Annotated in this window: 51 protein-coding genes and 1 other annotated feature (1 of these 52 running past the window's edge); of the genes, 28 read left to right on the forward strand and 23 right to left on the reverse strand. The window is 35.1% G+C overall.

Features of this window, described 5'->3' with window-relative positions; translation table 11 throughout:
* Positions 1-712: 712 nt before the first annotated feature.
* Positions 713-916, forward strand: coding sequence for a hypothetical protein (locus ATN92_RS01050; RefSeq protein WP_056951857.1), 204 nt, complete (start codon positions 713-715; stop codon positions 914-916).
* A gap of 61 nt (positions 917-977) precedes the next feature.
* Here the strand turns inward: ATN92_RS01050 and ATN92_RS01055 are convergent, their stop codons facing one another.
* Complete coding sequence (locus ATN92_RS01055; RefSeq protein WP_056951855.1) at positions 978-2,021, reverse strand: alpha/beta hydrolase fold domain-containing protein; 1,044 nt, start codon at positions 2,019-2,021, stop codon at positions 978-980.
* Positions 2,022-2,175: 154 nt separating this feature from the next.
* Between ATN92_RS01055 and ATN92_RS01060 the strand changes: the two genes are divergently transcribed.
* The 4 genes from ATN92_RS01060 to ATN92_RS01075 all read left to right on the forward strand — a co-directional run bounded on the left by ATN92_RS01060 (position 2,176) and on the right by ATN92_RS01075 (position 5,677).
* Positions 2,176-3,150 carry an ROK family protein gene (locus tag ATN92_RS01060; RefSeq protein ID WP_056951853.1) on the forward strand — a complete coding sequence of 325 codons (975 nt, stop codon included), beginning with the start codon at positions 2,176-2,178 and terminating at the stop codon, positions 3,148-3,150.
* A 66-nt stretch (positions 3,151-3,216) separates the two neighbouring features.
* A complete protein-coding gene (locus ATN92_RS01065; RefSeq protein WP_056951851.1) occupies positions 3,217-4,026 on the forward strand; it encodes a Cof-type HAD-IIB family hydrolase in 810 nt (269 codons plus the stop codon).
* Complete coding sequence (locus ATN92_RS01070; RefSeq protein ID WP_056951849.1) at positions 4,026-4,880, forward strand: AraC family transcriptional regulator; 855 nt, start codon at positions 4,026-4,028, stop codon at positions 4,878-4,880. The genes ATN92_RS01065 and ATN92_RS01070 overlap by 1 nt, the downstream gene beginning before the upstream one ends.
* 2 nt (positions 4,881-4,882) lie before the next feature.
* Positions 4,883-5,677 (forward strand): Cof-type HAD-IIB family hydrolase, encoded by a 795-nt coding sequence (locus ATN92_RS01075; protein ID WP_056951847.1) that lies wholly within the window; start codon positions 4,883-4,885, stop codon positions 5,675-5,677.
* Between the two features lie 226 nt (positions 5,678-5,903).
* On the opposite strand, the gene ATN92_RS01080 is transcribed toward ATN92_RS01075, so the two are convergent.
* Positions 5,904-6,512, reverse strand: coding sequence for a sugar O-acetyltransferase (locus tag ATN92_RS01080; protein ID WP_056951845.1), 609 nt, complete (start codon positions 6,510-6,512; stop codon positions 5,904-5,906).
* 99 nt (positions 6,513-6,611) lie between these two features.
* Positions 6,612-7,181 (reverse strand): cob(I)yrinic acid a,c-diamide adenosyltransferase, encoded by a 570-nt coding sequence (locus tag ATN92_RS01085; protein ID WP_056951843.1) that lies wholly within the window; start codon positions 7,179-7,181, stop codon positions 6,612-6,614.
* A 148-nt stretch (positions 7,182-7,329) separates the two neighbouring features.
* Between ATN92_RS01085 and ATN92_RS01090 the strand changes: the two genes are divergently transcribed.
* Positions 7,330-8,049 carry an MIP/aquaporin family protein gene (locus tag ATN92_RS01090; protein WP_056951840.1) on the forward strand — a complete coding sequence of 240 codons (720 nt, stop codon included), beginning with the start codon at positions 7,330-7,332 and terminating at the stop codon, positions 8,047-8,049.
* Between the two features lie 372 nt (positions 8,050-8,421).
* Here the strand turns inward: ATN92_RS01090 and ATN92_RS01095 are convergent, their stop codons facing one another.
* Genes ATN92_RS01095 through ATN92_RS01105 form a run of 3 tightly spaced genes read right to left on the reverse strand, consistent with a single transcriptional unit; the run spans position 8,422 to position 11,547 of the window.
* Positions 8,422-9,099 (reverse strand): ECF transporter S component, encoded by a 678-nt coding sequence (locus ATN92_RS01095; RefSeq protein WP_056951838.1) that lies wholly within the window; start codon positions 9,097-9,099, stop codon positions 8,422-8,424.
* Complete coding sequence (locus ATN92_RS01100; protein WP_056951836.1) at positions 9,089-10,693, reverse strand: ABC transporter ATP-binding protein; 1,605 nt, start codon at positions 10,691-10,693, stop codon at positions 9,089-9,091. Before ATN92_RS01100 ends, ATN92_RS01095 begins: the two co-directional genes overlap by 11 nt.
* Entirely contained in the window at positions 10,627-11,547 is a 921-nt protein-coding gene (locus ATN92_RS01105; protein WP_056951834.1) for an energy-coupling factor transporter transmembrane component T, read from the reverse strand. Before ATN92_RS01105 ends, ATN92_RS01100 begins: the two co-directional genes overlap by 67 nt.
* 118 nt (positions 11,548-11,665) lie before the next feature.
* Here ATN92_RS01105 and ATN92_RS01110 point away from each other — a divergent pair, with 118 nt between their 5' ends.
* A complete protein-coding gene (locus ATN92_RS01110) occupies positions 11,666-12,046 on the forward strand; it encodes a DUF4430 domain-containing protein (protein WP_056951831.1) in 381 nt (126 codons plus the stop codon).
* Positions 12,047-12,217: 171 nt separating this feature from the next.
* Positions 12,218-13,243 (forward strand): SLAP domain-containing protein, encoded by a 1,026-nt coding sequence (locus tag ATN92_RS01115; RefSeq protein ID WP_056951829.1) that lies wholly within the window; start codon positions 12,218-12,220, stop codon positions 13,241-13,243.
* Positions 13,244-13,279: 36 nt separating this feature from the next.
* On the opposite strand, the gene ATN92_RS01120 is transcribed toward ATN92_RS01115, so the two are convergent.
* Positions 13,280-14,116, reverse strand: a complete 837-nt coding sequence (locus ATN92_RS01120) for a helix-turn-helix domain-containing protein (RefSeq protein WP_056951827.1) — start codon at positions 14,114-14,116, stop codon at positions 13,280-13,282.
* A 557-nt stretch (positions 14,117-14,673) separates the two neighbouring features.
* Between ATN92_RS01120 and ATN92_RS01125 the strand changes: the two genes are divergently transcribed.
* Entirely contained in the window at positions 14,674-15,678 is a 1,005-nt protein-coding gene (locus ATN92_RS01125; RefSeq protein WP_158106610.1) for a sensor histidine kinase, read from the forward strand.
* Complete coding sequence (locus ATN92_RS01130) at positions 15,678-16,439, forward strand: LytR/AlgR family response regulator transcription factor (protein ID WP_056951823.1); 762 nt, start codon at positions 15,678-15,680, stop codon at positions 16,437-16,439. Before ATN92_RS01125 ends, ATN92_RS01130 begins: the two co-directional genes overlap by 1 nt.
* Positions 16,440-16,488: 49 nt before the next feature.
* On the opposite strand, the gene ATN92_RS01135 is transcribed toward ATN92_RS01130, so the two are convergent.
* Entirely contained in the window at positions 16,489-17,853 is a 1,365-nt protein-coding gene (locus ATN92_RS01135; protein WP_411762954.1) for an NCS2 family permease, read from the reverse strand.
* A gap of 355 nt (positions 17,854-18,208) precedes the next feature.
* On the opposite strand from ATN92_RS01135, the gene ATN92_RS01140 reads away from it, so the two are divergent.
* Entirely contained in the window at positions 18,209-19,231 is a 1,023-nt protein-coding gene (locus ATN92_RS01140) for an SLAP domain-containing protein (RefSeq protein ID WP_056951819.1), read from the forward strand.
* Positions 19,232-19,357: 126 nt separating this feature from the next.
* On the forward strand, positions 19,358-20,665 hold the full coding sequence (locus ATN92_RS01145; protein ID WP_056951817.1) for an ABC transporter transmembrane domain-containing protein: 1,308 nt from the start codon (positions 19,358-19,360) through the stop codon (positions 20,663-20,665).
* Here the strand turns inward: ATN92_RS01145 and ATN92_RS01150 are convergent.
* Together ATN92_RS01150 and ATN92_RS01155 are read right to left on the reverse strand one after the other, a co-directional pair.
* Complete coding sequence (locus tag ATN92_RS01150) at positions 20,627-22,711, reverse strand: ATP-dependent Clp protease ATP-binding subunit (protein ID WP_056951815.1); 2,085 nt, start codon at positions 22,709-22,711, stop codon at positions 20,627-20,629. The two genes, ATN92_RS01145 and ATN92_RS01150, sit on opposite strands and share 39 nt — an antisense overlap.
* A 13-nt stretch (positions 22,712-22,724) precedes the next feature.
* On the reverse strand, positions 22,725-22,946 hold the full coding sequence (locus tag ATN92_RS01155) for a hypothetical protein (RefSeq protein ID WP_056951814.1): 222 nt from the start codon (positions 22,944-22,946) through the stop codon (positions 22,725-22,727).
* Between the two features lie 165 nt (positions 22,947-23,111).
* On the opposite strand from ATN92_RS01155, the gene ATN92_RS01160 reads away from it, so the two are divergent.
* The 3 genes from ATN92_RS01160 (at position 23,112) to ATN92_RS01170 (ending at position 27,264) form a co-directional block, all read left to right on the forward strand.
* Positions 23,112-24,830, forward strand: a complete 1,719-nt coding sequence (locus ATN92_RS01160; protein WP_056951813.1) for a DUF6792 domain-containing protein — start codon at positions 23,112-23,114, stop codon at positions 24,828-24,830.
* Positions 24,831-24,890: 60 nt separating this feature from the next.
* Positions 24,891-25,117, forward strand: a binding site (T-box leader).
* Between the two features lie 259 nt (positions 25,118-25,376).
* The gene (brnQ, locus tag ATN92_RS01165) at positions 25,377-26,780 is read left to right on the forward strand and encodes a branched-chain amino acid transport system II carrier protein (RefSeq protein WP_056951812.1); all 1,404 of its coding nucleotides are present in this window, start codon (positions 25,377-25,379) and stop codon (positions 26,778-26,780) included.
* A 1-nt stretch (position 26,781) separates the two neighbouring features.
* Positions 26,782-27,264, forward strand: a complete 483-nt coding sequence (locus tag ATN92_RS01170; RefSeq protein ID WP_056951811.1) for a GNAT family N-acetyltransferase — start codon at positions 26,782-26,784, stop codon at positions 27,262-27,264.
* Between the two features lie 43 nt (positions 27,265-27,307).
* On the opposite strand, the gene ATN92_RS01175 is transcribed toward ATN92_RS01170, so the two are convergent.
* From ATN92_RS01175 to ATN92_RS01190, 4 genes are all read right to left on the reverse strand, one after another.
* Positions 27,308-27,496, reverse strand: a complete 189-nt coding sequence (locus ATN92_RS01175) for a hypothetical protein (RefSeq protein ID WP_056951810.1) — start codon at positions 27,494-27,496, stop codon at positions 27,308-27,310.
* 10 nt (positions 27,497-27,506) lie between these two features.
* Positions 27,507-28,265, reverse strand: coding sequence for a helix-turn-helix domain-containing protein (locus tag ATN92_RS01180; protein ID WP_056951808.1), 759 nt, complete (start codon positions 28,263-28,265; stop codon positions 27,507-27,509).
* A 244-nt stretch (positions 28,266-28,509) separates the two neighbouring features.
* Positions 28,510-29,850 carry a glucose-6-phosphate isomerase gene (locus ATN92_RS01185; RefSeq protein WP_056951806.1) on the reverse strand — a complete coding sequence of 447 codons (1,341 nt, stop codon included), beginning with the start codon at positions 29,848-29,850 and terminating at the stop codon, positions 28,510-28,512.
* A 55-nt stretch (positions 29,851-29,905) separates the two neighbouring features.
* The gene (locus ATN92_RS01190; protein ID WP_056951804.1) at positions 29,906-30,526 is read right to left on the reverse strand and encodes a VanZ family protein; all 621 of its coding nucleotides are present in this window, start codon (positions 30,524-30,526) and stop codon (positions 29,906-29,908) included.
* Between the two features lie 113 nt (positions 30,527-30,639).
* Between ATN92_RS01190 and ATN92_RS01195 the strand changes: the two genes are divergently transcribed.
* Both ATN92_RS01195 and ATN92_RS01200 read left to right on the forward strand, forming a co-directional pair.
* Positions 30,640-32,811 carry an LTA synthase family protein gene (locus ATN92_RS01195; protein ID WP_056951802.1) on the forward strand — a complete coding sequence of 724 codons (2,172 nt, stop codon included), beginning with the start codon at positions 30,640-30,642 and terminating at the stop codon, positions 32,809-32,811.
* 82 nt (positions 32,812-32,893) lie between these two features.
* Positions 32,894-35,062 carry an LTA synthase family protein gene (locus ATN92_RS01200; protein ID WP_056951799.1) on the forward strand — a complete coding sequence of 723 codons (2,169 nt, stop codon included), beginning with the start codon at positions 32,894-32,896 and terminating at the stop codon, positions 35,060-35,062.
* A gap of 542 nt (positions 35,063-35,604) precedes the next feature.
* On the opposite strand, the gene ATN92_RS01205 is transcribed toward ATN92_RS01200, so the two are convergent.
* Together ATN92_RS01205 and ATN92_RS01210 are read right to left on the reverse strand one after the other, a co-directional pair.
* Positions 35,605-37,110: an ATP-binding protein gene (locus ATN92_RS01205; RefSeq protein ID WP_056951797.1), complete on the reverse strand. Its 1,506-nt coding sequence runs from the start codon at positions 37,108-37,110 to the stop codon at positions 35,605-35,607.
* Entirely contained in the window at positions 37,110-37,859 is a 750-nt protein-coding gene (locus ATN92_RS01210; RefSeq protein WP_056951795.1) for a winged helix-turn-helix domain-containing protein, read from the reverse strand. Before ATN92_RS01210 ends, ATN92_RS01205 begins: the two co-directional genes overlap by 1 nt.
* Before the next feature lie 76 nt (positions 37,860-37,935).
* Here ATN92_RS01210 and ATN92_RS01215 point away from each other — a divergent pair, with 76 nt between their 5' ends.
* Positions 37,936-38,712, forward strand: coding sequence for a Cof-type HAD-IIB family hydrolase (locus tag ATN92_RS01215; protein ID WP_056951793.1), 777 nt, complete (start codon positions 37,936-37,938; stop codon positions 38,710-38,712).
* Positions 38,713-38,781: 69 nt separating this feature from the next.
* On the opposite strand, the gene ATN92_RS01220 is transcribed toward ATN92_RS01215, so the two are convergent.
* Together ATN92_RS01220 and ATN92_RS19270 are read right to left on the reverse strand one after the other, a co-directional pair.
* The gene (locus ATN92_RS01220) at positions 38,782-39,780 is read right to left on the reverse strand and encodes a zinc-binding alcohol dehydrogenase family protein (RefSeq protein ID WP_056951792.1); all 999 of its coding nucleotides are present in this window, start codon (positions 39,778-39,780) and stop codon (positions 38,782-38,784) included.
* A 140-nt stretch (positions 39,781-39,920) separates the two neighbouring features.
* Entirely contained in the window at positions 39,921-40,610 is a 690-nt protein-coding gene (locus ATN92_RS19270; protein ID WP_082604502.1) for a hypothetical protein, read from the reverse strand.
* A 316-nt stretch (positions 40,611-40,926) separates the two neighbouring features.
* Between ATN92_RS19270 and ATN92_RS01230 the strand changes: the two genes are divergently transcribed.
* Complete coding sequence (locus tag ATN92_RS01230; protein WP_056951790.1) at positions 40,927-41,475, forward strand: NADPH-dependent FMN reductase; 549 nt, start codon at positions 40,927-40,929, stop codon at positions 41,473-41,475.
* A 585-nt stretch (positions 41,476-42,060) separates the two neighbouring features.
* Here the strand turns inward: ATN92_RS01230 and ATN92_RS01235 are convergent.
* A complete protein-coding gene (locus ATN92_RS01235) occupies positions 42,061-42,387 on the reverse strand; it encodes a bacteriocin immunity family protein (RefSeq protein ID WP_056955093.1) in 327 nt (108 codons plus the stop codon).
* Positions 42,388-42,404: 17 nt separating this feature from the next.
* Positions 42,405-43,331 (reverse strand): polyprenyl synthetase family protein, encoded by a 927-nt coding sequence (locus tag ATN92_RS01240; RefSeq protein ID WP_234032512.1) that lies wholly within the window; start codon positions 43,329-43,331, stop codon positions 42,405-42,407.
* A 130-nt stretch (positions 43,332-43,461) separates the two neighbouring features.
* On the opposite strand from ATN92_RS01240, the gene ATN92_RS01245 reads away from it, so the two are divergent.
* Entirely contained in the window at positions 43,462-44,376 is a 915-nt protein-coding gene (locus ATN92_RS01245) for a 1,4-dihydroxy-2-naphthoate polyprenyltransferase (protein WP_056955097.1), read from the forward strand.
* On the opposite strand, the gene ATN92_RS01250 is transcribed toward ATN92_RS01245, so the two are convergent.
* Positions 44,373-45,566, reverse strand: coding sequence for an acetate/propionate family kinase (locus tag ATN92_RS01250; RefSeq protein WP_056955099.1), 1,194 nt, complete (start codon positions 45,564-45,566; stop codon positions 44,373-44,375). The two genes, ATN92_RS01245 and ATN92_RS01250, sit on opposite strands and share 4 nt — an antisense overlap.
* A gap of 126 nt (positions 45,567-45,692) precedes the next feature.
* Between ATN92_RS01250 and ATN92_RS01255 the strand changes: the two genes are divergently transcribed.
* The 6 genes from ATN92_RS01255 (at position 45,693) to ATN92_RS01280 (ending at position 52,969) form a co-directional block, all read left to right on the forward strand.
* Positions 45,693-47,612: a coiled-coil domain-containing protein gene (locus ATN92_RS01255; RefSeq protein WP_056955101.1), complete on the forward strand. Its 1,920-nt coding sequence runs from the start codon at positions 45,693-45,695 to the stop codon at positions 47,610-47,612.
* A 154-nt stretch (positions 47,613-47,766) separates the two neighbouring features.
* Complete coding sequence (locus ATN92_RS01260; RefSeq protein ID WP_056955103.1) at positions 47,767-48,699, forward strand: glycosyltransferase family 2 protein; 933 nt, start codon at positions 47,767-47,769, stop codon at positions 48,697-48,699.
* Positions 48,700-48,832: 133 nt separating this feature from the next.
* Complete coding sequence (locus ATN92_RS01265; RefSeq protein WP_054642725.1) at positions 48,833-49,420, forward strand: TetR/AcrR family transcriptional regulator; 588 nt, start codon at positions 48,833-48,835, stop codon at positions 49,418-49,420.
* 8 nt (positions 49,421-49,428) lie between these two features.
* Positions 49,429-50,577, forward strand: coding sequence for a cation:proton antiporter (locus ATN92_RS01270; RefSeq protein WP_056955105.1), 1,149 nt, complete (start codon positions 49,429-49,431; stop codon positions 50,575-50,577).
* Positions 50,578-50,660: 83 nt separating this feature from the next.
* Positions 50,661-51,848, forward strand: a complete 1,188-nt coding sequence (locus ATN92_RS01275; RefSeq protein ID WP_056955106.1) for an NAD(P)/FAD-dependent oxidoreductase — start codon at positions 50,661-50,663, stop codon at positions 51,846-51,848.
* A 362-nt stretch (positions 51,849-52,210) separates the two neighbouring features.
* Complete coding sequence (locus ATN92_RS01280) at positions 52,211-52,969, forward strand: DUF1003 domain-containing protein (RefSeq protein WP_056955109.1); 759 nt, start codon at positions 52,211-52,213, stop codon at positions 52,967-52,969.
* 47 nt (positions 52,970-53,016) lie between these two features.
* On the opposite strand, the gene ATN92_RS01285 is transcribed toward ATN92_RS01280, so the two are convergent.
* Positions 53,017-54,192 (reverse strand): ammonium transporter, encoded by a 1,176-nt coding sequence (locus ATN92_RS01285; RefSeq protein WP_056955111.1) that lies wholly within the window; start codon positions 54,190-54,192, stop codon positions 53,017-53,019.
* 205 nt (positions 54,193-54,397) lie between these two features.
* Here ATN92_RS01285 and ATN92_RS01290 point away from each other — a divergent pair, with 205 nt between their 5' ends.
* Positions 54,398-56,428, forward strand: coding sequence for a KUP/HAK/KT family potassium transporter (locus ATN92_RS01290; protein WP_056955112.1), 2,031 nt, complete (start codon positions 54,398-54,400; stop codon positions 56,426-56,428).
* A gap of 37 nt (positions 56,429-56,465) precedes the next feature.
* On the opposite strand, the gene ATN92_RS01295 is transcribed toward ATN92_RS01290, so the two are convergent.
* Positions 56,466-57,023, reverse strand: a complete 558-nt coding sequence (locus tag ATN92_RS01295) for a cysteine hydrolase family protein (RefSeq protein WP_056955114.1) — start codon at positions 57,021-57,023, stop codon at positions 56,466-56,468.
* A gap of 149 nt (positions 57,024-57,172) precedes the next feature.
* Here ATN92_RS01295 and ATN92_RS01300 point away from each other — a divergent pair, with 149 nt between their 5' ends.
* A protein-coding gene (locus tag ATN92_RS01300) for a hypothetical protein (RefSeq protein WP_056955116.1) crosses the window boundary here: on the forward strand, positions 57,173-57,671 show its 5' portion. 14 nt of this gene lie beyond the right edge of the window; only the first 499 of its 513 coding nucleotides appear in the window; the start codon lies at positions 57,173-57,175; its stop codon lies off the right edge, out of view.

Below are 57,671 nucleotides of genomic sequence, written 5' to 3' on the forward strand. Positions count from 1 at the left end.
TTTTACACTTCGTGCAAAATAATGGATCTTCAAATTTGGCCTTTATCTAAGCAATAAATTGCTAAGATAAATCTCATGGCTGAGCCAATTTTCTTGTTGCTCCGGACTAAATCCTGCTTTAATAAATAATAAACGAGAATGACTTCTATATAAGAATTTTAAATAAAGGATATATTTCGAATACTCAATAGGAGTCGTTTTCTACCGTTAATCAAGGGAAACCTAATATTATAAGGTTTCCTTTTTTTCATATTCAGATATATGTAAATATCAGATGATTTAAAAATTAAAGTAAACTAAATAACACCCCATACATCCCATTATTTAAAATTAGATGTTGCATAATTAGATCCAAAGAATCGGTCGATAGTAAAAAATTTGTGAGCCCTCAGTGGTGATATTTTACTTAGCTTACGTAGCAAGGTTAGTAAAAGACCGATCTTCGAGATCCATGATTTCGCACAAAGTACGAAATTATTAGCTTGAAGTCGTGTCCACCACGTTCCAGCGGCTCACAGATTTTTTGCGGACGACGGCATATTTCAACCACATAGGATACATATATCTGTCTATCTTTATGATTACTAAGATATTCTTTTATTGTCTTTAATCATCACTCATGATATAAATTGACTACATTCAGGATGTTTTTTTATCCGATTATATAGAAATGATACGATACTCGTAAATAGATATTTAGGGAGATGTTATTATGGGAATCTGGGCTATTGTCATAGGTGTAATTCTAATTTTACTTTCTCTTCAAACTTTTCGTTCTGTAGCAAAGACATTTAAAAAATTAAAAAAGGGCGAGATAACCAATCCTTCACCCTTTATCGCATATGCCCTCTGGACTACCGATGTTATTGCTTTATTCATTGGTATCGCCGGCGTTATGACGTTCACATTTTACTAGACTTTCACAAAATAAATAGCTCCTATTTAGATAATATGTACATTCTAAATAGGAGCTATTTTTAACTGTTTAAAGCTTCAGCACATTCGATTAAAGCATCTTCTACTGCTGGTATTTTACCTACATAATTCAAAAAGGCATGTGCTAAACCACCGTAACGGATATATTCAGCTTCGCATCCTGCCATACCAATTTTTTGAACGAAGGCTTCATCTTGTAATCTAAACGGATCAAACTCACCTGTCATTACCAAAACTTTTTTAAAAATCAATGGATCAGCGTACATTGGTGAAATAAGTGGTGCTGAAAGGTTATAATTAGCACCATTCAAATAATATTTCGTCATAATCTTATCTAGACGTTTAAATTGTGTATAGTTATTATGAAGTGTTTGTCTTTGTTCTGGATTAATCGGAATCAAATGATCATTCCAAAGTGGACCATTATAATCTGAACCTTGAACAATTGTTGGGTAGAATAAAATGTGCTTATAGATTTCACAAACACCCATATTACTACTCAATTGACTTACACCTAAAGCAATTGAAGCCCCAGCTGAATCACCTGCTAGAGAAATTTGTTGGTGTTTATCACATACATTCATCAGAACCGAAAGACAGTCTTGAATAGCGGTTGGATAAGGTTTTTCTGGAGCGATACTGTAATCTACACTATAGATTACTCCATTAAATTTAGCAGCTAATAAACGTAGAAATGGTAAAGTATCTTCAGCGGACCCACCATAATAGGCCCCACCATGAACATAAATTAAGGCTTTTTCAGTTGATAAATTTCTGTCGTTGCGATAAATTTTCAGATATCTAACTTCTCGATCTAACTTATTACTCATTTCTACATCGATTCTAACTGTCGAATCAGAAGTAATTACATCGGCTTTTTGATTCCCAGCACGTAATTGTGTCAGATCATCAGGTAGTTGTGGATCATCACTCAAGGTTTTCAAGTGATCCCAAATCATTGGCTCATAAGAATGGGCATCCACCCTATCTTTAACAATCATTTTGACATTTTCTAGATGAGGAATATCGACTGACTCAATCTGATTCAATCGGCTCAACTCAACGTTATAATCGCTATTCATCATAATAAAAGCCATCCTTTATTTTTTATTTAGGTCAATTCGTATTATCTATACTACAAATAGTATACGTCCTGTTTAAACATATTTTCCACTAAATTATAACAAAACTTTTTATTAATATTGATTAATCCCAAACACCTTATTAGGAGGAAATACAGTGACATCTAACAGCAAAATTTCAGCCCGGGAACATAATCTACAATCAATCCTACACTTACTGGATATCCACAAGTCCCTCTCTGCTAAACAACTCTCAACCTTCACCGGTTTAAGTGTTGTCAGCATCAATAAATTAATCGAACTATTGGAATTAAAAAATATTCTCACAGTCGATTTTACCGATACCAGAGGTCGTCGAGCTAAAACTTATCAAATAAATTATCAAGCCTTCACCCTTGGGGCGTTGCAACTCAATGAAATTCATGATCATATCAAAGCAAATTATTCCCTCATTGATCTGTCAGGGAAAATTATTTTTCAAACTCAGTATGATGAAAAAATAACTTCAGTCGAACAACTTCTAGAATTTATCAAACAGCAGACAGCCCAAAACAAACCGCAAAAGATAATTGTTGGTATTCCTGGTGATGAATTGAACGGATACTTGCAACTGATTGATGTCAAAGAACTGCGCGGTATTAAATTATCTAAAGCCATTGAGGTCTCAACTAATATTGACACTATCATCGTCAACGATATTAATGCCTGTATTTTTGGAGCAGCTTCTTCACTACACGAAAGTCAGAACATTGCCGCTGGAATTTACTTTCCTAAATTTTATGGTCCTGGAGTTGGAATCGTTATTAATGATCAGCTTATTACAGGTGCAGACGGATTAGCAGGTGAAGTTCAATACGGTACCGTCAACCAACACGAATCCCCTAAAAGTCAGATTATTGATCACCTACAAAATATTATCAGTCTGATCAATCCTAATTTACTCATTGCCTATATTGATGAGCTGAATCTAACCGATTTAGAGATCAACCAGATTGTTCAGACTCTCCACCGACATTTACCGCTGCATCAAAACTATAAATTAGATTTTAATCGCAATTTCCAAGAAGATTATTTGCTTGGTTTGGCTACTATTGGTCGAAATATTATTTTTAAAAAGTTAAGTGGCAATTGAAACCGCTTAACTTTTTTGGTACAATATCCCTATCTTAATTAACTAAGTTTAAAAAGGGGCAAGCACATGAGTATAAAATTAATTGCTTTAGATGTTGATGATACATTACTAACTTCCAACCAAAAGATTGCTGAATCTACCAAGTTGGCTTTAAAAGAAGCTTTATCTAAAGGTATCAAAGTTGTTCTTTGTTCTGGTCGACCATTAGCTGGTGTTAGCCATTACCTAGATGAATTGGGCGTGCAAGGCGACAATCAATACGTTATTACTTATAACGGTGCACTCGTAGAAACAGCTGCTGGCAAGGTTCTCTCTCGTAAGACAATCGATAATAAAGATTACCGCAGAATCGTTAAATTTGTTGAAGCACACAAAATGCAATATTATGTGCTTGATGACAATAGTAATGTCTATACTTCTAATCACGATATTAACCGTTTTGCCGTTATTCAAGCTTGGGAAAACAGTGCTGGTATCTTTGTTCGTGAACCGAATGAATTAGCCTCCGATTTCGAAATTGCTAAGGCTGCCATCGTTGGTGAAAAAGAAACTTTAGATCAATATGAACAAGCGGTAAAAGATGAATTTTCTGATGAATACTATGTTGTACGTGCCGGTGCTAACTTCATCGAAATCATGCATCCCGAGGTTAACAAAGGTGAAGGTTTAACTACTTTGGCTGAAATTTTAGGTTTAAATAGCGATGAAATAATGGCTTTTGGTGATGAAAAGAACGACTTACCAATGTTTGATTTCGTTGGTTCTGCCGTGGCAATGGGCAATGGTTCAGATATTGCTAAGGAACACGCTAGATATGTGACTGATACTAACGACAACGACGGTATCGCCAAAGCACTAAAGAAGTATGTCCTTTAATGAAAATTACGCACGAAATAGTTCAACCAACACCAAAAGTACCTTTTAAATATTATTTTCATGATGAAAATTCACCTAAACGTGTTACCCCACATTGGCACCGTAATATTGAATTAGGTTTCATGGTTTCTAAGAACACCATACTAGTCAAAGATGATAATCAAGAAGACGAATATCATCAAGGTGACATTTGGGTCATCAATTCACGAGATATTCACGAGACTACTTTTGTTAATAGAAAATCAGTCTTCGTCTTCTGCCTTTTGATTGACTATGACTTCCTCAAAAAAATCTATCCTGATATCGACCAAATTCATTTTGACCTGAAAGGTAAACCGGCTTGTCTAAAACAATTAATTAACTACCAAGAATTGGAAAGGCAACTGCGAATGATGATTCAACTTTTGCAGGAGCCTCGGGATGGCACTTTCAATCTCAATCTGACTGGACGGATCTATATTTTGATGGCTAATTTAATCAATAATTTTTCCCACAAAGTCACTTCCAACATTTCGGTCAACGAAAGTTTGATCGACCAGGCTTTAGGAATAATCAATAGTAATTACACTGAAGATTTGAATGGGACGGTTTTGGCTCATGAATTAAATACCTCAGTCACAACTTTGAATCAACAATTTCACCAGACCGTTCAAATGTCGATCAATAAATATATCACGACTGTACGTCTGCTAGCGACTCAAAAGAAATTACTCAACACTAACCAAAACATCGACTATATTGCCATTGATAGTGGCTTTAACAGCACCAAATCATTTATCAGAAACTTTAAGAATTGGAAGCACACGACTCCCTATCAATACCGTAAAAATTTTGCTGAACTGGAAAGGATTTAACTATGACAATTAAATTAGTTGCTACTGACATGGATGCTACCTTCTTAGATGACAGTAAACATTTTGACACTAAGAGATTCGACAAGATTTATCAATACATGACTGATCACAATATCTATTTTGTTTCTGCTAGTGGTAATCAATATTATCAATTGAAGAATTTTTTTAAAGATTATCCTGAAACACTTTTTGTCGCAGAAAACGGTGCTTTAGTCGGTAATCATCAAGAGATTTTTAAAACTTGGCATTTTCCAGCTGCCGTAACTAAGAAAGTTATTCAAGTTTTGGAGAACACTGATCATATTCAATATATTGCCTGTGGTCGCAAATCGGCCTATATTCTCAACAGTGCAACTGAGGAATTTTACAATATTAGTAAATTCTACTTTCCACGTATTACAAGTGTCGACAGTTTTGAAGATATTGACGACGAAATCCTCAAGTTCTCAGTCAACTGCCCACTCACTGAAACTGAAGCTTATATGGAACATTTAGCTAACGGTATTGGCAAAGATGTTTCCGTTGTTTCCAGTGGTCACGGCGATATCGATATCATCCAGGCACAAGCTAATAAAGCTACAGGTTTAGAATATTTATCACAAAAATTAAATATCAAACCAGAAGAAATGTGTGCTTTCGGGGATGGTGGCAACGATCTTGAAATGTTACGTTATGTCGGTCATGGTGTTGCTATGGAAAATGCTAGTGATATTGTCTTAGAAACAGCTCCATATCAAACAACTAATAATAATCAACAAGGTGTTCTCGAACATCTCGAATCTGTCTTTGAATTGTAAAATCGATTTTTCTTCACATTTAATTAGAACAAACATCGATTTTTTTCAATAATTAATTCATATCTCGGCGGTAAAGTATAAGCATAATCAAATAAGAAAATATTTGGTTATCCTTCCCCTATAGATAATGTATAATCCTTAACAACTAAAAAACTGTTTCTTACGGATTCAGTTCAAACAAAAAGCTCAAAATCGCTTGCTGACGGTTTTGAGCTTTTTGCTTGGTTTAATTTTCAAAGTAACGTTGTTTCTCTAATTCCCAATACTTTTTATCCTCGTCATTGATTTTTCTTAATACTTTGCAAGGATTACCAACTGCTACCACATTATCAGGAATATCCTTAGTTACTATTGAGCCTGAACCGATAACGACATTATTACCGATTTTAACGTTTGGATTAATCACCACATTACCACCAATCCAAACGTTATTACCAATCTCAATTGGTTTACCATATTCGTACCCTTCTGTTCGAATCACAGGATCAATTGGATGACCAGCTGTATAAACTCCAACACGAGGACCAAACATGACATTGTCACCAATCTTTACTGGTGCAATATCTAAAAGGATTAGGTCGTAATTAGCATAGAAATTCTTTCCAATAGTCGTATTGCAACCATAGTCTGTATAGAACGGTGGTGTTATATAAGGCTTTTCGCCAACTTCTTTGAATAAATCTTGTAAAATTTCGGTTCTACGTGGAACCTGTTCTTCATCAGATTGGTTGAATTCCTTTAATAGTTTCTTAGCTTTTAAAAAATCCTTTTTAAGTTCTGGATCATGTGCAATATATAAGTCGCCAGCTAACATTTTTTCTTTTTGTGATCTCATCGTCATATTCCTCTATCCTTAAAAATTCATACATCAAGAATAACAATTTTTTGTCAAAAAAATACCCATTTACAAAAGCAAATAGGTACAATTCTTATGCTATCTAAAAACAGGTTTACTATTACGATATTGAATATCGTCTACTCCATCCAAAACGTTGCTATATCTAGCTGCGGCAAAGAAGTAGTCAGACAAACGGTTAACAAATTTAAGCACATAATCATTGATTGGTTCCTCTTGCATCAAGGCAACAATCTCTCGTTCGGCTCTTCTAGTTACAGTTCTTGATAAGTGTAAATTAGAGGCTGTTTTCGAACCACCAGGTAAGATAAATTTTTGAATGGCAGGAACTTTAGCAGAATAATCATCAATTTTCTTTTCTAACCAGTCAACCGCTTTGTTATCCTCTGTAAAAATAAATTCATGCTTTTTATCAGTAGCTGAAATTGCCAAATCAGTTCCACAGTCGAACAACAATTGTTGGATTTCCTGTAATTCATCTTTTAAAACTAAATTTTTCTCAGACAAATTAGCAATCACTACACCAACTAAGGAATTCAATTCGTCAATTGTTCCGTACGATTCAATTCTTTGGGCTGATTTATATAAAACATCATTACCAATAATTCTAGTTTTACCTTTATCTCCAGTACGTGTATAAATTTTCATATTTGATAGTCCTCGCTTAATAATTATTCTTCTTAACAACTATACCAAGAAATAATGTTTAAAAGATGACTATTCTTAGCATTCTCAACTTTATCTAGATATAATCAATTTATGCAACCGATATCAATATGGATGGGAGGTAAGTTTTATGCATGACAGTTTAACATTACAATTACTCGGGGAATTCATTGGAACACTAGTATTAGTTCTACTAGGTGATGGCGTTGTTGCCGCAGTTAGTTTGAAAAAATCTAAAGCTGAGGGTTCCGGTTGGATTGCCATTTCTCTTGGTTGGGGATTAGCCGTAACCTTAGGTATTTATTGCTCAGCCTTTCTAAGTCCAGCACATTTGAATCCCGCTGTAACTTTAGGAATGGCTATCGCAGGCGTCTTCAATTGGAGTTACGTAGTTCCTTACATGATTGCCCAAATCTTAGGAGCAATCGTTGGAGCCGTGATCGTCTGGATCAATTATTACCCACATTGGCAAGAAACTAAAGATTCTAAAGCTATTTTAGGCGTTTTCGCCACAGGTCCAGCTATCAGAAACTATCCAATGAACTTCATCAGTGAATTTATTGGGACATTTGTCTTAGTCTTTGCCCTATTAGCCTTTACTAGAGGTAAATTCACTCAAGGATTAAATCCAATCGTTGTAGGACTTTTAATCACTGCTGTTGGATTCTCACTTGGTGGAACTACTGGTTATGCTATTAACCCGGCCAGAGACTTAGGACCAAGAATAGCACATCAAATTCTACCAATCGCTAACAAAGGTGACTCTGATTGGAGCTACAGTTGGGTACCAATTCTCGGACCACTAGCTGGTGGAGCTATCGGTGCTTTAGCATATCTATTGATTCCTTAGTTCTGGTATTTTTAACATTACAAATATAGAAATTTTAAATCAAAAAAACAGCCTCCATTAAGTATTCAAGACTTTGCTTGAATACTTTAATAGAGGCTGTTTTTATTTTACTAGAACAAATCACCTTACAAAATTACGTATTTACCTCAAGTAAAATAATCAAAATACCATTTAGTCTGGAGTAAGAATTGGAAATGTGTTCAGCTATGACATTATTGTTAGCGGCTTTGCCGCTTACAATAAGGCTGATCTTAGAGATCCATAATTTTGCCAAAGGTAAAATTATTAGCTTCAAGTCACGCCCATAGTGTTCCAACGCATTTCCAATTCTTGCGGAAGACGGAAATTTAAGTATATTCGTACCTTTAATTATTAGTTATTATTCTTAAATAAATCATACTTTTGTTGGTAATTACCAAACAGCTTAATCCAACGCTTACCGACTAATAATAGTAGAACGGCAGTAAAGATAGCATGAACAACATCGAAATAAAAACTTGCTGCCAGAGAAGCCAAAATGCTCTGCCAACTAATTGGGTTCACAAAACCAATAATATAGTAAATATCCATAATCCAGCCCATAATAAAGCCTGATAAAAAGCCCCAGAGGACTAACTTCCAAGTAGAAATATCTTTTTTCAACATCAATCCTGATATCAAACCAATCAAACCTAAGGCAAACATTTGCCATGGAGTCCATGCGCCTTGGCCGAAATACATATTCGATGTTAAAGCGATGATTGTTCCCATCAAAAAGCCCGTTTCTGGTCCACTGACAATAGCTCCCAAAATTAAAATAAATAGTTCTGGTTTAACTGCTGGGATAGCCGCAAAGATAATTCTTCCCACTACCGCTAAAGCACAGATAATTGCTATAAAAACAATTTCCCGTGAAGTATGAGGTGACTTCTCAAACTTCCAGAAGTAAATACCCAAAGTTAAGATTAAAAATCCAAAAGAAAAGAGTAAATAGTTTTTACTCGAAAATACAGCCATTAAGGCTAATACTAAAATTGCTAAACCTAGCAATGAAATTGATTTACGATTCACTTCGTTTAATATCCTCCCACGATAAGGCTAATGGAAAAGTTTCCCTTAATGCCTTGTTAATTTCTGTTGTATAGAAAAACTTATCCTTGAAAAAGACCGTTGGCGTTGTGAATTGACTGATCTTACCATCAAACATCATCGCTATTTGATCGAAGAATCTTGCCGCAAATAATAAATCATGACTATTCACGAATACTGTCCCGCCAGTCTTTTGAAACTGATTCAACATTTGACCCAATTCTAATTTCTTATTAGGATCTAATCCTTTAGTGGGTTCGTCCAAGAACAATATTTGAGGGTTCTTGATGAAACCTAGAGCCAAAGCTAAGAATTCTTGCTGACCACCGCTCAAGTCATAAGGACTCGTCTTCTCCAAACCTTTTAGAGAAAACTTTTCTAACACTGCTTCAAAAGTAGTGTCACGCCTACTCAATTGTAGTTGATATTTGATTTCCTCAGCTACCGTATCCTCCATAAACAGGATAGCCGGATTCTGTGGTAAGACGAAAACTTTCTGATAGAAATCATTTTGAACCTTATGACCAGCAAACAAAATCTTGCCCGATTGAGGCTTCAATTGTTGCGTCATCGTCTTTAACAGCGTCGTCTTCCCCATCCCATTAGGCCCAATGACACAATAGGATTGACCTCTTTTCAGCTCAAAACTAACATTGTTGATAATCTGTGGACCATTGAAGTCAAAGCGAAAATTCAAACGTTTGATCTCCAAAATATTTTCAGCGGTAGTGTCGACCAAAATTTTGCGAGGAACACTCTTTAATGATGTCCTGTGCTGATTTATTAGGAGCCCAACCTCTTTATTGCTCAAAGGCAGTTGTTGGTCTGTAGGAAGATTCAGCTCCAAAATCAAACGATCAACTTGAGTCAAATAATTTTTGAGATGAGGATTTTGATAGATATCACGCAACCCTTTATCCACCGGTGCATCCTCAATCAAGCTGCCCTCTTCCATGACTAGTAATCTGTTGGCATAGCGAATTGCACGATCAATCTCATGCTCAACCAGTAATACCGTGACATTCAACTCTTCATTAATTTTATGTACCACCTGTAATAGCTTTTCAGCTGCAATGGGGTCTAATTGTGAAGTCGGCTCATCCAATAACAAGACCTTCGGCTTCAAAATTAAGGCACTAGCCAAGTTGACTAATTGCTTTTGACCACCAGAGAGACGTTTTTCATTGATATCCAACAAATCAATAATTCCTAAATAACTGGCAATTTCCGTAATTCGTAACTGAATCTCATTTTGACTGCAGCCTTGATTATCTAAGACAAACTTCAATTCATCCCGCGGGGTTTCCATGACCATCTGATTGTCAACAAATTGTGAAACATAGGCAAAATTATTATTGTTCAATGACAAGTCAGTCACCAATTCACCTGATAGAACTTTTCCCACCGCTAAATCAGCTAACATTTGTTTCAATAAAGTACTTTTGCCACTACCAGTTTCACCAATTAATACGACAAAATCCCCCGTTTGAACGGAGAAATCAATATTTTTTAACGATACTTTTTGACTGTTGTTGTATTTGAAGCTGTAATCTTTGAAATGTAAAATTTCCACCATAAGTAATTTACCCCTCCAAATATAACTGGTAATAAAATTAAAATCATGTTGATCAAAAGTAAAATAAGTTCTGAATTAGTAAAAATCAGTTGAACATCGATTGAGCCCAAATTAATGACTCCAACTTTACCAATAACCATCACAATATCAACAACCAAACCCGACACCATCAAAATTGATAACAGAAAATCGGCACCTCTGTATTCCAGCTTACCAATACTTTTTTGATGATTATTGAAACCACGCAAAATTAATGTATCTGAGACGTTCATAAAACTAGCGACAGCTTTATTCAAAATAATCTCCATTAGATCCATCGTCGACTTTAATTTAGATTGTTGTACCTCATTTTGAATTCGAAACTTTCTAATCGACTTCGTTTCATTATAAATTTGAATGATCCGTGGAATGAATTGAATCGTCAAAATAAAGATCAATGCTACATTTTTCAACAAACTAGACAACAACTCAAAGACTGTTTTTACTCGAATCAGAGCATTATAAATATAAAAAGCCCACAACAAATTTACAAAAGATATACCCAAAATGAACCCATTAAGCAGTGATTCTTGTGTGAGCTGAAACGAATAAAACTTCCAAAGTACATCTTCTCCACGTTGATTCAAAATTAGATTAAACGCAAAGGTCACAATAAAAATTACGCAAGAAAATTTAAAATATGTTTTTATTTTCTCACGGTTAACCAGAATAGCCATAAAGATTAAAGCTATTAAATTGATAAGAGAAATAATTGGATTATTAAAGAGGAGTGCTATTAGAATAATTCCCAGCAAGTAGACAAAAATTGTCACACTATTGGTTCTTTTTTGAAAGTTTAAAATCAGCTTATTCATCATCGCACCCCTTTTTCAATATTCCTATTTTAACTTATTCACGAAAAAAATCTATTTGATTCATTTGGATTTTTCTTTGTTATAATAAAAATCGTTGTACAAATCGAGGAGGAAAATAATGAAAAAGATTACAGCATTTTTATTGTCATTATTAATGTTACTAGGGGTATTCGCTCCAGCAACTGCAACAACCGTTCAAGCTAAGGCTTCCAAGAATATCAAAGTTACTTACACTTTGAAGAAGAACAAAAAGAAGATTGCCAAGAAAACTATCACATTGAAAAAGAATGCCACTGTTACTGATGGTCTTAAAAAGGGCTGGAAAGTTAACGACAAAGGCGGCTTTATCTCAGCTATCGACGGTCACAAACAAAATAACAAGAAGAAAATTTACTGGACATTCACTGTTAATGTCAAACAAGTTAACGTTTCAGCTGACAAAAAGAAATTGCACAACAAAGACAAAGTTGTTTTCAAATTATCAAAATATAACGGTTAATGATTAAATTGAAATATGAGATGAGGATAAATTTAATATCTTCATCTCATATTTTTTTGTGGAAATAAGCAATTTATTAAGTTAAGTTTTCTTAATAAAGATAATAATTCTCTTTCATTATATTAAATAGTGCTATTTTATACTTGAATAATATATTCGGAGGGATTAATTATGAATAAAAAGAAAATTGTTTTAGCCTCAACACTTGCTGTTTTATTAGCCCCATCTATTCTTAATAATTTACCTACAAATCAAACTGTTCATGCTGCCAATACTCAGCTAATTGGAACTGTCAGACGTGGTGGTGCCGCCACGGTTAATGCCAATGGTAATTACGTTCGTGGTGGTTACTTAGGGAATTTCACTTCATGGAGATTAGGTCAAAGAATCACTATCGGTGGCAATCCTTATTATGAAGTCGCAACTAACCAATACGTTGATGCCACAGCCATGAATATCAGCAATGGTACTCAAGTAATCAATCCTGTTCAAAAAGAAGTTTCCTATGTTAATGCTGTTAAATCTATCACTGACAATAATGCTACTGTAGTTAACGATAATGGTTACAGCTTAGGAGTTACCCTTCCTAATGGAACTTCATGGAAAGTCGACCAATACAAAGTTATCAACGGTTACCCATACTACCGTGTCGCTACTAACGAATGGGTCAAAGCTTTGAACTTCACTTCTGACAACAACGGTACAAGTAACACTAACAATACTGTTGCCAATACTACTGCTCAAAAGACCATTACTCTTCGCACTAATTCAGTCATCTACAATGGCTTAGGTCAAAACATGGGTAGAACTTTACCAACTAACAGTTCCTGGAAAGTAGCTCAAGAAAAAACTATCAACGGTCATCAATATTACCAAGTAGCTACAAATGAATGGATTCTAGCTACCGAAGATAAGAACACTTCTATCTTCAGTAACGGTGCAGCTACTGGTACTTTAACTAAAAACGTTCAATTATATAACACCGCTTCAAACTCCATGACTAGATCACTTTCAGCTGGAACTTCTTGGAAGATTTCTAGCGTTGTAGAAAATAGTGCCGGTTACTACTTTGCACAAGTATCTAACAACGAATGGATTCCATTAGGCGGATCAATCTTCAGTGATGGACTACTTCAACAAGAGTTAGCCAACTCAGCTACTTACGAACCAAGTTTTGCTATCAGTCTTTTCAAATAATAATCGCAAAAAAATAAGGCAGCCGTTTGGCTGTCTTTATTTATGTTCAATTTTCTCTTGGAGCTCATGATTGTTTAATACATCTGCACAATAAAAAGCTCGATTCTTATATAACTGTTGTTTAGCTTTATCATCATCCGCTTGATAGACTAGATAAAGATTGTAATTCAACTCATCTATAAAATAGGATAAATAATTATCATTGGCAAATTTCAGACCACGCTCCAAAATACTTTTTGCCGAATCAAATTGCTTTATTTGTAAGTAAGCCTTACCCACCATTTTGGCAAGAAAAATCACCTCTAAACCACTGGCATTATTAACATTAAGATTCTCTTTCAAAGAATTACTGATCAAGCTGAGATAATAATCAGCTTCACCGAAATGTTCTTGACGATAATATATCTTACCTTTGAATAAATATGACATCAAAGTATAAATATTATCTTCATCCGTCTTAGTTTCTCGCAAAACTTTATCAAAATGGAAAGAACTCAATTCAAAATTACCAGCTTTGAATTTAACAACGCCAAGAATAAAGTCACACTGTGCTCTATCTTTAGCTTTAATTTTATCTTGAATCAAAGCAATTTTGTCTTCAATCGAATCTAAATTACCTAAAAGAACATCTTTTTCGATATCATCCAAAATAAAAGTTTGTTCAGGTTTGGAATCACTGGAGAATTCACTAAAAATATCATTCAGAGAAAGATCCAAACGCTGACAAATTTTTATCAAGACATCCATTTGAGGTGTCATATTATGCTTTTCCATTTTGCTAATAGTATTTTGATTACACAAACCACTAGCCAAGTCGCTTTGAGTTAGATTCAAACTACGTCGTTTATCATAAATTACTGATCCTAAGAACACGTCTCTACCTCACTAATCATTATTACAAGTTAGTATAATTGTACCATTTGGAATTATATTTTACCTTTTAACGTAATTTCTTAATAAAGAATTTTTATATGATATACTACGTTGTTTGAGATTTTTATAAGAAAGGAAAAAAATATGTTTGACTCTTTACAAATTTTAGCAAATTTCGATTTACTCAGAGATATGAGTCACCATTAAATATAAAGTAAGGAGAATTAAAATTGGAACAATTTATAATACCGTCTTGGTTAGTTCTTGATTTTTCAAATACTTTATTAATGTATATATCAATATTTCTATTAATTCCTAACTTATACTCAAAAAGAAATGTAATATTATCTTTTTCTTTGAGTTTACTGTTTACTTTTATTGATTTTTATTTTCCTAATGCTTCGTTATTGCTTACTTTCTTTACATACCTCTTATTTTTAAAACACTCAAAATTGAATATAAATTTACCAATTCAAATCATTTTATTCTTGGTATCTTTTTTATTAACTTCCCTCACCCAAGGAATAGCTAGTTACTTTGTAATAAAAGTTTTTAACTTGGGATTTAGTGTTTATTCATTTACAACTTTATTAGGAACAATTCTACTAACATTAATAAACTATACTTTAACATTACTAATTATTATCATTCTAAAATTTATATTGCATTTAGACACTATTCAAAATATTATTCATAACAAGACAGTAACTAAAATGGCTCTTTTATCAACTATCGTAATAACCGTCTCTTATGCATCATTAATATTAATGTCTAGACATGAATTTAATCAATTAACCTATTTAAAAACAACATTATTAGTCAGTTTAATGTCTACTATATTTATAGTAATAGGAAGCATCATGTTGGTAATGGGATACATGAAAGAAGTGAGATCCAAATATGAAATTAGACATCTGAAGGAAAGAAATTTATACATTGAGGAACTTGAACGAAAGAATACTGAATTGAGAAGATTCAAACACGATTACAAAAATCTCCTTACATCATTATCGGTTTCATTAAGATCTAACAATTCTAATAACGATTCTATTCAACGGCTTCTTGATTATGCAGATAGTAATGTTGATATGACTTCAACCGTTGAAAATGCTAATTTATATCATCTTAATGACGATCTAGTTAAGGGAATTATTATTACAAAATTAGTAGCTGCAAAAAATAAGCATATTGAAACCAACTTTGAAGTAGATCAAAGTATCCTCATTCCTAAAGCTTTATCGGTTGAAATAACTCGTATTCTGGGAATTCTTTTTGATAATGCTATTGAAGCATCCCTATTAACTAACAATCCTGAAATAAGTTTTGCTCTTGTTGTATTTGATGGTTATCTAGAATTCATTATAAAAAACAATATTGCCTCATCTGAAAAAATCAATTTGGATCAAATTTACCAAACTGGTTATACATCTAAAAAAGATCATAATGGTTTGGGACTATCGACTGTTAATAAAATCATTCATTCAAATAGTAATCTACTCTTACAAAACAAAGTTAAAGACGGTTACTTTTCAACAATCCTAACTGTATTGGAAGATAAATAATGCTACTTAATATAATAATTTGCGAAGACGACAGAACCCTTAGAATGTACTATCAATTAATAATCAAGGATTACATTAAATCTCATCCGGACATTGATATGAAAATTATGTTATCTACTGGAAATCCTAATGATGTAAATATTTATTTAGACAACAATCCAAAAGAGATGAAATTCTTTTTACTGGATATTGAATTTCCTAATTCAAAAATAAGAGGTATAGATTTAGCCACTAAAATTAGAAAAAATGATTTGAACGCTAAAATTGTCTTCATTACGACACATGAAGAACTGATGCCAATGATTTTTGAACGAAAAGTAGAACCTCTGGATTATATTACTAAGGAAAAAGGAATTAATAATATTAAAAGAAAAATATACACTGATTTAGATATCACTGTTGAGCGATTAGTCAGACCACAGAATAAGCGATTAAAAGAATTTAATTTCCGAATTGGTTCAAAACAGTATAATTTCGATATTGATAAAATTAATTATTTTGAATCTCTAGAAAATACAACCAACGTATTCCTACATGCAATTAATCAAAATATCGAATTTCCCGACACATTAAAGGCTATTTCAAACAAAGTTCCTTATTTCTACCGGGCCCACAAAAGTTTATTAATCAATCCTGACAATATTCAGTCCATAAATAAACAAGAACGTAAGATTTACTTCAAAGATGGTTCATCTTGTGATATATCAAGAAGAAGGTTAGTTGATTTTTCTCGTGAACATCCGGATTTAATTGAAAGATAAAAAAGTCCAATTGCTTCTATACAGTAATAGAAACAATTGGACTTTTTGATTAAGCCAAACTAGCTTTTGGCAAAATATTAATAATGTATAGCAAGATAACGAAGACAACGAACAATCCGTACATAATTGGATTAATTTCTTTTCTCTTACCTGCGGCTAACATTGTAATTGGATAAACTAGGAATCCGAAAGCAATTCCGTATGAAATGTTATATGTTAGTGGCATACCAACGATTGTTAAAAATGCTGGTAATGCAATTTCGAATCTATCCCATTGAATTCCACGCATTGATTGTGCCATCAAAGTACCAACGATGATTAGTACTGGTGCTGTAACATTACTTGTTACGACTGACAACAATGGTGAGAAGAACATTGATAATGCGAACAATACTCCGACAGTGATTGATGTTAACCCAGTTCTACCACCGACAGCAATACCAGCTGATGATTCAACGTATGCTGTTGGAGGAGTTGTTCCAAAGACGGCACCACTGACCATTGAGATAGAATCAGCCATCAAAGCATGACCAATTCTTGGCATTTTACCATCTTTGTCTTGCATGACATCAACTTGTTCAGCTAATCCGATCAAAGTACCAGCAGTATCAAAGAAAGCTACTAATAGGAAAATGATAACTACGGCCCACAATTGAGGTTCCTTGATATCAACAATATGTGCCACACCAACACCAAAGGTTGGTTTCAAACTAGGTATTCCTGAAATAATATGTGCTGGTGCTGGAATTAATTTTGTTACCAAACCGGCAACTGTTGTGAAGACCATTCCGATAAAAATTGATCCTGGAACCTTACGTGCCATTAAGATTGCTGTAACTAATAATCCGGCAATTGTTAACAATGTGGTTGGGTTAGTAAATGATCCAATCGCAACAAGTGAATCTTTACTTGCTGTAATCAATCCCCCACCTTGTAAACCAACGAAGGCAATGAAGATACCTAATCCAGATGCAACCGCCAACTTCAAATCCTTAGGAATTGCGTTGATAACTACTTCACGAATCTTCATCAATGAAAGTACTAAGAAAATCAAACTGGCAACAAATACTCCGGCCATAGCTGTTTGCCAAGGGATTCCCATCGCAATAACAACTGAATAACTAAAGAAGGCATTATCACCTAAACCTGGGGCAATGGCAATCGGATAATTAGCCAAAATTCCCATTAAAACTGAACCAACTACGGCAGTTAATGCGGTAGCTGTGAAAAGTGATCCTTTGTCCATCCCTGAGTCTCCCAAAACTTGAGGATTAACAAACAAAATGTAAGCCATTGAAACAAAAGTAGTTAAACCAGCTAAAATCTCTCGTCTAACGTTCGTTTTGGCTTCTTCCAAGTGAAACAAGCGCTCAAGTAAGCTCAAGTTTCCCCTATTATCTAATGAATTCAATATAATTCGCCCCTTGTAAAATAATAAACTTTTGAGAACTCATATAGTATTACAGACTTTAAGTACTTTTTCAAGCTAAATAAAAACTTTTATATAGTTTTTCACTAATATTGTTCGTATTCAGTAATAATTTTATTTATTTATACTATTAATAAACATACTAAGGACCATTTTTCTTAATATTATCAGTTAAATTCAAAATATTCATTTCATGAACTATATCATGGATATATGAATATCTAATACGTATTTTACCGAACGATTAAGTTTTTATTAACATGGTCTATTTATTAAGTTAAAAAAATATGGTAGTGGTAATTTGTAATTGGATAATACATTAATTATAGGGAGATTAATTATGAATAAGAAAAAAATTGTTTTAGCTTCTACTCTTGCTATTTTACTTGCTCCTGCTGCCTTAAATACATTACCAACTACACAAATCGTTCATGCTGACACTCAATTGATCGGTACCATCAGACGTGGAGGTGCTGTTGCCGTTGATGGTAACGGTCACTTTATCAATGGTGCTGCCTTTGGTAACTTTACTTCATGGAAACTTGGTCAAAGAATTACTATCGGGGGTAATCCTTACTATGAAGTGGCAACCAACGAATATGTTGATGCCAGCTCTATGGATATCACACAAAATGGAAAGTTACTCAATCCAATCAATAATCAAATTTCCTACATCAACCGTGTTGAAACCGTTGGTAGTAAAGCTGCTACTATTGTTAATAATAATGGTGCTGCCACAGGCGTAACTCTACCCGCAGGATCAGCTTGGAAAGTTGATCAAGTTAGATACTTTAATAGTTATCCATACTACCGTGTCGCAACTAACGAATGGGTCAAAGCACTAGACTTTAATGTTGCATCTTCAGTAAACAATGATAGTCAGACTGTTACAACTACACCAACAGCACATCAACCAATTACATTACGTACAAACGCTACTCTATATAATGGTAATGGTGTTAGTCTAGGAACAACTCTACCAAAGGGTTCTTCATGGAAAGTTGCTCAAGAAAAGACCATTAATGGACATCAATACTATCAAGTTGCCACTAACGAATGGGTCCTAGCTACTGAAGATAAGAATACTTCTGTATTCAGTAAAGGTACTGCTACAGTTACTTTGGCTAAACCAGTTCAACTTTACGATACTTCAAGCAATTCAATGACTAGAACACTTCCAGCTGGATCATCATGGAAAGTCAACGCTACTGTTGAAAATAGTGCTGGTTACTTCTTTGCTAAAGTTTCAAACAACGAATGGATTCCACTAGGTAGCTCAATTTTTACTGACAATGTCTTACAAGAAGAACTAGCTAACTCATCTGCTTACGAACCTTACTTTGCAATTAATCTTTTTAAATAATTGAATTGAGATGATTGAAGTTACAAAACGTCTCCTTAATTGGGAGACGTTTTTTATTTTTCTTTTAAAATTAATTATTAAGTCTATAATTAAATTAAAATAATTATAATTATAAAGGAAATACTAATGTTATTATCAAAATACTTTAAGCTGGCCAAATCTAAATCCCTCTTTTTACTAATTCTGATTCCAATTGCATCGGCCATTGAGATTTCCGTTTCATATCTACTTCAATTAATTACCGATACCGCTACCGGTAAAGGATTTTTATCCTATATCAACCTAGTTTCCGTCGTCATTATTTATATTATTGTTGATGCCTTAGTCTATTTTGCTTCATCATATCTTGAGCAAACGACCTTAAACGACATTATCAGCGCTATCAAGAATAAATTACTCTCAGCCATGTTTCGACAAAATACCGGTGTTGGTCACGATGTTAAAAAAGTAACTACCGACTACTACAACGATTTTACTTCCACCACTGACATTCTTCGTTCTGACTATCTTCAAGGCAGTATCAACTGTTATAAAGAAATTTGTCAATTTGTTATTGCGATAGTCTTATCACTAATGATCAAACCAGCTTTGAGTTTCGTCATTATCCTGCTCTGCATCCCCGGACTCTTCTTACCTTTCTTTCGACAAAAAAGTCTGAAAAAGAATAAACATCAATTGATTAATATCTCTGAAAAATATACTGGACGTTTACAAGATATCACCAATGGTTTGCGAACCATTCAGTTATTCAATCTCCAAAAAATTCTTACTCATATCTTTCAAAATCAAAACTCCGAACTATTAAAAAGTCAAAACAAAGATCAGTTGACCCGTAAACAGATTGGCGGTATCAGTCAACTTCTAGATAACTTCTTGTACCTAGGAACTTGGGTTGTAGGTATCTACTTCGTCCTCCAAAAGTCGATCACTTTAGGACAATTAGTTGCCTTTTCTCAACTGATGATCTTCATTTCCGAACCAATTCAATCCGCATCCGGTTTAATCGGTGACGTTTTAGGAGGCAAAGAAGCCGCTCAAAAAATCAATTCAAAAGTAAATGTTTCACCTGAGAAAAATAAATTCCTGACACTTCCAAAATTGAAATCACTCAATTACGATAACGTCTCCTTCAGTGATCAACAAAAGAATATTCTGAAAAACATTTCTATAAATTTTGATTCCACTAAACATTATTTACTAGTTGGTAAAAGTGGCAGTGGAAAATCTACCCTAATCAATCTGCCACTTAGTCATACTAACTTTATCGGTAGGATTCTTCTAAACAATTATCCCTTGAACCGTTACAGTTTGATTGATATATTTGAACAAATCAACTTACTAGAACAAGTTAGACAAAAAAAGTACCGTTACAACGTTCGTAACGGTACTTTTTCATTATTTAGCTTCAGAAATTTTAATAGTCCCATCAACTAAATCAGCTTGTAAATTCTTTACATCAAGATGATCGAGATAGTATTCAGCAACTTTATCTCTAATCTGTTGTTCGATAACTCGACGTAATGGTCTTGCTCCCATGGCTTCATCGTAACCTTCATCAATCAACCATTCCTTAGCTTCAGGAGTAATCTTCAAAGTGATATTCTTCTTAGCCAAGTTGGTATTCACATCATCAATCATTAGATCAACGATTTGATTCAAGTCGTCTTTGGATAGATGAGTAAATTCAACGATACCATTGAATCTATTCAAGAATTCAGGTTTGAAGTATGGTGCCAACTTATCCATCAACTTCTTATCTTTATCAGTATTATCACTGAATCCAGCATTGGAAGTTGCGATAATGATTGTATTCTTGAAATCGACCACGTTACCTTGACCGTCAGTTAAACGACCATCGTCCATTACTTGTAGAAGCAATGTTAAAACTTGTGGGTTAGCTTTTTCAATTTCATCTAATAATACGATGGAATATGGATTACGACGTACTTTTTCAGTCAAAGTATTGCCGTTATCTTCATAACCTACATAGCCAGCAGATGTACCGATCAATTTAGATACAGCGGTTAAATCAGAATACTCACTCATATCCAAACGAACGATAGCATTCTTATTACCAAACATATCTTTGGCCAACTGTTTTACTAATTCAGTTTTACCAACACCGGTAGGTCCGACAAATAAGAAACTACCAATTGGACGATTGCCATCATCAAAACCAGCACGGTTACGACGAATGGCACGTACAACCATATCTACGGCTTCGTTTTGTCCAATGACTTTGTCTTTTAATCTCTTACCCATTCCCTTTAAATGCTCAATATCATTAGCACCCATTTGAGAAACAGGGACACCAGTCAATCTTTGAACTGACTCTGCAATATCGTTAACTTTTGCTACTGGCTCATCAGAATTTTCGTCACCCTTATTGAGTTTAGCCTGAAGATCTTCAATTTGTTTCTTCAAACTAGCGGCCTTTTCATAATCTTCTTTCTTAGCAGCTTCTTCCTTATCCTTCTCAGCTTGTTTCAATGACTTTTCCAAACTTACTTTGTCAGTAACCGGATTTCTAGCTGCCAAGTGAGCAGCGGTCATATCAATCAAATCAATTGCCTTGTCAGGTAAAGATCTTTGAGGAATATATTGAACTGAATAATCTACAGCAGCCTTTAAAACTTCATCTGATAATTTAACATGATGATGATTTTCGTAGGCTTTACGTAGTCCCTTCAAGATAGCCAATGTTGCTTCTTTACTTGGTTCATTGATTGTTACATCGTTGAATCTTCTTGCTAGAGCAGCATCTTTCATGATTGTATTACGATACTCATCTTGAGTAGTTGCACCAATAATGGAAATTTCACCACGGCTCAAGGCTGGTTTAATAATATCAGCCAAACCCTTACTACCGGAATCAGAGCCTGAAGATCCGGCACCGATAATTTGATGAATTTCATCGAAGAATAATACTACATTGCCTGCCTTTTTAACTTCTTTCAGCAAATTTTGAATATTTTCTTCGAATGATCCACGATACTGTGTTCCAGCTTCAAGAGATGATAGATCAATTGAAATAATCTGCTTATCCTTGATTGCTTCAGGTACGTCACCTTTTACAATGGCCTGTGCTAAACCTTCAACTACCGCAGTCTTACCAACACCCGCATCACCAACTAAAATTGGATTGTTCTTAGTTCTACGACTTAAAACTTCTGCTGTTTCTTGAATCTCTTTATCACGACCAATAACTGGATCAAGAAGTCCTTGTTGAGCTTCTTTAGTCAAATTACGACCGAGCTTCTCTAAAATGGTACCTTTTTTATTTTTACTATTATCACTAATTGGAATATTTTGTCCTATAGTTCTTGCCTCTTGATATTTTGCTAATTCTTCTGGAGTCAACTCATGACCATTCACATAATACTTAGCCTGCGAATTACCGTTTTGTTGATTCATCAATCTATTAAATATTTCGTCCATATTATCGTTAAATGGATCGTCGTCCCAAAATGATCTTGCCATATATAAAGCCTCCTCACTTCAGATAATGCAACTCCAATTCACGCAGAACTTTCCACATTTCCGTATCCTGCGCCTTGGCAATTGCCTCTATATCGCGCAAATTGAGCGGTGTGGCGGAAGATTGTTTCTTATTAAAGGATTTATGCAAAGTCGTGTAACCATACCCACTTTTCTTTGAAATTACATAAATTGTTAAATGATTATCTTCTAAGTATGATTTTATATCTATTTGCATATCCTCAACCTCCACAACTACATTATAGCACGTTTGTGATATAGCACAAGTGTGAAGTACCACAAATGTAACATATTTTCAATATTTTTTTATTCCTGACCAAACGGTTCTCAATTCCTTATATATCAACAATTTGTTAGAATGAGGTTAATGAGAGGTGATTTAATGAAAGAACTATTAAGCACTCTAAGCCGATTAAATCATGTTTATGAACAACTTGATTTACTTAATTTCCGTGCCCACAAGGATCTGCCTTTGACTTTCAACAAGGCCGACAGCAAACAACTTTTACCTAAGAACAAACGTCTTCAATTCAGTTATTCTTACTTAAATAAAGAAAAAACACGTCTGACCAACCTTCTTCTGAATCAAGTGATTGATTTACGTGTTCCTGAATTCTCTTTAAATAAAACGATTCATCCTCAGCTGATCGATAAAGCTTTAAAACTCAAAAATATTGATGAAAATCACACTAAGCAAAAATTGAAACAACCTTCTCGAAACAGAAAGGTCAATAAACTCAAACAATTGATCGACAAGATTGAAGATGAAAATCTCAATCTCTGCCATGGCTATTTAAATCAAATTTATGTCATCCTCTTAATTCACCATCTCTTACCGATTGAACTACGTAAGCAACCTTACCAGGCTGGCGAATTGTTGCATAATAACGATTTTCGAACAAAATTGCTTCAATTTGATTATGACCGTTATCTTTATCAGGAATTTAAACCTGAAAATTACCTACGTTTTCTTATTTACACGCGGGTACGCCGTATGCTGGATTATGTAAAATCTTACGATGCGCGTGACATTATTCCCGAGGCGACTGAATGTGGTTTCTCCGGAATTGCTTATGAGATTTCCATTGATGGATTAAAGGAATGCTACGTTACATTCAAGGGAACCGAAGTTAATGTTGATTATACTGTCAGTTCTCGTAGCAAGCGTTTTGAAAAAGCCATTTTAGAAACCTATAAGGATTGGGATTATAATGTTAATGCCATTCTAGTTGGTAGCGACAAGAATCTCAGTCAACTAAATGTTGCTCGTGATTTCATGCGTTATGTTGAGGATAATGTTGCCTCACAAACTTTGATTTATGGACTAGGTCACTCTTTAGGCGGACATTTCGTGCAAACTTTACAATTGATGGATTACTGTTTCGATGGCGGCTACACGCTTAATTCAGCTCCTGTCAATTTAAAATTGATTCAGCATGTGAAACCAACACTTTTCTCTGATGATGTTTGGAAAAAAATATTTGCGCTGACAAATGATGATGATAATGTCAAATTTATCACACCTGAATTATGCCAACAGATCAATCGCCTCTTGCCACATGACTATTCACAGATTATCAATGAAGTTTTCGAACAAGACATGACACAAGTCTTTTACGAATTACCTTTCACTATCTGGATTGGTCAAAAATGGGAATACAATTTAAGCAATTGGAAATATCCATTCAAAAATCATCCTCGGGCATACCTAAACAGTGGTGAAGTTCATGCCTATCAGAATTTCTTTGAACAGTTATTTGCCTACCTATCCAGTTCAAAAACAAGTCGCCAAGTTTTAAGAAATAGTGTCAGTTTTATCCGTTTACGTACTAAAATTCTACGCAACAATATTAACGATCCGCAGACGGCTAAATACTTTTTCGACTATTCTAATTATCTTTATCAGTCTGGTGCTTTTAAAGATCAGCCCCAAAAGGTTGGTCAAGAATTTATTGAACAAAATAATTCCGTCATCCGAGGTTCGTTACGCGAATGGCCTTTCTTAAAGAGCATAAACACTGATATGTTCAAGTTAGCAACCTACTTCCACGTTATAGATGGCGCTAAACATTTCCTTAATCGCACGCCTAATAAATTATAATTCTTATAATAAAATTAGAAAAATACTTGATATTCAAATTATGAATGCCTATAATACAGTCATTAAACGTTGAAGAAAAAAGTAGAAATCCTGAATTCGCTAAGTGAGTCACGTTAAGTGCAAAGTGACCGTAACAGGAATTTCGAAAATCATTTCCGAGTTCGAGGCCGAAATGTAGGTTTTCGTGGTTGCCACCATTATCTGGCTAGCGGATGACTGTCCGTTAAGTGAGTGAGTATTTTTTGAATACTCAAAAAAGGTGGTACCGTTCTACTTGAGCCCTTTTCCTTAGTTGGAGAAGGGCTCTTTTTTTATAGTCTCTTAGTGGCTTTGCCACTTTAGAGACTATTATGGGGGCATCCAAAGATGCCCGTATTCCTTTTATAATCTTTTAGTGGCTTTGCCACTCTAGAGACTATTATGGGGATATCTTTAGATATCCGTATTCCACGCCTTTTGATTTCAAGCATTTAAAGGCAACCCATAACGTAGAAAGAAAATCTTCATTCCAGACATCTATATTATTCAAAAAGGGGCGTGTATCACATGCAAGACGATTTTAATTATAATTTTTCAGGGGAAACTAAACCCAAACATAAAGTTTGGCATCTATTGATTGTCAGTTCATTGATCTTTGGAATGTTCTTTGGATCAGGTAATTTAATTTTTCCAATTCATTTAGGACAACTTTCTGGTAATAACTGGTTCCCGGCAGCTTTGGGATTTGCTGTTTCTGGGTCTTTATTCCCACTACTAGCCATCTTGGCGGTCGTTGTTACTAAGAGTGACGGCCTCTATGATTTGGCTCGACCAGTTGGTAAATATTATGCTGCTATTTTTTTAGTTCTTGTTCATTTAACAATCGGACCATTCTTCGGAACACCAAGAACTGCTGCTATGGCCTATGAAATGGCGGCTAAGCCGTTCTTACCCGCAAAATTCAATACTATTGGTATGTTCTTATTCACAGCCCTTTTCTTCGGATTAGCTTACATTTTAACGGTACATCAGAGTCAATTATTAAAATATGTTGGAAAATATCTCAATACGATTTTCCTAGTTTTATTAGCAATTATTTTCATCGTGGCTTTTCTAAAACCTATGGGTGGCTTGAACCATATGCCAACCTCAGCTTATCAAACTAATCCTTCCGTCAATGGTTTACTTGAGGGTTACAACACCATCGATGCTGTTGCTCTGTTAGCTTTAAGTGTTACCTTTGTTCATGCCGTTAGAGGTTTAGGATACAAGGATAAAGAGATGTCTCGTTTAACTGCTAAAGCTGGTTCTTTAAGTATCAGTTTAGAAATTTTAGTTTATTTCGGATTAGTACTACTAGGTGCCTTTAGTTTAAATAAAATGAACTTATCAGCTAACGGTGGAGATGCCCTCTCAGGTATTGTTAATTATTATTTTGGTAGCTTCGGTACAGCCTTTCTCGGTGTTTTAGTTACTTTGGGAGTTTTCACCACGGCTATGGGATTAGTTGCTTCATTCTCACAAGATTTCCACAAGTTATTCCCTAAAGTCAGTTATTTAGCTTGGTTACGAGTTACAACTTTCCTATCATTTATCGTCGCTAATGCCGGACTTGATAACATCATTGCTTGGTCATTACCAGTACTGATGCTTCTGTATCCTTTATCATTGGCTCTAATTTTAGCTTCCTTAACTGTCCACGCTAAACCATATGCTGGTGTAGTATACAAAATGACCATTGCATTCACTATTCTACCTGCTATCTTCGATATGTTGAATGCCTCACCTGCAGCTGTCACTAACCTAACTTTTGTCAAATTGGCTTTGAGATATTATCATCAATACATTCCATTGGCAAATTTAGGATTGGGCTGGGTCACATTGACATTGGCTGGATTCGTATTAGGATTAGTTGTCGGAAAATTGGGTAACTTAGCAAGCATCAACAATACCGTTGAAAGTCGAGATTAAAATGAATTTTGAAATAGTCAAAACCAATCAACAAACTGATTTTAAAGCCATCAAGGAAGTTTATTATCAGACTTGGAATTACGCATATATCGGTATCGTTCCACAATCGTTTTTAGATCACTTAACAACCGATATCTGGCATCCTGAAAAACGTGTCAACAATACCTTAATTGCTATCGTCAATGGAAAAATAGTCGGTGTCTGTAGTTATGGACCTGCACGTCGGAAAAATTATGTCGGTTATGGGGAAATCTATTCAATTTACGTCTTACCTGAATTTCAACATCAAGGCATTGGTCAAAAGCTCTTCCAATCTGCCCTAAATATCTTACAAAAGGACTTCAATAAATTTTATCTGATTGTTCTAAAAGATAACCTGATTGCTCAAGCTTTTTATGAAATGTTTGGATTCGAATCTACTGAAGAAAAATTGGTTGAACATACTGCTTATGGAAATTTGGATGAAATAATCTTTACAAAATAAAAGGAATCACTATGACGTTTAAATTTCATAGTGATTCCTTTTATTACATCCTGGTCCCGGCTACCATAATTGTTCCTAGTACAAGAGCAATGAATCCAATAATTCCAAATGGAATTGTTATTCCACCCCAAGCTGGTTTATTAGCAATTGCCCGAATTTTAAAACTAATCGTGGCAATACCCGCAAAAATGAAACCTATAGCAAATATTCCAATACCTATATTCAATAACATATTAATTATCTCATCTGCTTTCTTTTTGATAATTATTTTTACGATACATCAATGGCGATATTCCAACTTTCTTTTTAAATTGTTTGGAAAAGTCATTCAAATCATAGAATTTCAATTTTTCAGCAATTGTTTGAATTGAATCATCCGTATCGCGCAATAACTTTTGAGCAACACTGATCTTTTTAGTACTAATGAATTCACTTATTGACATGTTCATTTCAGCTTTGAAATCTCTCTGGGCTCTGGCTGGATTACAATATTGATTAGCATGAATCAAAACATCTTTTACAGTAACTTTATGATAAATATTAGTATTAATATAATAAATAATATCCAAAGTTGGTTCCAAGCGGCTTGAGAAAGATAGATTATCCACTCTCATCAATAAACTAAAGTCATATATTATTCTCTGAACCCACTCCAAATAGTCCTTCACAGGCTTATTTTGCAATAAACTATGATACTTCTGTTGCAATTCTAAAAATGGATAAATTTCAACATGATTCTGAATACCTTCATGTGCTAAATCATCGACAAAACTATGCATTTGAGCAGTTATTTGAGTTATGGTCAAATACTTCATTAAGTCAGTATTTCTTTCAAAATTTTCTTTTATAAATTTAAATCCATCTATTAAGTCACCTCGACGATAATATCGAAGAAAATCCCTTTGAATATATCCCAACAATATAATCGCTTTCTTTTCAGGTCTCTGGTGAACATACGATTTAAGATGACCTAAATATCGCGTATAAACCAAATCATCCATCGTCGCAATCTCCCCTTCCATTTATAGTAATTGTATTTTACAAGTTTACTGAGGCTTAAACCAGAACCAAGTTTACAATCAAGCCAAAAGTGTTTGCAAAGAGGAATTATACCGAGATGAAATATTCGTGTAGCAATTTTAGTATCAAATAGACAAAAGATAGCTAAAATTTTACTAAGAATTATTGGTCGACAAAAAACCTCACATCTTTCGACGTGAGGTTTAATTAATTTAACTTATAAAATTATAGTCTCTTGTTTAATTCTTCGCCAAGTTCTTCATAACCAGGACGGCCAAGTAGACCAAACATGTTCTTCTTGTATGCTTCAACACCTGGTTGGTTGAATGGGTTAATACCGTTCAAGTAACCAGAAATACCAACAGCAATTTCAAAGAAGTACATCAAGTAACCTAAGTTATAAGCATCTTGTTTTTCAATGTGAACTGTCATAACTGGAACGCCACCGTCAGTATGTGCAAGAACAACACCTTCGTAAGCCTTCTTGTTAACAAAGTCCATTGACTTGTTTTCCAAGTACTTCAAACCATCAAGGTTATCTTTTTCAGCAGGAATCTTAACATCATGTCTTGGTTGGTCAATCAAAACAACTGTTTCCATAAGGTTACGACGACCTTCTTGGATATATTGACCTAATGAATGCAAGTCAGTTGAGAAGTTAGCTGATGATGGGTAGATACCCTTTTGATCTTTACCTTCAGATTCACCCATCAATTGCTTCCACCATTCACCAAAGTATTGAACGTTTGGTTCGTAGTTTTCTAGCAATTCTGTTGTGTAACCTTTACGGTACAAGATATTTCTCAAAGCAGCGTACTTGTAAGCATCGTTCTTTGTTAGATCAGCTGATGAGTAGTCTTCACGTGATTGTGCAGCACCTTCCATCAACTTATCGATGTCAATACCAGCAACGGCGATTGGCAATAGACCAACGGCTGTAAGAACTGAGAAACGACCACCGATATCATCAGGAACAACGAATTCTTCGTAGCCTTCAGCATCAGATTCTGTCTTCAAAGCACCCTTAGCACGATCTGTTGTAGCGTAGATACGGCCCTTAGCACCTTCAACACCATACTTTTCAATCAACTTAGCTTTCAAAATACGGAAAGCGATTGAAGGTTCTGTTGTTGTACCAGATTTTGAAATAACGTTAATACTGAAATCACGGTCACCGATAACATCAAGAAGATCAGCTAGGTAATTTGGAGAAATTGAGTTACCACAGAAGTAAACTTCTGGAACATCTTTTTCATTCTTAACGTTATAGAATGATGAACTTAAGAAATCAATTGCAGCACGTGCACCTAAATATGAACCACCAATACCGATTCCAACAAAGACTTCTGAGTCTGATTGGATCTTCTTAGCAGCTTTCTTAATACGGGCAAATTCATCCTTGTCATAGTCAACAGGCAAATCGATGAAACCACGGAAGTCAGCACCAGCACCAGTACCCTTACGTAATTCATCGTCAGCAGCTGTAACAAGAGCTTGCATTTCGCCAACTTCATTCTCATGAACGAATTTGTTCAATTTTGAATCATCAAATTTAATTTGTGTCATTTTCTCTCCTCCATATATATCGTCAAAACTAGATTAATCATTTTTGAAGAAAATTTCAAATTTTTATTAGCTTTTTTATCCATTTTCCTACAAAATATAAAAAATATCCTACCGCAGCGCCGAGAGTATTAAAGATAACGTCATCAATATCCGTTACACCAGTGTTCAAAATAAACTGAAGCGTTTCAATCGAAGTCGAGATCAAAGCGCCAATTAGGACAACTTTTAGAAATCCAAAGTGTCTTTCTGTAAGCGCAGGTATAAATATTCCCATTGGTACGAACCACACAATATTACCATATAAATTATAAAAAAAGTCGACTAATGATTGACCATTTAATAATTTTATCGTTTCTACTAGTGGAATTATATTAATTTGGGATAACGGCCGATGCCAATAAAACTTGAATTGCCAAATGAAATAGCCATCTCGAAAGACTGTTAAAGCAAAAAGTAGGAGAACATAGAAGACAAATACAGTTAGGCCAAATTCACGGCCAAAGGTTGTATTTTTCTTTTTAACTTTTACCCATATATACCTAAGGATAACGAAAAATAAGGTATATAATATTGCTTTATCCACAGCATAAAAAGAAAGCCTAATCAATGGAAAATGATTGAATCTTGACGCATACTTTTCAAAAATGTATGTATACAACGGTCCTAAAAATATCATTTTTCTTATTCTTCCCCACTTTTTACCTATAACGTATTATACTAACAATTAAACAATTTATTTAGTACTTAAATAGATTTTATTAAAGAATTTTTACAAATAAGGAATTATCAATGAATAGATTAAAAAATTTCTTGAGTAAACGATTAGGTTTTCTAACCCTTTTAGTCTTTACTCTCTGGCTCAAAACTATTATAGCTTATTATACTGATTTTTCTCTAGGCGCAACGGACCCGTTACAACATGCGATTTTGATTTTTAATCCTATCGCTACCTCCGTTATCTTACTCAGTATATCGTTGTATGTCACTCGCCCAAGAATCTCTTATATCGTTATGGGAGTGATATACGTTCTTGAATCAGTTCTTCTGTATGGAAACGTGCTTTATTACCGCGAATTAAGTGACTTCTTATCTTTCAACACTATCACCAGTGCTTCAAAGGTTTCTAAAGGCCTTGGTGGCAGTGCCACCAGTCTAATCCAAGCTCACGATATCCTTTATGGTTTAGATTTTATTATTATTGCTATTTTGTTATTTACTCACTTTATTAAAATTGATCCTCGTCCCATGAAAAAATTGACTGCTGTAGCGACGACTATGTTGGGTATTTTCTTATTCTCATTCAATTTAACCGTTGCGGAAAGCAATCGTCCTCAACTATTAGGAAGAACTTTCGATCGTTCTTATATTGTTAAGTATTTAGGCTTAAATACTTTTTTAGCCTATGACTCAATCAAGACAGTTCAAAATAATCAAGTCCGTTCCGAAGCCGTTGGTACCGATATGGATGATGTTTTAGCTGATGTTCAAAAGAATTACGCTAAACCGAATAAAACTTATTTTGGTAAAGCTAAGGGTAAAAACATTATCATTATTCACTTGGAAAGTTTCCAACAATTCCTGATTAACGACAAAGTTAACGGTCAGGAGGTAACGCCGTTCTTAAACAGTCTTTATGACGATAAAAACACAATGTCATTTGATAACTTCTATCACGAAGTAGGACAAGGACGGACTAGTGATGCCGAGAATATGCTAGAAACTGGTCTCTTTGGTTTACCAGAAGGATCACTCTTCACCAAACTAGGAAGTGACAATACTTTCCAAGCTGCCCCGGCTATTTTGGGACAAAAAGAAGGCTACACTAGTGCTGTCTTCCATGGTAATGTTGGAAGTTTTTGGAACCGTAATTCCGTTTACAAAAATATGGGTTATAATTATTTCTTTGATTCCAGTTACTTTAATAAGAGTGATGATTCAATGTTGGGATTCGGTATGAAAGATAAATTAATGCTTTCAGAAAGTGTGAAATATCTTGAGCAATTGCAACAACCGTTTTACGCTAAATTTATTACTGTAACCAATCATTATCCGTTCCAATTAACTGATGAAGATAAAGACGATTTTACTCCACCGGATACTGACAACAGTACTGTTAATGGTTACTTTGAAACAGCTCACTATTTGGACAATGCCTTGAAAGAATTCTTCAACTATTTAAAGAGCAGTGGAATTTACGATAATTCAATGATTGTACTTTACGGTGACCACTATGGATTATCTGATAGTCAAAATACTGATCTAGCACCTGTTTTAGGAATTGATTCGAAAGATTGGACCGACTTCAATGATTCACAAATGCAAAAGGTGCCTTTCATGATTCATATGAAGGGACTCAAGGGTGGTATTAACCACACTTATGGTGGTGAAATTGATGTCTTGCCTACACTACTTCATTTAGCCGGAATCAATACAAAACAGTATGTTCAATTAGGAACTGACCTACTTTCAAAACAACATAATCCTATCGTAATTTTCCGAAACAAGAATTTTGTCACCCCGCACTACACTGTCTTAAAAGGCAATAGTGATCAGCCTGAGGTTTATCGGAATAAAACTGGTGAATTAGTCGACCTCAGTCAGAATCCGATTCTCAAGCAAAAGGTTAAAAAATGGCAAGAATATGTCAACGTCAAACTTAAACTTTCAGATACTATTAACAATAAGAATCTTTTGAGATTCTACACGCCAAGTGGATTCACACCGGTTAACCCTAAGAATTATGATTATCAAAACGAAATTCAAAAACTTGTTCAAACGCGTAATGACTTAGGTCTAAAATCAACCAGCGTCTATTCGCAAAATAATAATAAGTCGACAACTAGTCTATATACCACCGATGCACCTGAATTAAACGGTGATCGTACTTATATTGATAGTTGGTCTAGCATCTTAAAAGAAGATTCTGAAAATAAGAGCAACAATTCTACCTCCAACAAGTAAAGTCAGCTTAGAGCTGGCTTTTTTTATTGGTCCAGATAAAGTATTATTACGTAGTGAACTAATTATGTTATGAGGAACTTTTATGAAAAAAATTAAATCCGTACTAAATACTAGATTAGGATTTATGACCTTTTTAATTCTTTGTCTATGGTTAAAAACCATCGTTACTTACTATCTCGATTTTTCTTTAGGTATCGAAAACTTTTTACAGCACTTTTTATTAATTGTTAATCCATTCGCTACGCTGGTTTTATTGATGAGTGTCGCGCTCTATTTCAATAGAGGAATTTTATCTTACATTGCCATGGGGATTATTTATATTGCTGATTCAATTTTTATTTACAGCAATGTCTTATACTTCCGATCATTTTCTGATTTTATTTCCTTCAATTCCATTACTGGTGTCGGTAAAGTCGCCAAAGGTCTTGGTACTACAACTTTAGGTGTTGTCCAAGCACGTGATGCCATCTATCTAATTGATATTGTCATTATTGCACTTCTGTTTATTTTCCACTTCATCAAGGTTGATCGTCGTCCTTTTAGAAAATTGAATGCCGTAGCCACAACTTGTTTGGGCTTAATGCTATTTTCAGCCGATTTGGCGGGTTCTGAAGCTAATCGTCCCCAATTATTAGGAAGAACCTTTGACCACTCTTATATCGTTAAATATTTAGGAATAAACGCATTCCTACCATATGATTCGATTAGATCGGCTCAAAATGACCAAGTGCGCTCAACTGCTACTGAATCAGAGATGGATAAAGTCCTTGATTATGTCCATCAAAACTATGCAGCGCCCAACCCAACTTATTTCGGTAAAGCTAATGGCAAAAATATCATCATCATCCATCTGGAAAGCTTTGAACAATTCCTTATCGGTTTGAAAGTTAATGGTCAAGAAGTTACACCGTTCTTGAATAAGCTTTATCATGACAAAAATACTATTGCTTACGATAACTTTTTCAACGAAGTTGGTAGCGGTCGAACTAGTGATGCCGAAACAATGCTAGAATCTGGACTATTTGGCCTTCCTGCGGGTACTTCTGTCTTTACCAAATTGGGAACTTCAAATACCTTCCAAGCAGCACCCGCCATCCTTGCACAAAAGAAGGGTTATACCAGTGCTGTTTTCCACGGAAATGTTGGTAGTTTCTGGGATCGTAATTCTGTTTATAAGAATATGGGCTACAATTACTTCTTCGATAAAAGTTATTACGACACTAAAAATCCTGATACCGCCTCACTTAACACTTATGGTATTAAGGATAAATTGTTGCTGTCTGAAAGTGCTAAGTATCTTGAACAGATGCAACAACCTTTCTATACTAAATTTTTAACCGTTACTAATCACGTTCGTTATCAATTTGCTGACGAAGATAATGATAATTTCAAATCTACCGATCTTGACGATGACGAAATTAATCAATATTTTAAGACCGCTCATTATTTAGATAAATCTGTCGAAGAGTTTTTCAATTATTTGAATGATACTGGACTGTCAAAAAATAGTATGATTGTACTTTATGGTGATCACTATGGTCTTGACAAGAACAGTAAAGGCGATAGTCAGCACAAAGAATTAGCTACTGGTCTCTTTGGTCAAGATCCTGACACTTGGAGCAAATTCAACGAAACACAGTATCAACGTGTACCTTTTATGATTCACATGAATGGTCTTAAAGGCGGAATCAAACATACTTACGGTGGCGAAATTGACGTCTTACCAACAGTTCTACATTTGGCCGGAGTTAACACTAGTCAATACGTTCAATTAGGAACAGATCTACTATCGAAACAACATAGTTCCGTTGTAGCCTTCCGAAATAAGAGTTTGATTACACCGAAGTATACGGTCTACCCTAATGATTCTGGTAGTCCAACCGTTTATGAAAACAAAACCGGTCAAGAAATTCCTTTGAAGGATAATCCAAGATTAGCTATGCAGGCCGACAAATGGTTGGAAGATGTCAGTCTAAAATTAAAAGTTTCTGACAACGTTAATAACAAAAATCTCTTGAGATTCTATACACCAACAGGATTCATCCCTGTTAATCCAACTAATTACTCTTATCAGAATCAAGTTCAACAATTGGTCAAACGTCGTGATGAACTAGGCGTTAAATCTACTAGCATTTATTCTCGTAATGGCAACAAATCAACTACTAATTTGTATAATACCGATGCTTTGCAATTACAAGATGACCGTTCACCAATCGACAGTTGGTCATACTTAGGTAAAAAAGAGAAATAATCACACCAACTAATGTGGTTGAAATATGCCGTCGTCCGCAAAAAATCCGTAGGCCGCTGGAACGTGGTGGACACGACTTCAAGCTAATAATTCCGCACTTCGTACGGAATCATGGATCTCGAAGCTCGGTCTTTTACTAATCTTGCTACGCAAGCTAAGTAAAATCACACCACTGAGGGCCTACAGATTTTTTACTACCGACTAGTTAGTTGGTTCTAGTATTTTTAAACCTAAAAATATAGAAATTTTAAATTAAAAGAACAGCCTCCATTAAATATTCAAGACTTTGCTTGAATCCTTTAATAGAGGCTGTTTTCATCTTACTGGACTAAATTATTTTACAAAATCACGTATTAAACATACTTACCTCAAGAAAAATAATTGAAATGTTATTTAGTCTGGAGTAAGAATTGGAAATTTAAGCGTATTCACATTTTAAAAAAATTTGAAAGGGATTAAAAAGAGTGCTCACATCAAATCTGATATATTTCAGTTTGCTGTGAGCACTCTTTTATTTTAAATCTAGGCAAAATCTTTTAGACTTAACGATTACTGCCTTCTTTATTTTCATTTGGTTTATGTTCATAACCGTCGTCAAAGAGCGTTACGGTAAAGGTCGTCCCTTCATTTTCCTTACTCTTAACTTCAATTTCACCACCATGATTTTCAATCAATTGATGAACGATTGATAGTCCTAAACCAGATTCTCCATACTTACGGTTCTTACGTGAAGGATCAGCTTTGTAGTAACGATCCCAAATGTTCTTAACTTGGTCTTCCGACATCCCTATTCCGGTATCAGAAATGGTAAAGACAGAGGCGTGACGATTTTCTTCACGAGTTCCACTGACAAAAATTTTGCCATCATTAGTAAACTGAATTGCATTTTGAATAATATTGAACATAACTTGAACAAAACGATCGTAATCAGCGAAGGTCTTTAATTCACCATCATACTTCTTCAAAATCAATTCATCGCCAGATCCAGCAGCCTTCTTCTCCAATTGTGAAGTAATATCGGTTAAAGGCTTATTGGCGTCAAAGACTCGCTTAGCCATTGTTATTTGGTTAGTCCGAATCTTCTCATAATCCAAATTCTCATTAACTAATCTAATCAAACGTTTTGTTTCATTCCTCATCAACTGGATACTTTGACCTTTAGACTCTTCAGGGATAGCATCATAAGCCAATCCCTCTAATAGTCCATTAATAGTCGTTAGCGGCGTTCTCATTTCATGTGATGCATCTGCCATGAATTCCTTCCGTCGTTGTTCCTGACGCTTAATTTCAGTATCTGAGGCTTCTAGAGACTTAACCATTTGATTAAAGTCCTCTGCCAAATCATCTAGTTCATCGCGACCTTTACTCTCGATATGAACCGAGAAGTCATTATTAGCAACTTTCTTCGTCGCACTACGTAATCGATTAATTCGATTAACCTGATATCTCGAAAGTAAGAAACTCAAAATAATTGCCGCTAATAGCGAAATCAAGAGTGCAAAATACAGACGACTATTAATCTCACCAATATTAGTCTGCAACTCGGAAACATCTGATCCAGCCCAAACGGCCGCAATTAACTTTCCATTTTGGAACCACGGCGTTAGGACATAAACATAACTTCGGTTATCATCCTTTCGCAATCGCGGATTTCCATCAGTGTCTTGCAACTTCTGCACATTACGGATTGTCTTGCCTTGCTTAAGTTTCTTCCAATAAGAATCTTTCAAATGTAGTTTTACATTAGTTGGTGGCGTTGGGTACACTTGGTCGTTGTTGTAGTCAAAAATAGCGAATTGCACGTTTCTTTCTGACAAGACTTGTTCAACCGTTCGAATATTGTCACCAGTAATATTATGAATCTGTCCTGTTTTAGGATCAGTCTTCAAAGCAATCTTTTCCAGATTACCAGCATAGCTTTCCAAACTCTTGTAAGTCCGATTATATTCCCAGCTAGTTGAGGCACTCGTAACTGAATATAAAATGATCCCCAAGGTCGTTAAGATAACAATCAAAAAGCTTAGCATATTTTGGTAAATTAATTTCATTATGCCTCAGCCCTTGCAGTTGTATCGTCAAATTTGTAGCCCACGCCCCAAACAGTTTCAATAACTTGTGGACCTACTTTTTCAATCTTTTGACGCAATTTCTTGATATGGGCATCGACTGTTCTTTCTTCTCCAAAATAGTCGTAATCCCAAACTAATTCTAGTAATTGTTCACGTGAAAAGACTTGCTTAGGCTTGCTAGCTAGAGTCTTCAATAAATCAAATTCCTTTGGTGTCAAATCAGGAATTTCTTTATCATTTAAATAAGCTTCACGCGTGCTTGAGTTGAGCTTAAAGAAACCAGTATTGATGTCGAACCCATCATCTGCTTCTTCCACCGTTGCATTAACGCTCTTGCTCTCAGCTAATTTTTCAGCCATATTTTCATCACGTCTGTGAATAGCCTTCATACGAGCAATTAAAGTGATAGGACTGAATGGTTTTGTGACATAATCGTCAGCACCAAATTCTAGACCTAATACTTGATCACTTTCGGTATCACGGGCAGTTAACATAATAATTGGTACAGTTTTAGATACTTTACGGATCTCTTTAGCAACTTCCATTCCGTCTTTTCCTGGAAGGTTCAAATCTAGGGTGATCATATCCCAATCGTTAGGACTAGCATTGAACATATCGACGGCTTCGTTACCATCATATGCAAAACTGGCATCCCACTTTTCCTTTTGGAAGAACATTCCCATCATTTCGGAGACGGACTTGTTATCTTCAATCATTAAAATTTTCATTAATATCACTCCATCTTTTCTTTAAAACTTGGTAATATGTTATAAGTATACAAAATTTATTTAGGTTGGTGATCTTTTGCAAACAAATTATAAGGGAACTGTTTTCTTCGACCTCGACGGTACACTTCTAAACGCCCATTCAGAAATTGATGCAGACGTTGCACAAGCTACACGTGAACTCAAAGAAAATGGCTATTTACCAGTCGTTAACACTGGACGTGCTCCAATTGAAATTGACCCAGTGCTTAACTCAACTGATATTGATACATATATTACCTTGGATGGAGCTTATGTCCAATCTCAAGGCAAAGTAGTTTACGAAAACAATATTAAACCAGACTTAATCGAAAAGCTTCTTAAACAAGCTAAAAAATTCGGTGACACTGTTAGTGTTCATTCAGCTGATCAATCATATCTTAACGAAGTTAACCCTTTTGTTGAAGATTTTTACAAAAGTGTTCATTTAGAACTACCTGAAATTGATCCTGATTTCTACAAATCTAACAAAGTTCCTATGATTGTTATCGTTACTGAAGGTGATGGCTCCAATTATCAAGAAGTCTTCGATGATCTTACTTTTTATAAGACAGGTCCTAGATCAGTTGATACTGTCAATAAGGGTGTTTCTAAGATGAGTGGTATCAAACATCTATTAAAGGAACTAGACCTTGAAGACAAACCAACTTATGCCTTTGGCGATGGTAATAATGACTTGCCAATGCTTGAATTTGCTGATTACAGTGTTGCCATGGGTAACGGTTTAGACTCGGTCAAAGCCATTGCTTCTTATGTTACCACTGAAAACGTTAACGGTGGTATCGTTAATGGTCTAAAACACTACAATTTAATCTAATACTCAATAACTTTTTGCGCTTAAATTAAACAAAAGCAGGTAATCAAAACACGATTACCTGCTTTTTTACTATTTAGCTAAAACAACGACTTTTCCCATCATGTGTCCTTCTTCAACTAATTCTGTGGCTGCTTTAATATTTTCAACGTTAAATCCATGGAAAACTTTAGTAACCGTTGACTTAATCATGCCACTGTCTAAACCATCAGCGAGTTTCTCTAAATAAGCCCCTTGATCAGACATTGAGTCTAACTTGAACTTAGCCTTGGTGAACATCCATTCCCAAGCAAAGCTAACTGATTTTTGTTTTAAATCACCTATTTGTGATTCACGTAAATTAGTAATAGTTGCAAAAGTACCAAATGGTTTGATCAATTCAACAATTTCTTGCCAGTGTGGATCGTTGTTACTTAATCCAACAATATAATCAATATTTTCAATTCCCAAATCGTGCACTTGCTTAATTAGATCTTGATGATGGTTAACCACTAAATCGGCACCCAAGTCCTTGACCCACTTTACCTTTTCCGGAGTTGAAGCTGTAGCAATAACTTTTAGACCAGCCAAATGAGCCAATTGAGTAGCAATAGAACCGACACCACCGGCTCCATTGATGATTAAAATTGTTTTTTCACGATTATCGATAACTGGGTTGATATTTAGTTTTTCAAATAACAATTCACTAGCTGTCAAAGCTACCAATGGCATAGCGACACTTTTTTCAATCGAAGTTTGTGCAGGTGCATGAGCCACGATTCTTTCATCAATCAATTCATATTCTTGATATGAGCCATCACGAGTGTAATCACCGGCAAAAAATACTTTGTCACCTACTTGAAAATTCTTAACGGCTTCGCCAATTTTTTCAACGACACCGTAACCGTCATAACCTAAAATCTTAGGCTCTTTTAATTCAGTATTGATACCTTTACGTGTAGCAATATCAACTGGGTTAACTGAGATACCTTCGATTTTAACTAACAAATCTTTACCTGTAGGCAATTCTTCTGCTTTATCGAATTCTACAAAACTATCTTGTCTATTATTAGTTACTCCAAATGCTTTCATTTATCTAACCTTCTTTTTAATAATTATATTTTACAATAAGAAGATAGTTAATTAAATTTTTGACCCCCTCATGATAATAGAAAACAAACAGCCAGCAACTCAATTTGTGAGTTACTGGCTGTTTTTCAGAACTAATTCAATTAACCAATGATTTCAACAGTAGCACTAGTAATTCCATATGAAGGAATCATACTATTTGGCATTGCCATATCAATTTGATAAGGATTGTCATAGGCAAATGTTCCTGTATCGTTAACTGTTCGATAGAAGACATCCCCTTGAGCTGTAGTAATCTTCAAGCTTGATCCACGTGGAATAACACTTAAATTAGTAGCAACCCCTGAATAGCCCATATCTGATCCTAAAACTGCAGGATCATAAAAACTAATTTTAAAAGTACCAACACTCTTACCAGCTGTTTGCATTTCTACAGGTGGTTCTGAAGCAGCTTGTGTAATTGCTTGTTGTGACTCTTCAACTTGTTCTGGCTGTGATTCTTGAACTGGCGCGTGATCAACATCTTGTTGTTTTTGTTCTGTTTGAACTTGTGATGCAATCTCGTCCATGTTCACATTTGGATCTTTTTCACTATTTTCGATTCCAGGCATAAATTCCTTATTACCTGATAACACAATTTTTTTATTTAGTTTATCGGCATTTTCATCGACTCTTTGGTTTGTTTCCAAATTAGTCAGTGTTTTTCTAAAATCCGTTGCATTACTTGTTTGGTCTGCTGATGAATCTGCGGCATAAGCAACTGTATATCCCATATCCCCAGTAACGATCAAACTAATGATAAGTAGTGCTTCTAATTTAATTTGCTTTAACAACTAATCTCTCCCCGGTTTTTCATTTACCAGAGGAAACTATACAAGATAAATATTTCAATCATATTACGAACAGAATAAAAAAATTCAGTTTGAAGTTGTTTTTGTAACACTCCTGTAATTAAGGTCATATTATTGCAATTAAAATGTTACATTCTGCATACTTATACAACTGTCGATAAATCGTGAACACACATGTAATTCTTTTGCAATCGTTTTCTTACAGAATAAATTTATTTTTGTTTGCGAGAACAAATATTTGTTGATTATTCTTTTTTATGATAATTTAAAAACATCAAAGGTTACGGAGGAATTTCATATGTCAGAAAAAATCGCTGTTTTAGTGGGAAGTTTACGTAAAGGATCATATTCAAAGCAAATCGCTAAGAATCTTGCTAAGCTTTTCCCTAGCCAATACGAACCAGAATTTATCGAAATTGGTAATTTACCACTATATAATGAGGATATTGATACACCTGAATCAGTTCCAGCAGAATATACAGAATTCAGAAATAAAATTAAAAATGTTAAAGGTGTTTTATTTGTAACACCAGAATACAATCGTTCTGTTCCAGCTGCATTGAAGAATGCTCTTGATGTTGGTTCAAGACCTTATGGACAAAGTGCTTGGGACATGAAGCCAGCTGCTATTGTCAGCGTCTCACCCGGTGCTATCAGTGGGTTTGGTGCCAACCACCATCTACGTCAATCACTAGTATTCTTGAACATGCCAGTTCTTCAACAACCGGAAGCATACATTGGCAATGTGACAAATATTCTTGATGAAAACGGCAATGTTGCTGAGGGAACTGTCGGATTCTTACAAAGTATTGTTGATGCTTATGTTGACCTATTAAACAGATATTAATATAATGTTATAATATTACTTTCGGTACGTAATCAGTCTATTGCAAACAGTTTATCACGTATCAAAAAAGAATAAGGGTGTAGAAGTTAATTTTGATTTCTACGCCCTTATTCTTTTTTTGTGTAAAATGCCGTCGTCCGCAAAAAATCTGTGGGCCACTGGAACGTGGTGGACACGACTGAGGGTCCACAGATTTTTTACTACCGACTAGTTCCCTAGTTCTAATATTATCAAGTAAAATTGCAATGTTTCGAGATTTTTAGATCTACATAATTTAAATAAAAATTTCAAATCAAAAGAACAGCCCTATTAAATATTCAAGATATATGTTCTATATACTTGAGTATTTCCTAATAGAGGCTGTTCTTATTTATTATTCAAATTTTACAATGACACTACCTAGCAAAGCAGAATTTAGTCCGGAGCAACAAGAAAATTGGCTCAGCCATGAGATTCCCTTAGCAATTTATTGCTTAGGGAAAGGTCGAGCTTAGAGATCCATTATTTTGCACGAAGTGTGAAATAATTAGCTCTAAGTCGGCCCATGGCGTTCCAGCCAAATTTTCTTGTTGCGGAGGACGGGTCTTACCACACAGCACCATTAATAGTTCCAATACCTTTTTGAGACATTGGCTCACGTGATAGAGCCCTTAATTTGTTGATAATATCATTCTGTTCTGTACTAAATTGATATTTCTTTTGTAAAGCCAATTCTTGAAAAGTACCATTCATTTCTCTAATAGCATCAGAAATTTCATTATACTTTTGTGTTGTCTTTTCCGACTTATTAATACTGTTATAAGCCGTTTGAATAAGAGTTTTTACCTCATTATTGGTTTCAACTGTTTTATTCAAATCCCCTAAAAATCGGTTTACTTGTTCAATTAAAGCTAACTTCTTATCTTGATTCATTATATTTTACCCCGATACTATTTGATTCGATTAACTAATCTTTTAACTACTTCCATCAAAACATGACGACTAGTGTTTTTAGGTAATTTTTCGATTTCTTCCAATGCGTGCTGTGTAAATTGTTGAGCAATTTCTTTAGCACGATTCAAATAACCATCATCAATTACTATGTTAGTAGCCTTCTCGTCATCGGAATCAGTTAACTCTTCTTTTGATAGGATTGCAATCAAATCTTTGTTACCGGACTCTAATCCTAAAATATATGGCAATGAATAGACACCATTACGTAAGTCCTCGTGAACTGGCTTCCCAGTCTCTGCAGAGCTACTGAAATCAAGGATATCGTCAATTATTTGAAAGGCCATTCCGATATCATGACCGATTTCTTTACAACGTTCAACTAATTCCTGACTTCCACCACTAACAATAGCCCCCATAGTAGCGCTTAAACTGAATAACTCCGCGGTTTTACCGGAAATTTCTTTTAAGTACATATCGGTAGTTGCCTTGACATTGAAATTAATACACATTTGATCTAATTCACCAATCAAAATGCGTTTCATACTCAATGCATTGCGCAGTATATCAGTATTTTTAACTAAGTTCTGAGATACTAATTCGAAGTATATCGTAAATAAATAGTCGCCAGCATAAATAGCATTTCTACGACCATATTTAGTGTGGATCGTGGGCTGTGATCTGCGCATTGGCGAATCGTCAATTACATCATCATGAATCAAAGTAGCAACATGTAAAATTTCTAACGATGCCGCTAATGGAATCAAATCCTTTGTTGATTTTTTCTCATTACCAAACTCGCTGAATAATAAGAAAAAGGCCGGACGCAACATTTTGCCACCTGAAGTTAAATCTATAATCATTGAACTGATATCGAGATTATTTATCTTCACCATTTGATGAATGTAATCTGTCGTTAAGTCCAATTTCTCCCCTAGTTGAGGATAGCTTTTCCAAATTGAGTTCGCCATAAAATATTTATTACCCCTGTATCGCTTTGTTGTATTCCAAAATAATTCTATAATAGAACCTATCAAATCCAAAGGAATGATTTCTATGAAACCTTCAGTATTTTTCGAGCTTGTCGAAATAAAAGCCAAAACCGCTAGTGTCTTCCCCTTTTTGATGGGAACTTTGTATTCATATTATCACTGGCATTCTATTAACGCTCTTGATTTGATTCTATTTTTTATCGCTATGTTTCTTTTCAATATGGCCGTCGATATCAATGATAATTATTGGGACTATAAAAATGCCACTGGTGATGAAAGTTTTCGTCGTAAAACTAATGTTATCGGTGTTAACCATCTCAATATCCATCTAATTGGTTGGTTGGACTTTTCATTCAGTGCAATTGCTGCCATCATTGGACTTTTCATCGTCTATCGAACAGGTTTGCCATTATTATATCTAGGTCTGTTCTCCTTTGCCGTTGGTTTCTGTTATGCCGGTGGTCCTTGGCCTATTAATCGTGGACCATTAGGTGAATTCTTCTCTGGTTTTACCATGGGATATGTTATTTATTTAATCGCCATTTACATAAATGTGGTGCACAATCCTGACGTCATTTTGAATTTCAAATTTTACGGTGATGCCTTACTTTCATCATTACTAACTGTTTTCGCTATCTCTAACTTACTGTTAGCCAATAATATTGCTGACGAACAAGAAGATATCAATTTAGGACGTAAAACATTAGTTTATTACCTAGGCAAAGCTAATTCGATTTTCATTCTCAAATCACTTTACGTACTTGGTTATTTAGCTCTAGTTTGTTCCGTTATCTTGGGATTATTGCCCAAATTAATGTTACTAACTTTCCTAATAACACCCATAGTTTACAAAAATGCCAAAGCATTCAGTCAGAATCCTATTAAGAAGAAAACCTTCCCCTTAATCATTAAGAATCTGTTACTGATTACTTTGGCAGAGACCGTTACATTTATTTTTGGTGTGATCTTTAATTTCTAATCAAGTAATTTAGCAAATTTATAAGTATCTTGAGCAATCATCAATTCCTCGTTAGTTGGAATTGTGTAGGCTGTAACTTTAGAATCATCAGTTGTGATTTTATTTTCGGAACCATTTTGCTTGTTCTTTTCTTCATCGATCTTAAGTCCCATATACCCAAGCCCATTCATAATATCTTCACGGACTTCAGTTGAGTTTTCACCAACTCCGGCTGTAAAGGCAATAACGTCAACGCCACCCATTTCAGCTGTGTAAGAACCAATGAATTTAAGAATACGATTACGATACATTTCTAAGGCTAACTTGGCACGTGTATTAGTGTCCTCTACGGCTTCAATATCACGCATATCTGGTGAAACACCTGAAATTCCTAGTAGACCAGACTTGTGGTTTAAAATATCGATCATTTCGGAAATATCTTTAATTCCTAATTTCTTCATCAAGAACGGAATAATTGAGAAATCAATATCCCCACTTCTAGAACTCATCATGATACCAGCTAATGGAGTGAATCCCATTGAAATATCAAAAGCTTTACCATGTTTGATGGCACTAATTGAAGCACCACTACCTAAATGTAGAACAATAACATTCTTATCATCGATACCACCATCAACGATTTCATTCAAACGTTGAGCGATATAACGGTGACTTGTACCATGTGCGCCATAACGGCGTACATGGTATTTTTTATAATCTTCTAAATCTACACTGTACAAATAATTTGTTTCGGGAATATCGACGAAGAATGATGTATCAAAAACAGCCACTTGAATAGCTTTAGGAACCAACTTTTTGAAGACATCGATATAATAGGCTTCAACTTTATTATGTAATGGAGCATATTCAGCCAACTCTTGAATCTTTTTCAAATTGGCATCGGTAATAATTTCTGATTTCTTGAAGTACTCTCCACCGGCAACAACACGATGACCAAAAGCTACAATATCACCAAATTTTTCAATAATTTTCATATCTTTTAAGGCGTCCAGAATCGATAGAACCGCAATATCATTGGATTTAATAGCTTCTTCACGTTGAATTTTTTGACCATTATATTTTAATTTAAAAATTGACTTAGGTGTTCCCAAACGATCAATCATTCCTGAAGCAATTGTTTTTTTCTCAGGCATTTCAAAAAGTTTCCATTTCAAAGTTGAACTACCTGCGTTTATAGCCATAATCTTCATACAAAAACTCTCCTTTTTTTGGTCTAGGTATTCTCTACAAATAGCTTTATATCAAACTTTACACCGATATAAAAAAATGCTACTCTTTAGTAACTATTATAAGTCTTTTTATGGGGGAATTGATTCGTGAAATTTTTAGACATGCTACGCAAGATTGATGAGAAACCAGAGGCAGATAAATCGCTTCCAGATTCTCCTAAAAGCGACCAAAATTCTGCTCAATCTCAAACATCTACTGACAATCAGTCAACTGAGGTTGCTAAGGAAAATGAACAAAAAGAGGAACAACTTCCTATGTCAGTTCATGACAAGCGCGTAAACATCGAAGAGCAAATGAATGATTTGTCACATCAATATGCTCAATTAAGAAACGATTTAAAGACGAACCTTTTCTCTGAAAAAGATGATTTTGAAGCTAAGAAGGAAACCCTAGACAATTATCTTAAAACTTTAAAGCGTGATGAAAAAGAATCAACCGAAAAATTGGCTGATACTAAAGCTCAAAATGATGATGCCGCTAAAGAACATTTAGCCGTTGTGAACGCTGATCGTAAAGAACAAGAACAAAAACTCAGTGAATTACAAGAACAGTTAAATGACCTTAACACCGAGATTAACACAAAGACAGCAAGTTTGGAAACGCTTCAAACAAATCTTGCAAAAAATGAACAATCTGAAACTGACATGTCTACTTCCATCAAAGAAGAAAAAGATCTTCAAAAGATGATGGCCTTAATGGAGAAACAAAAAGAATCAATCGATACTCTTTACGCTGAACGTAAGGAACTCAAGGAACAGATCAATTCCGCTCAAGAAGATGTTGCCAATTTAAACAGCAAGGCCGCTGACTTGAACAATCAAATTGGTGACGTTAATAAGCAAATCGTTAACTTACAACAAAAGGCTCGTAACATTGATGATCAAATGAAGAACGATCACAATTACCGTATCGAAACTATTGCCGGCTTAGAGCGTCACATTCAAAGCCTTGATGAAGAACACAAGAAGATCGATGATGAATTAGCTGATGTTAATGGAAATATCGACTACTTGAGTAAATATATCAAAGATGTTTTCCATTCAGCTTACTTAGTGCGTGATGTCTATTTAGATAAAGACAAAGAATATTACGTAACAGCTAACGATTTTGATTCCGATACCGCAAAAAATGATTTATTCGGTATGGTAAATTACCTCGAATCTAAATTGCAAAAGCCCGTTACTGTCGTATCAACTTTCTATGATAATCATGTTCATGAAATTATTGATAAGAAGGCTAAGGATCAACATATTGCCATTCCAAACGTTATAAACTTATTTGATCAATTGCAAAAGAGTGATAAGCCTGATGGCAAACGAGTAGCAATTCCTGATAGTAGTGATTGGGTAACTAGAACTGACGTCGAAACACAAGATACTTTCATCTATGATAAAAAACAAAACCTATTGATGACTGCTGAATACTTCGACAAGACAATCATTGATCGTATTAACTACTACAAGAATGACCAAGTTGTAAAAACTAATATTTACAATAGCCAAGGTCAATTATCTTCAATGCAGAATTTCAATAAGAACAAAGAATTATCAGAACAAAACTTCTACCGCACTGATGGTTCAATCGTTCTTACCGTTATCTTTGAAAAGAACAAACCCGTTAGTTACCAACTATTTGATAAAAATGGTTTACTAGAACATGACTTCAACGAAAAGTCAGAATTAATCACTTGGTGGTTGAAGAGTGTTGAACCAAATACAGAAAATGCTGTCTTTGTCGGCAATCATTCTGATCTCTTATATCAATTAGTCATTAGTGTTAACGAAATTGATAGTAAGAATACTATTCTACTTCTTCAAAATGTCGCCAAGAGGATCGACGATGTAATCAAGTTGCTAGATGAACAAAAAGATATCACCGAATTATTCGTTCAGACTGAGGATGACTTACATGCTATCGAAAGTAAGACAAACCGTGATATCAGTGTTAGTGTGATCAACACCGCAAGTAACGGTACTTTATCACTACCAGAATCATTAAAAGTTTAATATTTTTGGGGGACTGTAACTACAGTATGAATGTGTGATATAGACACAATCTCTCCATTTAATTGTGAAAAGACCAAATTCATACTAAATGGATTTGATCTTTTTGTTATGATCACATACCTTTTACAATTTGGCGAAAGTGGAAAAAACAATTATGAAAACTATATCTATTATTGTTCCGTGTTTTAATGAACAGGAATCTATCAATATTTACTATGACGCAATGACAAAGATTAAAAATCAAACCAATAAATTCAAATTCGAATATTGGTTTGTTGATGATGGATCCAAAGATAAGACCTACTCCATTTTAAAAGACTTACAACAAGATCATAGCGATGAGGTTCACTTCATTTCCTTCTCTAGAAATTTTGGTAAAGAAGCTGCGCTTTATGCCGGTCTTAACGAAGTAACCGGTGACTATGTCGCCGTTATGGATGTTGACTTACAGGATCCACCTGAAATGTTACCAGAGATGTTCGATCTCCTTGAAGAGAAAGAATATGATTGTGTCGGTACTGCTAGAATGGATCGTGAAGGTGAAAACAAGATTATCTCCTTCTTCTCCAACGGCTTTTACAAACTCATCAATAAAATGTCTCAAACTAAAATCATTCCTGGTGCTAGAGATTATCGGTTGATGACACGTCAAATGGTTGAAGCCATCAAGTCAATGACCGAGTATAATCGTTTCTCCAAGGGTATTTTTAGTTGGGTTGGTTTCAAGACTAAGTACTTACCTTACAAGAACCGCGAACGTGTGGCTGGTAATACTTCTTGGAATTTCTGGAAACTCTTCAAGTACGCTATTACTGGAATTGTCGACTTCTCAGAGGGTCCTTTGATGTTTGCTACTTGGATGGGAACTATCTTCTCAATTACTTCAATTTTAGCTATCATTGCTATTATTATTCGAAAAATCGTTAATCCTCTTAGCAGCGTAAATGGCTGGGCCTCAATTGTTTCCATCGTTCTTCTTATCGGTGGTATACAACTGCTAAGTATCGGTATTCTTGGTGAATACATCGGTAAAATTTTTCTCGAAGTTAAAAAGCGCCCTATCTATATTGTTAAAGATAAAAAATAATAACTCAATGTCAGAATCTTGTGTGGTTCTGGCATTTTTTATTACTAAAAATAGTTCAACCGTTATCACATGATAAGCGACAAATATTAAGATATAATGTTAGACGAATAGATCAAGGGATGGGTTAATAAAAATGAATGTACGGGATCAACAAGCTGAGAATACTAAGAACGCTATTTTACAAGTCGCTGCCAAAATGTTTCTTTCACAAGGATATCAAGCTACATCTACGCGTAAGATTGCTCAGGAGTTAAATATTACTCAACCAAATATGTATCACTACTATAAGAATAAAAAGGTGCTTTATATCAAGGCTATTGAGTACTCGGTCAACAGTTTTAGTAAGAATTTACTTGAGGAATATAGTCAACAAAAAGACTTGCCATTTGAAGAACTACTGCTTCATATGTCAAAATATATGATAGAGAATTTTAGAATTAATTATTTCGTTATGCGAAATGATATTGAAAATTTCTTTACCGTTGAGGAACGAACAAACATCAATAATAACTGGGATGGTGGCTATTATAAGGTGTTATTCAACATTTTCCAATCACATAAAAGTGAGCTACGTTCTGATTTAGCCATTCCCGTTCAAGTCGGAACTTTTCTAACAATGTTACTGCCTTACATTGAATATAACGATGCCAAAAGGAAGCGTAATATTGCTAACTTGAATACCGTTATCAATATTTTTATCAATGGCATCAAAAAAGAATAGAGGTCGATATGGAATTCATAACTCTGCTCGCATTGATGTTATTTCTCACATTAGTTGTTAGCCACATTTTCAATCGTCTGAATTTACCTGCTGTTATTGGGCAATTAATTTTGGGCGTTATTTTGGGTAAGGGTGTTTTGAACATTGTTAAAGCTGATAACAATGTTAATTTATTTGCCGAAATTGGTGTCATTTTATTAATGTTTTTAGCTGGTTTAGAGAGCAACCTAAAATTACTACGAAAGCATCTCGTACCAAGTGTTACCGTAGCCATTTTTGGTGTTATCTTGCCAGTAGCTTTAACGTTAATGACTTCACTAATTTTCGGTATTAATTTTAAAGAAAGCATCTTTATTTCCGTTGTCTTTGCGGCAACTTCAGTTTCAATCTCAGTTGAAGTACTCAAGAGTCTCAACTACCTATCCAGCGCTTCAGGAACCGTTATTTTAGGTGCCGCGGTGGTCGATGATATCTTAGCTATTTCTATTTTAAGTGTTATGTCAGGAACTTTAACTGGCGCTTTTTCAATGAAAAAAATCTTAATGCTGCTGGGACTTTGGATTCTCTTTGGCGTTTTGATCGTTGTTTTACACAAATGGGTCATACCTCAAATAATTCACTTAGCGGATTACATTGAGGCTACCCAGGCACCAACTATTTTTGCTCTAGTAATTTGCTTCGTGATGGCTTATATTGCTGACAAAGTTGAATTGGATGCTGTTTTAGGTGCTTTTGTTGCTGGAATTGCAGTTTCTAATTCAAAGTACTACAAGGAAAAAATTGGAAGCAATATTGAAGCTATCGGTTATAGTATTTTTATTCCCGTTTTCTTTATTAGTATTGGTCTCAACCTTGAATTTAGTAGTTTCCTTAAGGATTTCTGGTTAATCGTATTCTTCACTATTACAGGAGTCGTTGGAAAATTATTTGGTGCCGGTTTTGGAGCCAAATTATCAGGATTCGATTTGAAAGATTCTTATGTCATTGGTTCGGGAATGATTTCTCGTGGTGAAATGGCTTTGATCATTGGTCAAATAGGATTTAGCGCCCACTTGTTATCTGAAGAATACTACTCCGCTGTAATCATTAGTGTTATCTTGATTACGATCATCTCACCATTTTTCCTGAAGCACTCTATCAGCAAGAATCCTCTCTAGCCTTATAGTTACCACTAAATCAATGTACGAGATATAATGATACCGTAAACATTTAATTTCGAAATAGAAGGAGAAGGTTAATTATGGCACACATTTTAGTACTAGGAGCTGGCTACGGTGGCTTAAGAGCTGCACGTGATCTAGCCAAAAGCACTCCAGCAGGAACACAAATTGATTTAATCGATAAAAATGACAAGCATGTAGAAAAAACTGCTTTGCATACTATTGCAGCCGGCACCAATCGCGCTGATGCAATTAGTTTTGATATCCGTTCGGTTCTACCTTCAAATGTTAACTTCATCAAGGCAACTGTTTCTAAGCTTGATTTAGACAACAAGACAGTTGAGTTCTCAGACCACGAGGACATTACTTATGACTATATTGTAGTTTCCCTAGGCTTCCGTTCAGAAGACTTCGGACTTGAAGGTGCTAGTGAAAATGCCTTGATCCTTCAAGATTTGGAATCAGCACAAAATATCTATAAGACAATTAATAAGAACATCGCTAATTATAAAGAATCACAAGATCCTAAAGACCTCAGCATTATTGTTTGTGGTGCCGGATTTACTGGAGTAGAAATTCTTGGTGAATTAGTTGATACAGTTAAGATTCTTAAAGCAAAATATGATGTACCAGAAATCAAAGTAACCTGTCTAGAAATGGCAACAAGAATTCTACCAATGTTCGATGAGAACCTTGCTAGCTATGCCGTTGAATATCTAGACAAGAATGGCATCAAACTCTTGACTGGCGCAAAGATCAAGAAGATTGAAAAACAAGCCGTTGTTTATATGGATGGTGATACAGAAAAGAGTGTTGAAGGAAGTACAATCCTTTGGACAGTCGGAGTTAGTGGTAGTGACGTTATCACAAATTCAGGCATTGAAGCTAGAAGAAATCGTGTTATGACAACCGAATTTCTCAACCTAGAAGCACATCCAGAAGCATACTTTATTGGTGATGATTCAGCTATTATTCCTAAGGGTGAAAAACGTCCATATCCAACAACAGGACAATTAGCCACAGCCGAAGGAGCCGGAGCAGCCTTCAACATTGCTGCAGCTTTGAATGGCAAAGATTTGAAACCATTCGTTTACAAGTCAATGGGTACTGTAGCCTCATTAGGCCAAAACCATGGTATTGCCGAAATTACAGGCAAGAACTTCAAATTCAAAGGTTCAATCGCATCATTATTGAAACATTTATCAGCAGATAGAGGAATCATGGAAATCGCCGGATTAAAGACCGCAATTAGAAAAGGAACTATTTAGAAAGAGAGTGCAGTAGGCCTGGGAATTTGCGGATGATTTCAGTTCTATAGCAAACCGCAATGAGGTGCCCCTGTGTAACTCGTTTCATTAGAGAGTGGAACAAGCCTGGTTAGATTCCGAGCATTTGCAGGACTTTGTAAATTGACTGCGTAGTAGGCAGTTTGCGAAGTCAGGCAAAGCACAGGAATCTGGCTTGTAGAACTCGTTTCCACTATATCGCCAAAAGCTTTGGCTATTCTCAATAAAAACAACAGTTATCAAAATAAGCTGAATTCCTTTTTTGAGGAATTCAGCTTATTTTTTGCTTTACCCACAAGCGAATAATATACTGGCCTTGAATAACTCCAAGGGATGTGTAGATTATGACAATTAAAAAGAATCAAATATGCGTCATCTGCGGCAATCGTTTCACAATCACAGAAGGATTATTTTTAAGAGATTTAAGTGATCTTTTAAAAGAACAAGTAATACAAACTAATAAATATGCGAAGGAATCCTCCTTCATTTGCCTCAAAGATCTGCAAAAATTACGCATTGATAGAATGCAAAAAACTATCGACCAAGATTTAAAAATTGATCATCAAATGTCTGACCAACTACAAAAAGAACTCGAAAAAGATACCTACGTTATCAAAAATATCAACGATACTGTTTATGGAAAAAGGACTCGTGGTCAAAAAATGGCTGATGCAGTCGCTAAATTCGGTGGTAGTTGGCAATTCATTATTACCTTCTCAATCATTATTATCCTTTGGATGACAATCAACGTATTGCACCTCTTTGGTATTAGTTTTGATCCCTATCCATTTATACTCCTGAACTTATTTTTGAGCTGTGTGGCCGCCTTACAAGCCCCTATCATCATGATGAGCCAAAACAGACAAGCTGATCGTGATCGCTTTGATTCCGAGAATGATTATCGTACTAATACCAAGTCAGAAATGGAAATTCGAGTCCTTCACGAAAAGATGGATCAACTTAACGAAGTCCAATGGCCTCATATCTTGGATATTCAAAAAATGCAAATTGAAGTCTTAAGCGAAATTGAAAATGAAATTCAATCTCTAAAAGCCGAAAAACAAGCACAGGAAAACCGCTCTACTAGACATTCTCACAAGTGAAAATACGTGTTGAATCGAATCTTTGAGTTCTCTTCAACACGTATTTTTTAGTTATTAATAGTCCTTTTAATTCCAATATTATTTTTAAACAATTTCTTCAAAACTACTATGATAATTGTGGCCATAACCGATACGAAAATAATAGTAAAGATAGCACCCAGAATTTGAATACTCAATAACTTGATACCACCACCATAAAATAGTCCATTAGTTATAACGTTATGGTTGACTGATTTAGTAGCAAACAAGCCTACTGCAATAGAACCAATAATTCCACTAACACCGTGACATCCAAATATATCCAAATAATCGTTTAAATGTAATTTATATTTGAGATAATTCATAAAGTAAAAACTACCAACGGCAGAAATAATTCCAATGATAAATGCTCCCCAAATAGTTACATAGCCAGTTCCTGGAGTAACACCAACTAGTCCACAAATACTTCCGGTACAAATACCATTAACAGTCACATGAGATTTGTACTTATCTTCCAAAATAACCCACATTACTAAGGCTGAACAGGCAGCTACTGTTGTTGTAAAGAAGGCATTTAGAGCTTGATTATTCAATTGTAAGGCACTGCCTGCATTGAATCCGTACCAACCGATCCATAGTAGAACTGTCCCCATCAGGATCCACATTGTATTTCCTTTTGCATGCTCATTATCGTATTTATAGGGTTCACGCAACATAATGGCTAGAATCATCGCTGTAATTCCGGCATCAATATGAATGACTGTTCCCCCGGCAAAATCCAAAACCCCTAATTGAGCTAGAAAACCATTAGGTGACCAAACAATATGAGCTAGTGGATAGTAAATCAATAGCGACCAACAGATAACGAATAAGGCAATGAATTTAATTCGTGCCCTACTTGCTACAGCACCAAGAAAAAGGGCTGGTGTGAGAATTGCAAACATCATTTGAAAGAGTAAATAAACTGAAGTTGGTAGGCCTGTAGTTCCGAAAGTAGACGATAAGTCTAGTCCTGACAAAAAGAGATGTTTAAAGTTACCAATTATGCCTAGGAAGTTGCCCTCAAAGGAGGCTGAGAAACCAATTGCCACCCACAACAATCCAGCTATACCAAACATCAAAAAGCTATTGAAAAGGATCCGATTGACGTCCTTTTCTGGTACAAAACCGCTGTAAAAGACTGCGATTCCGGGAACCATTATCCAAACTAACATGATGGCTAAAACCATGAAATCAAGTGTCATAATTATCACATTCTTTGTATTTAGTAATTTCTTCTCTATTTTTCAAGTATTATATTACGATTTTTATTTCATGTATACCAATTTACATTTATTAATAAGCGTTAAAATTTTTAATTATTATTTGAACAATTATAATAGGGGCGTATTAGTGAATGAATAATTTTCAAATATAATAATATTCATTTAAAACAAAGGAGCGATAGCCATGGAAAAGAGAAAGTCATCATTTTCCTTATTAGGTATGTTGATTACCCTTGGTATCGTCTACGGCGATATTGGAACCTCACCTCTTTATGTTATGAACTCAATCATAAACGATGCTGGTACTATGGCAGACGCTAAACCTGAATATATTTTAGGCAGTGTCTCACTAATTTTTTGGACACTTATGCTCATTACCACTATCAAGTACGTTTTAATTGCTATGAAAGCTGATAACAACGAAGAAGGTGGCATCTTCGCTCTTTACGCTTTAGTTCGTACTAAAGGCAAATGGCTGATCATACCAGCTCTAATTGGTGGCTCCGCTCTTTTAGCAGATGGAACCTTAACACCAGCTGTTACCGTAACTTCAGCGATTGAAGGTATCAAAGGTCAACAGTTTGGTAATATCGTATTCTCCAGTAAGCAATCATCCGTTTTGATTATTGTTACAGTAATTTTATTAACCATTTTCATTATTCAGAAATCCGGAACGGATCGAATCGGTCGTTCATTCGGTCCCATTATGTTTATTTGGTTTAGTTTTATCGGTGTTGCCGGCTTTTTAAATTTAACTAATGACCCTTCGGTTTTAAAAGCACTCTTACCAGTTTATGCAATTGAAGTCCTCTTCAGTCCTGTCAATAAGGTTGGCATCTTCATTCTCGGTAGTGTTTTCTTGGCAACTACCGGTGCAGAAGCGTTATATGCTGATATGGGACAAGTCGGTAAACACAACGTCTACGCTACTTGGCCCTACGTATATTTAATGTTAATGCTAAATTACTTTGGACAAGCCGCTTGGGTTATAACTAACTATCAAAACAAAGCTTATAACCACATTTCTGGTATTAATCCATTTTACGAAATGTTACCAGAAGACTTTAAAGTTTTCGCAATTGTAATTGCTACAATGGCTGCCATCATTGCCTCCCAAGCTCTGATCACAGGCTCATTCACACTAGTTCAGGAAGCCATTGGTTTAAAGATTCTTCCTCGTTTAAAGGTAAAGTTTCCTGGAAAGTTCGAAAGTCAGCTTTATATTGGTACTATCAACTGGATGTTATGCGCTATAACGATAGGTATTGTTTGGGGATTCGGTTCTTCAGAACACATGGAATCAGCCTATGGATTGGCAATTACTTTGACAATGCTAATGACCACTGTTCTATTGCACCAATTTTTAATCATGAAAAAGCATCGTCATTTTGCCAATATCTTCATGATTTTCTTTATCGCTCTAGAGGGACTATTCCTACTTTCCAGCTTGATTAAATTCGTTCATGGCGGTTATGTAACGGTCATTATTACCTGTGCCATTTTAGCAATTATGGTTATCTGGTACTTTGGTAATAAACGCCGTGACGCCTATCTAGCTGAAAGTGAAAACGTCAGTTTACTCGACTATCTCCCTCAACTAGAAAAATTAAGTCAAGATTCCTCGATTCCAACTTACGCTACCAACTTGGTTTACATGATCAAAATGGGTGAAGATTACACCATCAAACGGTCCGTTATTTACTCAATTTTGGATCAAACGCCTAAACGGGCTCGAGTTTACTGGTTCATCACCGTTAACCAAACTAATGCCCCATATGAATGCAACTATACCGTTGACATGATGCATACTCGTAATGTGGTTAATGTTCAATTAAATCTCGGTTTCAAAAAATCTCAACACGTTAATATTTACATCCGTCAGATCATCAACGCTTTAATCAGAAAGCATATTATTGATGATCAAACGCCAAACTATTCAATGGTTACTAACCGTCATGTGGGTTCTTTCAAATTCATTATCCAAAATCAACAGTTCCAAGATTTAGGCGCCCAGGAGCAAATGAACAGTCTCGATCGTCTTTTGATTGGTGGAAGACTATTGCTACAAAACATTACCATTTCGCCATCACTCTGGTTCGGTTTGGAATTCAGTGACGTAGTTGAAGAGAAGGTTCCACTATTCCTTGGCAGCCAAACTGATGAATATCTAACTGAAAAGGAACTTAAAAATGATGTTAAACCTCAAAACAAATAAAGACAGGTAATCAAAGTATGATTACTTGTCTTTATTTTTATTTAATAACTTCCGCACCTAGGCAATTCTTGAAATGATTTAAAGCCCAATCGTGACCTGCTTGGTTGAATGATGCTACACCTTGTTCGTGTACCACAATTTTATAGTTTAAATTATAAGCATCAACCGCAGTATGCAAGACACAAATATCTGTACAGACACCAACTAAATGCAAAGTATCAATCTTTCTCTCTCGTAAACGAAGATCCAAATCGGTTCCCGCAAAGGCACTATAACGAGTCTTATCGAAAAGTTTTACCCTCTCACCATCGTTATGTTCATCGTACCAATCCTTAATTCCACCATACAATTCACGACCCCAAGTTCCGCGCACATTATGAATTGGAAATAATTTGGTTTCTGGATGGTACGTATCATTAGGCTTATGAACATCAGTTGGAAACCAAATCCAATCACCCTCTTGATACATTTTTTCAGCCAAATCAAAGATTCTAGGTTCAATTTCTTGCCCCGGCTTGCCGCAAGTTAAAGCACCTTTGTCAGCGACAAAATCGTTCGTATAATCAATAACTAATAAAGCTTGGTGTGAAGACATAGTATTCTCCTACTTTCTTCTTGTTATTTACTTACATTGCGATTATTCAAAATCTTCCTTGTGAAGTCAATTTATTCGCTTAAACGTATAAAATCAGAAACCGATGCATATGTTATAATTTCCCTAATCTAAGAATTAGGGGTCTTAATATGCATAAAAATTATCGTGAACCCATCAAGATCAAATACCTCATTATCGCTCTTATTGGTGTCGTGATTTTTGCTGCTGCACTTTCCTTTTTCACACTCAGAACTTCTAACACGACTACTGCCAATAAACCTAAAGTTGAATACACTAAGGTCAAAAAAGATTTGGATCAAAAATTCAACGGTAATGGTAAAATCGCTTCTATCAAGCAAGAAGACAATATCAACGATAAAAACAGTAAGAATCCTCATACAGTCATTCTAGTAATTTTGACGGATAAGCAAACTCAAAAGTACCTCAAGACAACTTATGAGGCTGTTCAGAATGATAAATCTTCTCGTAACCAACAACTCTATATCGCTTCAATCCAAAAAATTATTTCCGATGAGGCTAAAAAGCTACACAACAACGATGACGTTATTCAATTCGTCTACAAAGATAACAAAAGCTATGTTCCCGTCGCTAGTTCGCAAAAACATCGTAATTTGATCAAACCTGTTA

This window comes from Companilactobacillus bobalius, assembly GCF_009764355.1.

Bases quoted from the DNA above. Each gene is read 5' to 3' on its own strand.
- ATN92_RS01160 (WP_056951813.1), top strand. From the start codon at position 23,112: ATGAAAGAACTATTAAGCACTCTAAGCCGATTAAATCATGTTTATGAA.
- ATN92_RS01055 (WP_056951855.1), bottom strand. From the start codon at position 2,021: ATGATGAATAGCGATTATAACGTTGAGTTGAGCCGATTGAATCAGATT.
- ATN92_RS01205 (WP_056951797.1), bottom strand. From the start codon at position 37,110: ATGAAATTAATTTACCAAAATATGCTAAGCTTTTTGATTGTTATCTTA.
- ATN92_RS01170 (WP_056951811.1), top strand. From the start codon at position 26,782: ATGAATTTTGAAATAGTCAAAACCAATCAACAAACTGATTTTAAAGCC.
- ATN92_RS01220 (WP_056951792.1), bottom strand. From the start codon at position 39,780: ATGAAAGCATTTGGAGTAACTAATAATAGACAAGATAGTTTTGTAGAA.
- ATN92_RS01260 (WP_056955103.1), top strand. From the start codon at position 47,767: ATGAAAACTATATCTATTATTGTTCCGTGTTTTAATGAACAGGAATCT.
- ATN92_RS01150 (WP_056951815.1), bottom strand. From the start codon at position 22,711: ATGGCAAGATCATTTTGGGACGACGATCCATTTAACGATAATATGGAC.
- ATN92_RS01235 (WP_056955093.1), bottom strand. From the start codon at position 42,387: ATGAATCAAGATAAGAAGTTAGCTTTAATTGAACAAGTAAACCGATTT.
- ATN92_RS01195 (WP_056951802.1), top strand. From the start codon at position 30,640: ATGAATAGATTAAAAAATTTCTTGAGTAAACGATTAGGTTTTCTAACC.
- ATN92_RS01180 (WP_056951808.1), bottom strand. From the start codon at position 28,265: ATGGATGATTTGGTTTATACGCGATATTTAGGTCATCTTAAATCGTAT.
- ATN92_RS01265 (WP_054642725.1), top strand. From the start codon at position 48,833: ATGAATGTACGGGATCAACAAGCTGAGAATACTAAGAACGCTATTTTA.
- ATN92_RS01100 (WP_056951836.1), bottom strand. From the start codon at position 10,693: ATGGTGGAAATTTTACATTTCAAAGATTACAGCTTCAAATACAACAAC.
- ATN92_RS01065 (WP_056951851.1), top strand. From the start codon at position 3,217: ATGAGTATAAAATTAATTGCTTTAGATGTTGATGATACATTACTAACT.
- ATN92_RS01070 (WP_056951849.1), top strand. From the start codon at position 4,026: ATGAAAATTACGCACGAAATAGTTCAACCAACACCAAAAGTACCTTTT.
- ATN92_RS01155 (WP_056951814.1), bottom strand. From the start codon at position 22,946: ATGCAAATAGATATAAAATCATACTTAGAAGATAATCATTTAACAATT.
- ATN92_RS01090 (WP_056951840.1), top strand. From the start codon at position 7,330: ATGCATGACAGTTTAACATTACAATTACTCGGGGAATTCATTGGAACA.
- ATN92_RS01295 (WP_056955114.1), bottom strand. From the start codon at position 57,023: ATGTCTTCACACCAAGCTTTATTAGTTATTGATTATACGAACGATTTT.
- ATN92_RS01105 (WP_056951834.1), bottom strand. From the start codon at position 11,547: ATGAATAAGCTGATTTTAAACTTTCAAAAAAGAACCAATAGTGTGACA.
- ATN92_RS01230 (WP_056951790.1), top strand. From the start codon at position 40,927: ATGTCAGAAAAAATCGCTGTTTTAGTGGGAAGTTTACGTAAAGGATCA.
- ATN92_RS01245 (WP_056955097.1), top strand. From the start codon at position 43,462: ATGAAACCTTCAGTATTTTTCGAGCTTGTCGAAATAAAAGCCAAAACC.
- ATN92_RS01290 (WP_056955112.1), top strand. From the start codon at position 54,398: ATGGAAAAGAGAAAGTCATCATTTTCCTTATTAGGTATGTTGATTACC.
- ATN92_RS01280 (WP_056955109.1), top strand. From the start codon at position 52,211: ATGACAATTAAAAAGAATCAAATATGCGTCATCTGCGGCAATCGTTTC.
- ATN92_RS01200 (WP_056951799.1), top strand. From the start codon at position 32,894: ATGAAAAAAATTAAATCCGTACTAAATACTAGATTAGGATTTATGACC.
- ATN92_RS01270 (WP_056955105.1), top strand. From the start codon at position 49,429: ATGGAATTCATAACTCTGCTCGCATTGATGTTATTTCTCACATTAGTT.
- ATN92_RS01110 (WP_056951831.1), top strand. From the start codon at position 11,666: ATGAAAAAGATTACAGCATTTTTATTGTCATTATTAATGTTACTAGGG.
- ATN92_RS01250 (WP_056955099.1), bottom strand. From the start codon at position 45,566: ATGAAGATTATGGCTATAAACGCAGGTAGTTCAACTTTGAAATGGAAA.
- ATN92_RS01050 (WP_056951857.1), top strand. From the start codon at position 713: ATGGGAATCTGGGCTATTGTCATAGGTGTAATTCTAATTTTACTTTCT.
- ATN92_RS01140 (WP_056951819.1), top strand. From the start codon at position 18,209: ATGAATAAGAAAAAAATTGTTTTAGCTTCTACTCTTGCTATTTTACTT.
- ATN92_RS01175 (WP_056951810.1), bottom strand. From the start codon at position 27,496: ATGTTATTGAATATAGGTATTGGAATATTTGCTATAGGTTTCATTTTT.
- ATN92_RS01080 (WP_056951845.1), bottom strand. From the start codon at position 6,512: ATGAGATCACAAAAAGAAAAAATGTTAGCTGGCGACTTATATATTGCA.
- brnQ (WP_056951812.1), top strand. From the start codon at position 25,377: ATGCAAGACGATTTTAATTATAATTTTTCAGGGGAAACTAAACCCAAA.
- ATN92_RS01190 (WP_056951804.1), bottom strand. From the start codon at position 30,526: ATGATATTTTTAGGACCGTTGTATACATACATTTTTGAAAAGTATGCG.
- ATN92_RS01185 (WP_056951806.1), bottom strand. From the start codon at position 29,850: ATGACACAAATTAAATTTGATGATTCAAAATTGAACAAATTCGTTCAT.
- ATN92_RS01285 (WP_056955111.1), bottom strand. From the start codon at position 54,192: ATGACACTTGATTTCATGGTTTTAGCCATCATGTTAGTTTGGATAATG.
- ATN92_RS01210 (WP_056951795.1), bottom strand. From the start codon at position 37,859: ATGAAAATTTTAATGATTGAAGATAACAAGTCCGTCTCCGAAATGATG.
- ATN92_RS01115 (WP_056951829.1), top strand. From the start codon at position 12,218: ATGAATAAAAAGAAAATTGTTTTAGCCTCAACACTTGCTGTTTTATTA.
- ATN92_RS01130 (WP_056951823.1), top strand. From the start codon at position 15,678: ATGCTACTTAATATAATAATTTGCGAAGACGACAGAACCCTTAGAATG.
- ATN92_RS01275 (WP_056955106.1), top strand. From the start codon at position 50,661: ATGGCACACATTTTAGTACTAGGAGCTGGCTACGGTGGCTTAAGAGCT.
- ATN92_RS01085 (WP_056951843.1), bottom strand. From the start codon at position 7,181: ATGAAAATTTATACACGTACTGGAGATAAAGGTAAAACTAGAATTATT.
- ATN92_RS01145 (WP_056951817.1), top strand. From the start codon at position 19,358: ATGTTATTATCAAAATACTTTAAGCTGGCCAAATCTAAATCCCTCTTT.
- ATN92_RS01075 (WP_056951847.1), top strand. From the start codon at position 4,883: ATGACAATTAAATTAGTTGCTACTGACATGGATGCTACCTTCTTAGAT.